Genomic DNA, 57671 nt, shown 5'->3' on the forward strand with positions numbered 1-57671 from the left:
CGCTGACGGTGGCCGCGGACCCCGTCGTGAGCGTGCAGGGCGATGCGCCGATGCCCGTCGTGACGATCGCCGCGAAGCGCCTGACCGCCGCCGAGAAAGCCGCCCTGATCTGATGGGCCGGGGCGCCCGGGTGCCCTCGCAAAACCCGGGAGGAGTAGGCGTCGTCTTGGTACAATTGCGGTTTCGACATTCCCGGCAATTCCCATGATAGACATCCAACTGCTCCGCAAAGATATCGACACCGTCGCCGCCCGGCTGGCGACGCGCAAGTTCCAGCTCGACGTGGCCGCCTTCAACGCACTGGAATCGGAGCGCAAGGCGATCCAGACGCGCACCGAGGAACTGCAGGGCAAGCGCAATTCGCTGTCCAAGCAGATCGGCATGCTCAAGGGCAAAGGGGAAGACACGACGGCCGTGATGGCGGAAGTGGCGGGCCTGGGCGACGAGCTGAAAGCCAACGAGACCGCACTGTCGGCCGTGCAGGAAAAGATGAGCGCCTTCATGCAGGCGGTGCCGAACCTGCCGCACGAGTCGGTGCCGGCAGGGACGGACGAAAGCGGCAACGTCGAGGTGCGCAAGGTCGGCACGCCGCGCGCGTTCGAGTTCGAGGTGAAGGACCACGTCGACGTCGGCACCCCGCTGGGGCTGGACTTCGACACGGCGACCAAGCTGACGGGCTCGCGCTTCGCCGTCATGAAGGGCGGCATCGCCCGCCTGCACCGCGCGCTGGCGCAGTTCATGCTCGACACGCACACCGACAAGCATGGCTACACGGAGTGCTACACGCCGTACATGGTCAACGCCGACTCGCTGCTGGGCACCGGCCAGCTGCCCAAGTTCGAAGCGGACCTGTTCTCGGTGAAGAAGGGCGGCGCCGAAGGCGAGGGCGAGAACTTCTACCTGATTCCGACGTCGGAAGTAACGCTGACGAACACGGTGCGCGACGAGATCGTGGCCCTGGACGCGCTGCCGCTGAAGATGACGGCGCACACGCCATGCTTCCGTTCGGAAGCGGGCAGCTACGGCCGCGACACGCGCGGCATGATCCGCCAGCACCAGTTCGACAAGGTCGAGCTGGTCCAGGTGGTCCATCCGGAGAAGTCGTACGAAGCACTGGAGGAAATGGTCGGCCACGCCGAGACGATCCTGCAGCAACTGGGCCTGCCGTATCGGGTGATGTCGCTGTGCACGGGCGACATGGGCTTCGGCGCGGCCAAGACCTACGACCTGGAAGTGTGGCTGCCGGCGCAGAACACCTACCGCGAGATTTCGTCGCTGTCGAACTGCGAAGCGTTCCAGGCGCGCCGCATGCAGGCACGTTTCCGCAATGCGCAAGGCAAGCCGGAACTGGTGCACACGCTGAACGGCTCCGGCCTGGCGGTGGGGCGCACCCTGGTGGCGATTCTGGAGAACTACCAGCAGGCCGACGGCAGCGTGGCGATCCCGGCGGTACTGCAGCCGTACATGGGCGGCCTGACGCAGTTGAAGGCGTAAGGAAAAAAAAGCCCTTCACATTTGCTGAAGGGCTGCTATAATCTTGCCTTCTCGCAGCAATGTGAGAAAGGAGAGGTGGCAGAGTGGTCGAATGTACTTGACTCGAAATCAAGCGATGGGGCAACCCATCCGTGGGTTCGAATCCCACCCTCTCCGCCAGAACAAATAAAAACGGCGTCCCCTGCGGGACGCCGTTTTTATTTGTTCGGACGGAAGGGTGGGATTCGAAGACCCTGCGCCTACCGGCGCGGGGGCTCTCCGAATCGCCCATCTGCTGGCGCTTCGCGCCAGCGCCGCGCGCCGAGGCGCGCGCTCCACACCTTCACTTTTTCTTTCAGTCTCCGCCATGGCAACGGCATCCCCTGCGGGATGCCGTTTTTTTTTCATATGTTAGGACGTGTGCGTTTCTATCGTCGAGATATACGAGCGCGGAGCGCAAGGCTCTCGCACGCGCGAGGCGCGCAAGTGACTTGGTGACGCGCCTCCTGTGGACTTTTCATTTGTGGTCGCCCCAGACGTGAGATTCGAATGCATCGGGCTTGTCTAGATGATACCATTCGAGCGTGTCCAGCCAGCCTGATAGCATTGTCATAGTATTGTCATTAGTCAGTCAACCAGATTGTCGAAACGCTCCAAAGCGTTCAGTGACCCGTTCCATACAGAAAATCTGACAGGCTCAGTTTCTCGTTTAAAGCAAATCAAGTAATGGGCTTGCTGTCGATCCATAGTCCCCGCCGTGACTCCGTACCGGACTTCATCACGAACTCACATCCAAGCAGCCTGTCACTCAGCACATAGCAGGTGCCCAGGTGGCTCGGAGTGGATATAACGTAATAGTCCAACGTCACATCATTATCCAGGTGACGCAGCTCCTCTATTAAGCCCTCGATGCCGAACGTAATCTTTGCTAGCGCACGCGATGTTTCCAGGCGTCTTAACGCCTGGTTTAAGGCGAACTGGACTGTGCAGTGTTGAGCATGAACCGTGGTCCCTGTCGCCTCGGCTGAACATAATACAAGGCGCAAATCTTCTGCCCACTGAGCGCTCACGTGGTCGAGCAGCTCCCTCAGATAGGTAAGGATATTTTTCATTTACATCCCTCACGGGAAACAGTCACGCCAGTTCTCGTTCCTTCCTGAAGCATTTCTCGCTCACCCCACTCGTTGATGTGCGTCCAGCCCCAGGTCCATGTATCGTTTGGGCCGGGTGGGCCTACTGGAACGCTTAATAAAACACCTCCAGCACCATCCTTGTTCGCATGCTGCAGAGCTATTTCTCTGTCAGGCGTCCAGGAAACGTATTGGCTATGACCTGTAAGGCCGCCCTGTGCATGCTGCTCTGGAGATATCTTTGCAGTGGGGTTTGCCGGCTTAACAATCCCGAGCTTCGCGTCCTCAAGCGCAGGGTGCTTTGCACTAACCCCACGGTACAAGTGCGCACAAGAGGAGAGGCCAAGCGGATCGATCCAGCTTACAGGATTGATCGTGTACCGATAGACATTGGTTCCGCCGGCCAAACCAACCGGATCTTGTGCATAATACCTCCCAGAGTAGGGATCGTAGTACCGATATCTGTTGTAATGAAGTCCCGTCTCATCATCATAGTACTGTCCTGGGAAGCGTATCGGATTTCGCATCCCGACCCTCTTGGCTGTTTCGCTGATCGCCTGCTTCGCATGCCCCCACGCCTTGTACTGCGCCGACCACGCAATCCTGCCCTCATGATCCGTCAATTCCTGTGGGGCACCCAACTGGTCGCACTGATAAAAGGCGATCTCATCCTTACCAAAGGGCTCGGCTTCTTGCTCGTGCTCTCCGTTCCATAATGGATCGAGCGCGATTTCATACCTGCCGTAGTTGGCTGCTATTAGTGCCTTCACATCGCTAGTAGGTGCCAGTCGTAGCGCCTGGCTTCGCGAGGCCTGTATTAGCGGCACGAAGCTGCCACGCTCGTACATATAGTGCATTGTGCGTTCGGCAGGCGCATAGCCCTGATGCACGCTGCTCTCCAACGCCAGCCTGTCGCCATCCCAGCAGTATATGGTCTGGATCGTTGTCCTCAGTGTCTTGCCTTCTATCGCCAAGCTGTGCTTGGCGATACGTCGGCCCAGCGGATCGTAGGCAAATGTGGTGTTGCCGTAACGGGTTGTCGCACGCGTCATTCGATTGAAAGCATCCCATTCGAACGTGTCACGCTGCCCATTCCGCAGGCGTTCGATGAGGTTGCCGCGATCATCGTAACGGTAGCTGGTGCCGGCGTATTCCTTCAGAAGGTTGTCCAGCACCTTTGGCAGCGGGACGCGGGTGGCAATGCTCTGGTGCTGTTGCGCGGTATTGGGCACCTGGATATTGCCAGCCGGGTCGAATGCGAAGGTTTCGTGGCCCATCGCGCTGGTTGCCGCCAGCAGCCGGCCGATCGGATCGTAGCGGTATTCGATATGCCCGCGCCGGGTGTCGTCGATGCTTGTCAGTTGGCCGGAGCGGTCGTAGCGGTAACGCCGCTGAATTGCCGCTTGCATGCCGACCTGCGCGTCAGGACGATATTGGTCAGGGCGGAACTCCAGGTTCTTCCGGCCCAGTTGCTGTTCGATCAGCCGTCCGACTGGATCGTACTTCATCGTTTGCAACAGGCCGTTGGCCTGGGTGCGGCTGGTTTCCTGGTACAGCGCGTCGCGCTCGAAGGACACGACTTCTTGCCCGTCGAGCAGCAAGCCGTGCACGTGGCCGGAGCCGTAGGTCAGCCAGTCGATGCGGTGGCCGTCGGGACGGGTCGTGCCGATGCGCTGGTTCAGCTCGTCGTAGCGGTGGTGCCAGACTGCCGTGCGTTTGTCTGGATGGAATGGACAGTGGTAATGCTGGTGTTCGCGCACCAGGTTGCCAGCGGGGTCGTAGAACCATTGCAGCCGGGCGTGTTCGTTCCTTGCGTCGGCCAACTGGCCGCTGGCGTAATAGGCGAAGGTTTCGATTTGCTCGGGCTGGCCAGGGGCGGCAGCACGGCGCTGCATGAGCCGGCCCATGGCATCGAACTCGAGGCGTGTGGTCACGCCTGCCTCGACCGTCTCCGCCAGCACGCCGGTACCTTCGTGGTAGCGGTACTCGGTGGTCTTGCCATCGAACCCTTGTTCCTGCAGCAGGCGGCCGACCGGGTCGTACTGGAAGCGGTAGACGCTGCCGTTCTCGTTTTCCAGCGTGGACAGGCGGCCCAGTGCGTCCCAGCGGTAGCGCAGGCTGTGGCCCAGCGCGTCGGTGCGCTGCGCGATCAGGCCGGCCGCCGTGTAGCAGTAGGCGGTCATGCGTTGCAGGGCGTCGATGTGCGCCAGCAGCCGGCCTTCGGCGTCGTGGCGCAGTTGCTCTTCGCTGCCGTCGGGGTGGATCACGGCTTCCAGCTGGCCGGGGTGATTGCCGGTTTCTTCGCTGAGTGCCAGCGTCAGCGTTTCGGCGCTGACTGGTGTGTAGCGATAGCGCGTGATGTTGCCGGCGGCATCGAAGCTTTTGATGAGGCGCTTGCGCTCGTCGTATTGCCACTGGGTGCTGTGGCCGGAGCAGTCCGTGTAGCTGGCGAGCTGGCCGTCCGGTGTATAGGCGAGCTTTTTGACCCCGCCCTTGGCATCGGTGACTTCGACGGGGCGGCCGGCCTTGTCGTAGGCGTATTGCGTCTTGTTGCCGAGCGGGTCGATTTCCTCGACCAGGTGGCCTTGCGCATCGTAGTCGCGCTTCCAGGTGCCGCCTTCGGGATCGAGGATGCTGGTGATGCGGTGCTGGGCGTCGTATTCGAAGTGCACCTGGCTGCCGTCGGCGCGCGTGTGCGTGAGCAGGTTGCCCTGATCGTCGTAACGGAAATGCTCGCTGTTGCCGTCGGTGTGGATGTGGCGGATGACGTTCTTTGCGTTGTCGCGGTAGAACCATTCTTCCAGCCCGTCTGGGTAGATGGTGCGGTAGGTGTAGCCGGCGATGTCGTAGTAATAGCGCGTTTCCTGGCCGAGCGCGTCAGTGACGTAGGTCAGGCGGATGTTCTTGTCCCATTCGAGACGGGTGTCGTGGCTGCCGTCGTCGGCCCACTCGCGAATCGCTTTCGCATTCGCGCCGCTGTCGATGCTGGTGTCGTAGGCGAGGTTGATGCCGCGCCCGGTGCGGTCGGTGTAGCGGGTGACAAGGTGGCGGTCGTACTGGTAGTGCCAGGCAGCCGCGTTTTCGTCCTGGGCGTAGATCAGGTCGCCGTGCTCGTCGTAATCGTAGGCGGACAGTTGGCGCACCAATTGTCCATCCTTGATTTCCCACAGCGCGACAATGTGGCCGGTTGCGGCGTCGACCTGCGTACCGGCGTGGGCGACGATGGTGTCGCCTTGCTTGCTGATGATGTCGCTCAGCACCGCCTCGCCATTGCCCACGTGGTCGTAGCGCAGGCCGAGGGCGGCGCCGTCCTTGGCGTGAATGGCGATCAGGCGGAAGTGCTGCTTGCCCATCTCGGTCACTTTGGCGCGCACCGTGTCGGTCAGCTCGTAGGTTTCGCGCCAGGGACTGGGTGCGCCTTCCGGCAGCGGCTTGCCGAAGTCGAGTGTCAACAAGGTGATGCTTAAGCGCGTCAGCGTGATCTGCTCGACCGGATCGTGGTGCTTCTGGCCGACGGCCAGCCATGGGTAGCGGTGGCTGCGGCCGTCGGCGGCGTGGTAGAGCAGGGCAGTCGGCTTGCCCTGACCGACCACGTCGATACGCGTGCTGTACGGTGTCAGCCAGCGTGCGCCGAGGTTGCCGCGGTCGTAGGCGATCAGCTGGCTGCGGTAGGTGCGGCTCCATTCGATCGCCAGCGGGGCATCGAGGACGAAGTCGGTATGGGTGAACGTTTCAGCGCCGGTGGCGAAGCTGATCGAGTGGGCGGTGGCGGCCTTGGCCGGGCACAGCTTGCAGTTGTTGGCGTCGCCGGTAGCGGGGCTTTGATGGCTGGAAGCACCCAGCTCGTGGCCGGGATTGTCCTTCTTGTGCCGGGCGCCCTTGGGGGATGGCATCAGCACCGCATAGTCCTTCTTGTGCTTGACGACGGCGTCGCGCAGGCGCATCAGGATCCACTTGATGCTCATTTGCGCCTGCTCGTCGGCCAGGGCGACCAGCTTGCCGCGAAACGCCGGCTTGAAATTGGTCAGGTGCGTGATGATCGCTGTGACGCCAGCTACGGCGCTTTCCGGCAGCTGGCGCGCCACCGTGGCGGCGGCGTAGTTCGCGGCCCGCTTGTACTGCCGGTCGATGGCGCCCAGCATGCGGCGCCAACTGCTTTGCACCTTGGGGTCGTGCAGCTTGGTCTCCGCCTGCGCCGGCGGCGCCAAATCGAACAGCGGTTCCTTGCCGATGCAGCGCTTGAGGATCTTGACCAGGTCGTCGACGATGCCGTCGGCCACCTTGGCGCATTCGTCCAGGATGCCGGACAGCCTGCTCGTCGCGCCGTCAATGAAAGTTTCGAGCTCGCCGGCCAGCCGGGCATTGAGGTGCACGACCAGCACCTCGACCACCGTCGCGCCGATATCCTTGGCGCTCGCCAGCTTCTGCCGCGCCAAATGCAGGGCAGGGCGCAGGCTCATGCGCGCCGCGCTCGATGCCGGCAGCGGCACCACGCCGATCAGGTTGATGCCCAGGCTGACCCATTGCAGAAGATCGACTTCCTTCTTGGCGATGTATTTCTGGATTACGCCGACCACGTCCATGATGGCGTCGATCAGCGCCATGATGTTGCCGATGACCGGCAGGCTGCCGGCCACGGTGCTCAGGCGCTCCAGCGTGACGTAGTCGTGGCTGATCTTGCGCAGCCATTTATCGAAGGCGGCGGCAGAAGCGCCGACGTCTTGCTGCTCAATCGTGTTGAGCGGCGCGACGGCGACCTCGGGCGGGCGCTCGCCAAGTTTATGCGTGGGTTCGGACATGAAACAGTATGCAATGTGATTTACAGGCGCGAACGCGCGGGAATAACCCTGGGTTCGCTGATGCAAGTGCGCCGACTCGGAGGCGGTGGGGCGACCCCTTCCGTATGTATCCTAGGCCGTTTGCCAGGCTCGCAACGGAAGATTGCCGTCCCATTGGTCAAGGTCAAACAGATCGCGGCTTAACGGCCACGACGCTTGCAGCGCGAGCACCTATCCGCGAATGCAAAGCGGCAAGGCAAATACAGCCGAGATTTGACGCGACAGCTCCCCTCCGCTACCACCGTTCCGGTCGAGTTCCCTCGCGGCGTGCGGCGCACGCAGGCGCGGCAACGCTCGCCGCCAGGCCGCGCATGCGAAGCCCAACGGACAGGCACCGATCTCGGTACCCGCCCCGGCACTCCCGCGCTCCGCCTGCTGCAACCCCGACACACCGCCCGTCTCTTTCCACTTGATCACGATCATTGTCCCCGCCGGACCGCGCCGCCTATAGTAGCCCTGCGCCCGCATGTTGCGCCGCACAACCGTCCAGCCCCAGCCAATGCACCGTCACCCCGCTACCCGACCCGCCGCATTCCTGCTGGCCGCCGCGCTGGCAGGATGTGCCGGCCCGCGCCAGCCAGTCATCCCCGAGCCCGTGCCGGCGGGCTGGCCGGCCGACGCCCCAGCCGACAGCGCCGGCGCCAGCGCAAGTACGCTGGGCTGGCGTGATTATTTCGCCGACCCGCCACTGCAAGCCCTGATCGCGCGCGGCCTGGCCTGCGGCAGCGATGCGCGCATCGCGGCGGCAAGGGTGCGCGAAGCGGCCGCGCTGGCCGGCCTGCAGCACGCGAACCTGTTTCCCGCCGTCGGCATTGGTGCACAGGGCCAGCGCGGCAAGCTGCCGCACGACCTCAGCCCGACCGGTCGCGAGCTGCTGAGCTCCCAGTACCAGGCCGGCGTGTCGGTCAGCTGGGAAGCGGACTTGTGGGGCCGCCTGGGCGCACTGGACGAAGCCGCCGCGCAGGCCTGGCTCGGCAGCGAAGCGGCCCGGCGCGCGGTGGCGCTGGCGCTGGTCGGCCAGATCGCCGAGCGTTACCTGGCGCTGCGCGAACTGGACGAGCGCATCGTGCTGGCCGAACGCACGCTGGCCAGCCGCAACGATTCCTTGCGGATTTTCCGCCGCCGGGTCGAGGAGGGGGCCACCGCGCGGCTCGACCTGGCGCAGGTGGAAACGCTGCAGACGCAGGCCGAGTCGCTGCTGGCGCAACTGCATCAGCAGCGCGCGCTGCAGGCCCATGCGCTCGACGTGCTGACAGCCGGCGGCGGCGAGCCGCCGCCGGAAAACGGGCGCTTCGACGACCTGCTGATCCTGGCGCCGCTCGCGCCCGGACTGCCGGCCCACGTGCTGCTGGCGCGCCCGGACGTGGCGGCCGCGGAGCGCCAGCTGCAGTCATTGCGCTACCAGGTCGACGCGGCCCGTGCCGCCTTCCTGCCGCGCATCACGCTGACCGGCAGCCTGGGCAGCGCCAGCGCCGAACTGGCCGGCCTGTTCGAGGCCGGCAGCAAGGCCTGGACGGTGGCGCCGGCGCTGGCGCAGCCGCTGCTCGACTTCGGCCGCAACCGCGCCAACCTGCGCGCCGCCGAGGCGCGCACCGAGGCCGCCTTGGCGACCTACGACAAGACCGTACGCACCGCATTGCGTGAAGTGGCCGATGCGCTGGCGTCGCGCCACTACCTGGCCGCCCAGGTGCGCACCGGCGAACGCGCGCTCGGCGCGCAGCGCGAGCGCGAGCGCCTGGCCCGGCTGCGTTACGACAACGGCGCCACCACCTATCTCGACGTGCTCGACGCGCAGCGCGACCTGCTGCAGGCGGAGCAGCAGCAGGTGCAGGTCCGGCGCGCGCTGCTGTCGGCCCAGGTCGCGCTGTTCCTCGCGCTGGGCGGCGGCAGCGACGCGGCGGCCGGCGCATGCAATCAACCAGGACCGGATCATGGATAAGAAAACCTTGACACGCTGGCTCGTCATCGCCGCCGTGCTGCTGGCCGGCGGCGCCGGACTCGCGTGGGGCTGGCACCGGCTCGGCACGGCGGCGACGCCGGGCCCGGGCTTCATCAGCGGCAATGGCCGCATCGAGGCGACCGAGATCGACGTCGCGACCAAGCTGCCGGGCCGCGTGGCCGACATCCTGGTCGACGAGGGCGAGTTCGTGCAGGCGGGCCAGCCCTTGGCACGCATGGACACGCAGGCGCTGGTCGCCCAGCGCGACGAAGCCGCGGCACGCGCCCAGCAGGCGCGCGACGCGGTGGCGGGTGCCGCCGCCCAGCTGGCCGTGCGCGAAAGCGACCGTGCCGCCGCCGCCGCGGTCGTGGCGCAGCGCGAAAGCGAGCTGGATGCGGCGGGACGGCGCCTGCGCCGCTCGACGACGCTGTCCGCCGACGGCGCCGCGTCGGCCCAGGAGATGGACGACGACCGCGCTCGCGTGCGCGGCGTGCAGGCCGCGCTGGCGGCGGCGCAGGCGCAGGAACGGGCCGCCGTGGCGGCCATTGCCGCGGCCCGGGCCCAACTCGTGGGGGCCCGTTCGGCGGTGCTGGCGGCCGAGGCCACCACGGCGCGCATCGAGGCCGATCTCGCCGATGCCACGCTGCTGGCGCCGCGCGCGGGCCGGGTGCAGTACCGGGTCGCCCAGCCGGGCGAAGTGCTGGGCAGCGGCGGCAAGGTGCTGAACCTGGTCGACCTGCGCGACGTCTACATGACCTTCTTCGTGCCCGAGACGGCGGCCGGGCGCATTGCCCTGGGCAGCGAGGTCCGCATCGTCATCGACGCGGCGCCCGGCATCGTGATCCCGGCCCGGGTGTCGTTCGTGGCCAGCACGGCGCAGTTCACACCGAAGACGGTGGAGACGGCCAGCGAACGGCAGAAGCTGATGTTCCGCGTCAAGGCGCAGATCGACCGTGCCCTGCTGGAGCGTCACCTGTCTCAAGTGAAGACGGGCGTGCCGGGGGTGGCGTGGTTGCGCACCGATCCGGCGCAGCCATGGCCGGCCACGCTGACGTCGCGGCGGGCGCTGTGATGGAGGCCCCCGCGGTCGCGACGGTCGCCGGCCTGACGCTGCGCTACCGCGGCATCGCCGCGCTCGACGATGTCAGCCTGGCGCTGCCGGCGGGGATCCTGGCGGGCATTATCGGCCCGGACGGCGTCGGCAAATCGAGCCTGCTCGCCGTGCTGGCCGGCGCGCGCCGCATCGTGCAGGGGCGGGTGCAAGTACTGGGCGGCGACATGGCGCAGCGGCGCCACCGCGCCGCCGTGTGCCCGCGCATCGCCTACATGCCGCAAGGGCTGGGGCGCAACCTGTACCCGACCTTGTCGGTACGCGAGAACCTGGTGTTCTTCGCCCGCCTGTTCGGCCATGGCGGCGCCGAGCAGCGCCGCCGCATCGCGCTGCTGACCGAGGCGACCGGCCTGGCGCCGTTCCTCGAGCGCCCGGCCGGCAAGCTGTCCGGCGGCATGAAGCAGAAGCTGGGACTGTGCTGCGCGCTGATCCACGATCCGGACCTGCTGATCCTGGACGAGCCCACGACCGGCGTCGATCCGCTGGCGCGGGCGCAGTTCTGGGACCTGATCGGCGCCATCCGCGCCACCCGGCCGCAATTGTCGGTGCTGGTGGCGACGGCCTACATGGACGAAGCGGCCCGCTTCGACTGGCTGGCCGCGATGGACGGCGGGCGCGTGCTGGCCACCGGCACCCCGCGCGAACTGCTGGCGGCAACCGCCAGCGCGGACCTGGAACAGGCCTTTGTCGCGCTGTTGCCGGCGGCCCGGCATGGCCACGCGGCGCCGGCGCTGCCCGCGCGCGCCGGCGGCAGCGAAGAGGTCGCGATCGAGGCACGCGGGCTGACCTGCCGCTTCGGCGATTTCGTCGCGGTCGACGATGTCAGCTTTCGCATCCGCCGCGGCGAGATCTTCGGCTTCCTGGGCTCGAACGGCTGCGGCAAGACCACGACGATGAAGATGCTGACCGGCCTGCTGCCGGCCAGCGCGGGCAGCGCCACGCTGTTCGGCCAGCCCGCGCAGGGCGGCTCGGTGGCGATGCGGCGCCGGGTCGGCTACATGTCGCAGGGCTTCTCGCTGTATGGCGAGCTGACGGTGTTGCAGAACCTGGTGCTGCACGCGCGCCTGTTCGGCGTGCCGGCGAGCGAGATCGGCGGCCGGTGCGACGAGATGCTGCAGCGCTTCGGCCTGCGCGACGTGGCGGACACGCTGCCGGCGCACCTGCCGCTCGGTGTGCGCCAGCGCCTGTCGCTGGCGGTGGCAATGGTCCATCGCCCCGAGCTCTTGATTCTGGACGAGCCCACCTCGGGCGTCGATCCGGTCGCCCGCGACGCGTTCTGGCAGCTGATGCTGCAGCTGGCGCGGCGCGACGGCGTGACGATCTTCATCTCGACCCACTTCATGAACGAGGCGCTGCGCTGCGACCGCATCTCGCTGATGCACGCGGGGCGGCTGCTGGCCAGCGGCGCGCCGGCGGAGCTGATCCAGGCGCGCCAGGCGGCCACGCTGGAGCAAGCCTTCATCGCTTACCTGCGCGACGCCGGCGGCGCCACGGCGCCGCCCGATCCGCAGGCGCTGCGCCCGCCGCCCGCGCCGCCCCGGCGCGACGGTGGCGCCTCCCGGCTGCTGGCCTGGCTGTGGCGCGAGGCGCTGGAGCTGCGCCGCGATCCCGTGCGGGCCACGCTGGCGCTGTGCGGCTCGCTGATCCTCCTGGTCGTGATCGGCGTGGGCATCAGCATGGACGTGGACAGCCTGCGCTTCGCGGTGCTGGACCGGGACGGCACGGCGCTGAGCCGCGACTACGCGCTCAACCTGGCCGGCTCGTCCTACTTCATCGAGCGCGCGCCGCTGGCCGACGACGCGGAACTGGACCGGCGCATGCGCTCGGGCGAACTGGCGCTGGCGCTGGAAATCCCGCCCGGCTTCGCCCGTGCCGTCGCGCATGGCAGGCCGGTGCAGATCGGCGCCTGGATCGATGGCGCGATGCCGATGCGGGGCGAAACCGTGCAGGCTTACGTGCAGGCGATGCATGCGCAGTGGCTGCAGCAGCGCGCCCAGTACCGCCAAGGCAGCGCCGGCGCGGCGGCGCCGGCCGGCATCGAGACGCGCTTCCGCTACAACCCGGACGTGCGCAGCCTGCCGGCCATGGTGCCGGCGGTGATCCCGCTGCTGCTGCTGATGCTGCCGGCCATGCTGGCGGCCCTGGCGGTGGTGCGCGAGAAGGAAATGGGCTCGATCGTCAACCTGTACGTGACGCCGGCGCGGCGCGCCGAATTCCTGCTGGGGAAACAAATCCCCTACGTGCTGCTGGCCATGCTGAACTTCCTGCTGATGACGGCGCTGGCGGTGACGGCCTTCGACGTGCCGCTACGGGGCAGCTTTGCCTCGCTGTGCCTGGCGGCGCTGCTGTATTCGATCGCGTCGACCGGCATCGGGCTGTTGTCCTCGGCCTTCACGCGCAGCCAGATCGCGGCGATCTTCCTGACGATGATCGGCACGATGATCCCGGCGATCCAGTTTGCCGGCCTGCTCAACCCTGTCGCGTCGCTGGAGGGTGCCGGCCGCGTGATCGGCGCCGTGTACCCGGCGTCGCACATGCTCACCATCAGCCGCGGGGTGTTCAGCAAGGCGCTCGGGCTGACCGACCTGGGGGCCGACTTCGCCGCGCTGGCGCTCGCCGCGCCCGTCATCGTCGGCCTGGCCATCGCGCTGCTGCCGAAACAGGAGCGCTGACATGGAAGCCGTCAAACGCGTGCTGCGCCTGGGCGTCAAGGAGCTGTGGAGCCTGTGGCGCGATCCGATCATGCTGGCGCTGATCGTCTGGACGTTCTCGGTGGCGATCTGGATCGCCGCCACGGCGCGGCCCGATACGCTCACGCACGCGGCGCTGGCGATCGTCGACGAGGACGTGTCGCAGCTGTCCTTGCGGCTGCGCCAGGCATTCGCGCCGCCGCAGTTCAACCCGCCGGCGCTGCTGACGCACGACGCCATCGACGCCACCCTGGACGCCGGCCGCCACACCTTCGTGCTGGTGATCCCGGCCAGCTTCCAGCGCAATGTGCTGGCCGGGCGCCAGCCCGCCCTGCAGCTCAACGTCGATGCCACGCGCATGAGCCAGGCGTTTACCGGCAGTGCCTATATCCAGCAGATCGCCCAGGGCGAGATCGCCGAGTTCCTGCAGCGCTACCGGGGCACGCCGACGGCGCCCGTCGAGCTGGCGCTGCGCGCGCGCTTCAACCCGGCCTTGTCCGAGCGCTGGTTCGGCGGCGTCATGGAGCTGGTCAACAACGTCACGATGGTGTCGGTGATCCTGGCCGGGGCCGCGCTGATCCGCGAACGCGAGCACGGCACCGTCGAGCACCTGCTGGTCATGCCCGTCACGCCGCTCGAGATCCTGCTTGCCAAGGTGTGGTCGATGGGGGCCGTCGTGCTGCTCGCCGCGCTCTTGTCGCTGGTCTTCGTCGTACGCGGCGCCTTGGGCGTGCCGGTGGAAGGATCGGTGGCGCTGTTCCTGTGCGGGACCGCGCTGCACCTGTTCGCCACGACCTCGCTCGGCGTGCTGATGGCCACACTGGCGCGCAGCATGCCGCAGTTTGGCCTGCTGGTGATCCTGGTACTGCTGCCGCTGGAAATGCTGTCCGGCGCGACCACGCCGCGCGAGAGCATCCCGTTCGCCGTGCGCCAGCTGATGCTGCTGGCGCCCACCACGCATTACGTGGAGCTGGCGCAGGCGGTGCTGTACCGCGGTGCCGGCCTGGAGGTGGTGTGGCGGCCCTGCGTGGCGCTGGCCGCGATCGGCGCCGGCTTGTTCGTGCTGACCCTGACGCGGTTCCGGCATGCGATGGCGACCGGCCTGTAGCGCAGCTGCTCGACCGTGATAACCCGAGAGGAGAACGAAATGACGATGGACGACTTGTCACATGCGCGCGCTCGCGCGTGGCGGGAGCGGTCATGACGGCGCGACGCATCCTGCTGGTGCAGGGCCATCCCGACCCGGCCGGCGACCACCTCTGCCATGCGCTGGCCGCGGCCTATGCCGCCGGCGCCACCGCCGCCGGTCATACCGTCACGACGGTGACGCCGGCGCTGCTCGAGTTCCCGCTGCTGCGCAGCGCCGCCGAGTGGGAGCACGGCGGCGTGCCGCCCGGGCTGGCACAAGCGCAGGCCGCGCTCGGGCAGGCCGATCACCTTGTACTGGTGTTTCCGCTCTGGCTGGGCGACATGCCGGCGCTGCTGAAGGGCTTCCTGGAGCAGGTGGCGCGGCCCGGCTTCGCGCTGGCGCCGGACAGCCGCAACCCGCTGCGGGCCGGCCTGCTGAAGGGCAAGAGCGCGCGGGTGATCGTCACGATGGGGATGCCGGCCGCGTTCTACCGCTGGGTGTACCGGGCCCACAGCGTCAAGTCGCTGGAGCGCAATATCCTCGGCTTCGTCGGCTTCGCGCCGGTGCGGCACACGCTGGTGGGCACGGCCGGTCAGCTCGACGAGGCAGGCGTGCGGCGCTGGTGCGCGCGCCTGCGCCGGCTGGGGGCGCAGGCGCAATAGGACAGTTCAGTGTGCCAGCAGGACCGGCAGCACCGCATTGTCGAGTAAGGTGCGCGTGGTGCCGCCGGCCACCCATTCGCGGAAGCGGCTGTGGCCGTAGGCGCCCGCCACGACCAGGTCGGCGCCATGGCGCAGCGCGTGGGCCAGCAGGGCGTCGCCGACGTCCGGCGCGCCATCCGTTTCGACCGCCACTTCCACGTCGATGCCGTGGCGCGCCAGGTAGGTGGCGAGATCGGCACCGGGTTCCTCGCCGTGGCGGATGCCCAGCGGTTGCGGATCGATGACGACGACGCGTACGAAGCCGGCCTGGCGCAACAGCGGCAGCGCCGCGAGCACCGCCCGGCTGGCTTCCGCGCTGGCGTTCCAGCCGATCACGATGCGGTTGCCCACGGCCGCGCTCTGGCTGCCGTGCGGCACCACCAGCACCGGCCGGGTGCCGTGCAGCGCCACGTAATCCGGCACCCCGCTGACGATTGAGGTGCCGATGGCGCCGACATTGTCCTGGCCAACCACGATCAGGTCGGCGTAGGGCGACTGCAGCACGAGCGCGCGCTCGGCGTCTTCCTCGATCAGGCGCGTCTCCAGCGACGCGACGCCGAGGCGGCGCGCCTCTTCGGTAAAGCGTTCCAGTGCCGCGCTGGCACGCTCGCGCAGCTCGCTCAGGTCGACCAGCGGCAGGGCGCCGAACGGCGTGGCGGCAGCCATCGCATAGTCGCGCGCGGTGCTGCCGGTGACGGCGCTGCCGATCAGGTGGGCGCCGTGGCGTTCGGCCAATGCCGCGGCGATGCGCAGGCGGTCCAGGAAATGGCTGCCGTCGTCGACGTGCAGCACGATGGTCTTGTACATGATGGCTCCTTGGTTGGGCCGGCGTCAGCCGGGGTGGCGGTGCGGTACGCGTTCGGTGGACTCCTGGCACGCCACGCAACTGTCGGCGGTGGGCACGGCCAGCAGGCGTGCGGCGGGAATGGCGGCGCCGCAGTGGACACAGGTGCCGTAGCGGCCCGTGGCGATGCGGTGCAAGGCGCCGTCGACCTGGCGCAGGCCACTCGTCTCGTGGCCCAGCCAGGCCAGGTCGTCGGCCATTTCCTCATAGGCTTCGCTCGGGTCGACGCCGTCGGCGAGGTGGGCGGCCAGCCCGGCGGGAACGTCCTGGCCGCCTTCGTGCAGGCGCTCGCGCAGTTGTCTGGCGATCAGGTCGCGGCGCTGCCGCAGTTCGCTGCACAGGGCATCGCGCTGCGCGGTGGTGAGTGCCATGCTGGTCTCCGTTTGTCGTTGCATCATGTGCCCACTGTATTGTGACGTGGCAGTGCTGTCAGCCAACCGGTTTGACTGAAGTCAAAAATGCACCGATCATATTGTCTGCCGCGCCGTGTGGCAGTCCCAAGGAAGGAGCCCGCTTGAACATACCCGTCGCCGCCCGCAGCCTGGGCTGGCTGCTCGACGCGGCCAGCGATGCGATGCTGATCTGCGATGCCGGGGGCCGCATCGTGCTCGCCAACCAGGCGCTGGCCACGCTGTTCGGCCACGCGCACGATGCGCTGGCGGGACAGGCGCTGGAGGTCCTGCTGCCCGAGGGCACGCGTGCCGCCCATGCGCGCCTGCGCGACGCCTACATGGGCCGGCCAAGGCCGCGGCCGATGGGCGGCGGCCTGGCGCTCGAGGCGCGGCGGGCCGACGGCAGCGTGTTCCCGGTCGAGGTAAGCCTGTCGCCGCTGCGCGACCCGGACGGCGCGGCGCTGGTGCTGGCCACGATCCACGACATCAGCGAGCGCAAGCGCGCCGAGCACGCGCTGCAGGAAAGCGAGGCGCGCATGCGCGCCATCTTCGACACCGCGGTGGACGCCATCATCACGATCGACCAGCGCGGTCGCATGGAGCGCCTGAACCCGGCGGCGGAACGCATGTTCGGCTGGCGCGAGGCGGAAGTGGCCGGGCGCAACGTCTCGCTGCTGATGCCCGAGCCGCACCGGGCGCGGCACGATGGCTACCTGGACCACTACCTGCGCACGGGCGAACAGCGCGTCATCGGCCAGGGCCGCGAGGTGCAGGGCCTGCGCCGCGACGGCAGCGTGTTCCCGATGGAGCTGGCGGTCGGCGAGATGTGGATCGGCGGCGCGCGCATGTTCACCGGCCTGGTGCGCGACATCAGCGCGCGCAAGGCGGCCGAGGACGAGGCGCGCCGGCTGCTGCAGGAACTGACCGCCGCCAACGAGGAGCTGACCAGTTTCGCCTACGTCGTCTCGCACGACCTGAAGGCGCCGCTGCGCGGCATCGGCTCGCTGGCCGACTGGATCGCCACCGACCACGCCGACAAGTTCGACGACGAGGGCCGCGAGCACATGCGCCTGCTGATCAACCGGGTACACCGGATGGGCGCGCTGATCGACGGCATCCTGCAGTATTCGCGCGTCGGCCGGGTGCGCGAAACGCTGGCGGCGGTGGATCTGGACCGGCTGCTGGCCGAAGTGATCGACCTGCTGGCGCCCGCGCCCGGTGTCACGCTGCACGTGGCGACCGGCATGCCCGTCGTGATGGCCGAACCCACCCGCATCCGGCAGGTGTTCCACAACCTGATCTCGAACGCGCTGAAGCACATGGACAAGCCGGCCGGCGAAGCCAGGATCCGCGTGACGTGGGCGGACGAGGGCGAGCACTGGCGCTTTGCCGTGACGGACAACGGCCCCGGCATCGATCCGCGTCACTTCGAGCGCATCTTCCAGCTGTTCCAGACCCTGGCGCCGCGCGACCGCGTGGAAAGCACGGGTGTCGGGCTGGCGCTGGTGAAGAAGATCGTCGAGATGTACCACGGCACCGTCAGCGTCGCTTCCGCGCCCGGCGCCGGCGCCACCTTTTCCTTTACGCTGCCGAAGCTGGCGCCCACCCATGGAGCAACCCTGCGATGAAGATACCGAACCGACCGATCCTGCTGGTCGAGGACGACCAGGTCGACGTGATGACGATCCGGCGCGCGCTGCGCGAGATCCATGTGACGAACCCGGTCGTAACGGCCGAAAACGGCGAGGATGCGCTGCGCCTGCTGCGCGCCGGCGCAGGCGAGCCGCCCTGCATCATCCTGCTCGACCTGAACATGCCGATCATGAACGGCATCGAATTCCTGCAGCATGTCAAGGCCGACGAGACGCTGCGCCGCATCCCGGTGATCGTCCTGACCACGTCGGAAGAGCAGCAGGACAAGGTCAGCAGCTTCGACCTGGGCGTGGCGGGCTACATGGCCAAGCCGGTCGATTACCGCCGCTTCGTCGAGATGATGCGTTCGATCGACCTGTACTGGACCATCAGCGAAATGCCATGAAAGCCGGCCCGATCCGCATACTGGTGGTCGAGGACGACCTGGTCGATCGCATCGCCTGCCGCCGCACGCTGGCCGCCGCCGGCGGCACGTTCGAGCTGCTGGAAGCGGACAACGGCACGGCCGGCCTCGAGATCGCCGCCAGCGCCGCGCCCGACTGCATCCTGCTGGACTACCGGCTGCCCGACCTGACCGGACTGGAGTTCCTGGCGCGGCTGGCCGACTTGCGCCCGGGCCCGGGCCAGCCGCCGGTACTGATGCTGACGGGCGCCGACAGCGCTGCCGTGGCGGCCGAGTCGATCCGGCGCGGCGCGCGCGAGTATCTCGTCAAGGATGTCGAGGGCGCCTACCTGCAGCTGCTGCCGGGCGCGGTGGAACGCCTGCTGCGCGAGCAAAAGCTGATCGACGAGCAGCGCCGCATCGAGGCGCGCTTCCGTACCCTGGTCGAGCAGGTCCACGCGATCAGCTATGTCGTGGCCCTGGCGGCGCCGGACCGGCTGCAGTACATCAGTCCGCAGATCCGCATGCTCGGCTATACGGCCGAGGAGTGGCTGGCCGATCCCGCCCTGCACGGCGAACGCATGCTGCCGCAGGAGCGCGCCGCCTTGCTGCAGGCCATCCATGCCAGCCGCGTCGCGGGGCTGCCGCTGCGCCTCGAGTACCGGCTGCTGGCGCGCGACGGCAGGGTGCTGTGGTTCCGCGACCAGGCCGACCTGGTGCTGGCGGACGACGGCCAGGCCTTGCTGATGCAGGGCCTGCTGGTCGACATCACGGCCAACAAGGCCGCCGAGCAGGAGCTGGAGCGCTCCCATGGAGAGCTGCGCCGCCTGGCCGCCCACCAGGAATCGATCAAGGAGCAGGAACGCCAGCGCATCGCGCGCGAGATCCACGACGAACTGGGTGGCCTGCTGACCGGCATCAAGGCCTATATCTCCGTGGCGGCCGAGCGGGCCCGCACGGGCGAATCCAGCGCGGCGCTGCTGGACGATGCGGCCGGCCTGGCGCAGACTGCCATCGAGACGGTACGCCGCGTCATCACCGACCTGCGTCCCAGCGTGCTGGACCAGTTGGGCATCTGGGCCGCCATTGAATGGTATGCGGCCCAGGTGGCGCAGCGCTCGGGCCTGGCCTGCCACTGCGCGATCGAGGACGACGCGGCCGCGCTGGCACCCGACGGCGAATGCAGCATCATGCTGTTCCGCATCGTGCAGGAGGCGCTGACCAACGTGGTGCGGCATGCGCACGCCGGCCGCATCGACGTGCAAGTGCGGTTGGCCGGCACGATGCTGCAAGTCGCCGTGGACGACGACGGCAAGGGCATCGACGCCGGCGACGATCGCCGTGGCACCTGGGGCATCCTGGGCATGCAGGAACGTGCGCGCCGCTACGGCGGTGAAGTGACGATCGCGCGCCGCGCGGGCGCGGGCACCCAACTGCTGCTGCGCGTACCGGTGGAGGAACTGAATGGATAAGAAGATCGCGGTACTGCTGGTGGATGACCACACCATCGCGCGCAGCGGCGTGCGGCTGATGCTGGGCACCTGCGACGACATCGACGTGCAGGGCGAGGCGGCCAACGCGCAGGAAGCGCTCGAGCTGCTGCGCACGCGCGCCTTCGACGTCGCGCTGCTCGACATCACGATGCCGGGCAAGAATGGCCTCGACCTGCTGAAGTCCTTGCGCGCCGACTGGCCGCGCATGGCGGTGCTGATGCTGTCGACGTACTCGGAGGAGATCTATGCGATCCGTGCCCTGAAGCTGGGTGCGGCCGGCTACCTGACCAAGGACGTTCCCACCGCCGTGCTGACCGGGGCGGTGCGCAAGGCCGCCGCCGGCGGCAAATACATCAGTCCGGCACTGGTGGACAAGCTGGCCACGCTGATCGGCGGCGGCGCCGGCACCGCCACGCACGAGGAACTTTCCAATCGCGAATTCGAAGTGTTCAAGCTGATCGCCGCCGGCGAATCGCTGGTGCGCATCGGCGAGCTATTGCACCTGTCGCCCAATACGGTGACGACCTACCGTACCCGCATCCTGGAAAAAATGGGCATGGCCAGCAACGCCGACATGACGCGCTACGCCATCGAGCACGGCATCGTCTGATCCGACAAGCCGTGTAGGGGATCCCCGACAGCGATTTGTCGGCCTGCACCTACGCGAGCCTTCCGCCTTGCCCGATGTTGCGGCGCAGCGCCGCGCGCGATACTGGTTGCATTGCTTACGAACCAATATTGCGAGCCCAGCATGCACATCGTCCTGCATAATGAAGCCCCCGTGTCCCGCCCGGCAGCCGTGCGCTGCGCCCAGTGCGCCTTTCGCGAGCTGTGCCTGCCCGAAAGCCTGTCCGACGGCGAAGTAAACCGGCTCGAACAGCTGATCGGCCGCCGCCGCCGCGTGCTGCGCGATGACGTGCTGTTCCGTGCCGGCGCAACCGGCGGCATGCTGTTTGCCGTGCGCTTCGGCCACTTCAAGAGCGTGCAGCGCGACCGCCGCGGCGTCGAGCACATCACCGGCTTCCAGATGGCGGGCGACATGCTGGGCATCGATTCGATCGGCACCGGCCAGCACGCTAGCACCGTGATCGCGCTGGAGGACAGCGAAGTATGTGAGATTTCCTATGAAAAGCTGCAGGACCTGCTGGCCGAGATGCCGCGCCTGATGGCGCACTTCCACCGCATTCTCGGCCGCGAGATCCTGCGCGAGCAGGGCGTCATGGGCATGCTCGGCAATATTCGCGCCGACCAGCGCCTGGCCACCTTCCTGCTCGACCTGGGCGAGCGCTATGCCTCGCGCGGCTATTCGTCGCGCAGCTTCCAGTTGCGCATGTCGCGCGAGGACATGGGCGCGTACCTGGGACTGACGATCGAATGCATCAGCCGGCAACTGGCGACCTTCCGCCGTCACGGCTGGATCGCGCTGGACAAGCGCGCCATCGAGCTGATCCGGCGCGACGCACTGGTGGCGATCGCCGAGGGCCTGCAGCCGGACCAGCCGCACGATGCCCGCGCGGCCTGAAGCGCGCCGCCACCGATCCACTTCACTCACTTTACGCCCCACCGGGCAAGGAGCCGTCATGCAAGCACTGGTTTATCGTGGCCCGGGCCGCAAGGGCCTGGAGGAACGGGCGCGGCCGACGCTGCAACAGCCGGGCGACGCCATCGTGCGCGTGACCCGCACCACCATCTGCGGCACCGACCTGCACATCTTGAAGGGCGACGTTCCGGAGGTCGCGCCGGGCACGACGCTGGGGCACGAAGGCGTCGGCATCGTGGACGCGGTCGGCCCGGCGGTGTCGGGCCTGCGTCCGGGCGACCACGTGCTGATCTCGTGCATCACGGCGTGCGGCCGCTGCGCCTGGTGTCGCAAGGCGATGTATTCGCACTGCGCCGACGGCGGCTGGCTGCTGGGGCACCGCATCGACGGCACCCAGGCAGAGTACGTACGCATCCCCCATGCCGACACCAGCCTGCACCGGATTCCCGCCGGCGCGGACGAGGAAGCGCTGGTGATGCTCTCCGATATCCTGCCCACCGGCTACGAGTGCGGTGTCCTGAACGGCAAGATCGCCCCCGGGACCAGCGTTGCGATCGTGGGCGCCGGTCCGATCGGCCTGGCGGCGCTGCTGACGGCGCAGTTCTTCACGCCGGCCTCGATCGTCATGATCGACCTGGACGAGCACCGGCTGGCGCTGGCGTCGCGCTTCGGCGCCACCGCCGTCGTGCGGGCCGGCGCCGACACGGTGGCGCGCGTGATGGCGCTGACCGGCGGCCTGGGCGCCGATACCGTCATCGAGGCCGTCGGCATCCCGGCCACGTTCGAGTTGTGCGAGGAACTGGTGGCGCCGGGCGGGACGATCGCCAATATCGGCGTGCATGGCGAGAAATGCGACCTGCACCTGGAGCGCCTGTGGTCGCACAACATCACGATCACGACGCGGCTGGTCGACACCGTGACGATCCCGCAGCTGATGCAGGCCGTGGGGGCGGGGCGCCTCGATGCGGCGCAGCTGATCACGCACCGCTTCCCGCTGGCGCGCGTGATGGACGCCTACGATACGTTTGCCCGCGCCGCCGATACCAGCGCCCTGAAAGTCGTCATCGAGGTTGCGGCGCCCTGATGCCGGGCTGGCGGCGTGCCGTGGCCAGCTTGAACAGCTCCAGGGCCGCCACCGTGGCAAGGCCGATCGCGCCCGCCATCGCCAGCGTCGCGGGCGCCGGTGCCGCGAAGCGGAACAAGGCGGCAGCCGCGGGCACGTACAGCACCACCAGCAGCATCGCCAGCGCCGTGCCGGCAATGGCCCAGAACACCGGATTGGCGACCTTCAGCGCCGCCAGCACGCTGCCGTCGCGGGCCCGGTTCGACAGCAGCAGCGCCAGGTTGGCCAGCACCAGCGCGGCAAAGCCGAACGCGCGCGCCTCGGCCTCCGGCAGGTGCGTTACCGCGTAGGCATAGGCCGCCGCGACCATGACCAATACGCCCAGCCCTTCCAGCAAGGCATGGCCGATGGCGCGCCCGCCGAACAGCTGGCTCGAGCGCGCGCGCGGCGGCTTGCGCATGGCGTCGGGTTCGGCCGGTTCGTTCTCGAACACCAGGGCGCAGGCCGGATCGATCACCAGCTCCAGGAACACGATGTGCAGCGGGTACAGCAGCACCGGCCAGCCGAACAGCGCGGGCAGCAGGGCCATGCCGGCGATCGGCACGTGGATGGCCGCGACGTAGGCCATCGCCTTGCGCATGTTGGCGAAGATGCGGCGGCCAGCCGCGATCGCCTCGACGATGGAGGTGAAGCGGTCGTCCAGCAGCGTCAGTTCGGCGGCTTCGCGGGCAACGTCGGTGCCGCGCAGGCCCATCGCGATGCCGACATCGGCCGCCCTGAGCGCCGGCGCGTCGTTGACGCCGTCGCCGGTCATCGCCACCACGGCACCGCCGCGCTGCAGCGCCTGCACGATCGCCAGCTTCTGTTCCGGCACGATGCGCGCGCACACGGCCACCCCGGCCAGCCGTTCGGCCAGCGCGGCCGGATCGCCCAGTTCCAGCTCCGGACCCGTGGCAACGGCGCGCGCATCCAGGCCGGCCTGGCCGGCGATCGCCGCCGCCGTGTCGGGATGGTCGCCCGTGATCATCACCACGCGCAGCCCGGCGGCGGCGCAGGCCGCCATGGCGGCGGGGATTTCCGGCCGCAGCGGGTCCTCCAGCGCGCACAGGCCCACCAGTTCGAATGGCAAGCCGGCCGGATCCTCGGGCCAGGGGCCGGCGTGACGGGCCTGCGCGACAGCCAGCACGCGCAGCCCTTCGGCCGCCATGGCGGCGGCGGCCGCCAGCGCGGCGCCGCGCACGGCCGGCGGCGCGTGGCACAAGGCGATGACCGTTTCCGGCGCGCCCTTGGCGGCCAGCAGCGCCGCGCCGCCCTCGGGCGGCTGCCATGCCTGCATCAGTGCGCGCCGGTTCGAGCTCAGCCCGTATTCGTGCACCAGCAGCGCACCCGGCGCTGCTGGCGGTGCCAGTGCCGCATGGCGCTGCAGGGCGTGTTCGAGCGGGTCGTGCGAACGTTGCGGCGTGGCCAGCAGGGCCACGCGCAGCACCTCGGCCAGCGCCGCCGGCAGGCCCGGCGCGGGTGCGGCGGCGCTGCCGGCGCACCACAGGCGCCGCAGTGCCATGCGGTTTTCCGTCAGCGTGCCGGTCTTGTCGACGCACAGGACCGAGGTGGCGCCCAGCGTCTCGATCGCCGCCAGCCGGCGCGTCAGCACATGGCTGCGCGCCAGTCGCCACGCACCCAGTGCCGGGAACACCGTCAGCACCACCGTGAATTCCTCGGGCAGCACGGAGATGGCCAGGGCGACGCCGGCCAGCAGGGCCTGCAGCCAGTTGCCGTCGCGCCAGCCCACCAGCAGGACCAGCAGCGCGCTGGTGACCAGCCCGATCAGGGCGAAGCGCTTGGCCAGCAGGGCACTCTGGCGCTGCAGCGGCGATGGCGGGCGCCGCACCGCGCCCAGCGAGGTGCCGATGCGGCCGATTTCGCTGCGCGCACCGGTCGCGGTGACGCGGGCACGGCCCTGGCCCTGCACGACCAGAGTGCCGGAGTAGACCCAGGGCTGGTCGTCGCCACCTGGTCGCGCCGGGCCGGGCAGGTCCGGCGCGACCGCCTTGCGGACCGGTACGGATTCGCCCGACAGCAGCGACTCGTCGGCCATGATGCCGTGGCAGGACAGCAGCAGGGCATCGGCGGGCACGCGGGCGCCTTCGGCCAGCAGGATGATGTCGCCTGCCACCAGGTCGCGCGCCGGGATGCGCTGCTGGCTGCCGTCGCGCAGCACCAGCGCGAGCGGGCTGCCCAGTTCGCGCAGGGCCTGCAGGGCACGCTCGGTCTTGCCTTCCTGGTACAAGGTCATGCCAACGGTGGCGGCCACCATCAGCATCAGGAAGCCGCCTTCCAGCGGCTCCCCCAGCAGCAGGTACAGCAGGGCGGCGCCGCACAGCAGCAGGAACATCGGTTCGCGCGCGGCGTCGGCCGCGATCTTCCAGGCGGTGCGCGCCTCCCGTTCGGGCAGCGCATTCGGTCCGTCGCGCGCCAGCCGCCGTGCTGCCTCCGCGGCGGACAAGCCGTCCCGATCGGCCGCGCCGCCGCTCATGTCTGCAGCACGTAGCGGCCGGGAGCGGGCTCCAGGCCCACCGGGAGCGGTGGCGCGGCCACCAGCGGACCGGCCTGCCGGGCCAGCCAGGTCTCCCACGCCGGCCACCAGGAACCCTGCTCGACGGGGACGCAGGCGTGCCAGCGTTCGGCATCGATAAAGGCGGTGTCGTGCCGGTGCGTGGCGACCTGGTAACTGCGGTTGCTGCTGTCCGGCGGCGCCACCACGCCCACGTTGTGTCCGCCCGAGGTCAGCAGGAAGGTCACGTCGGTATCGGCCAGCAGCACGATCTTGTACACCGAGCGCCACGGCGCCACGTGGTCGGTCAGCGTGCCGACGGCGAACACGGGCACTTCGATGTCCGTCAACGCGACCGGACGGCCGCCGACCAGGTAGCGGCCATGCGCCAGGTCGTTGTTCAGGAACAGCTGGCGCAGGTATTGCGTGTGCATGCGGTAGGGCATGCGGGTGGCGTCCGCGTTCCACGCGATCAGGTCGGAGTCGCGGTCCGGCAGGTTCAGCAGGTATTGCTTGAGCCGGCGCGACCAGATCAGGTCGTTCGAGCGCAGCAGCTGGAAGGCACCGGCCATCTGGCGCGTGTCCAGGTAGCCCTGGCTCCACATCGCCGCTTCCAGGTAGCTGACTTCGCTCTCGTCGATGAACAAGGAGAGCTCGCCGGGCTCGGTGAAGTCGACCTGGGCCGCGAGCAGGGTGATGCTGGCCAGGCGTTCGTCGCCGTCGCGCGCCATGGCCGCCGCGGCGATCGACAGCAGCGTGCCGCCCAGGCAGTAGCCGCAGGCATTGACCCGGGCCGCCCCGTTCTGGGCGCAGATCGTGTCGAGCGCGGCCATCACGCCGAGCTTGCGGTAGTCTTCCATGCCGAGCTCGCGGTCGCTGGCGGTCGGGTTCTTCCACGAGATCATGAAGACCGTGTGGCCCTGGTCGACCAGGTAGCGCACCAGCGAATTATGCGGCGACAGGTCGAGGATGTAATACTTCATGATCCATGCCGGCACGATCAGCAGCGGCTGCGCGTGCACCTGTGGCGTCACGGGGTCGTAGCGCAGCAGTTCGATCAGGTCGTTGCGCAGCACCACCTGGCCGGGCGTCACCGCCACGTCGCGGCCCGGCAGGTAACGGCTTTCGGGCCGCACCGCGCCGCTGGCCGCGGCCCAGTCGGTGGCGGCGCGGATCGCGCCGGCGACCAGGTTGGAGCCGCCGGCGGCCAGCGTCGCACCCTGCACCACCGGGTTGGTCGCCGGGAAGTTGGACGGCGCCACGCAATCGAGCAGCTGGCGGGTCACGAAGGTAACGACCTCGCTGTGGTGGCGCGACACGCCGCGCACCCCCATCGTGGCGTGGTGCCACCACTGCTGCTGCAGCAGGAAGCCTTGCGACAGCACGTTATAGGGCCAGCGTTGCCAGGCCGGATCGGTGAAGCGGCGATCCTGCGCCAGCGGTTCGATCACGTGCGACGGGTCGAGATGCGGCTGGGCGGCCGCGGCCGCGTAGCGCCACCAGCGCGCCAGGCTGGTGGCGCCGTGCAGCGCCAGTTCCTGCTGTTTCGATGGGGCCAGCAGCAAATGGCTGGCCCAGTCGAACCAGGCGGTGGCCAATGCCGCCGGCGAGACCGAGCCGGTCATGCGTGCCAGCAGGGCGTTCAGCAGCAGGTCGGCGGCGGCGCTGTCGGTGCCCTGTTGCGGGGCGTCGTGCAGCGCGCCGCCCTGCCAGGCGCTGCCTTCGGGCTGGTAGGCGCAAACGGCGGTGAGAGGGGCGCGGGTCATGCGGTGTTCCTTATGATGGCGGGCGCTTCAATGCGCCAGCAGCAGCGGCATGGTCGTGCCGGCGAGCAGGTCGCGGGTGGCGCCGCCGGCGATCCATTCGCGATAGCGGCTGTGGCCGTAGGCGCCCGCCACCAGCAGGTCCGCGCCGATTTCGCGGGCCAGGCCGAGCAACGCCGGCGCGGCGCCAACTTCGCTGCGCTCGCATACGACCTCCACCTCGACCCCATGGCGCGCCAGCCACGTGGCCAGGTCGGCGCCCGGCTGTTCGCCGTACAGGCCGTCCGTCTCGTCCGGATTGATCAGCGCGACCTTGACGGCGCGCGCCGAGCGCAGCAGGGGCAGAGCGCCGGTCACGGCGCGGGTCGCCTCCATGCTGCCGTTCCAGGCCACCACCACGGTGCCACCGGCCGCGTCGCCGGGATAGTCTTCCGGCACCACGAGGACGGGACGGGTGCCGTGCAAGGCCACGAATTCCGGCAGGCTGGCGCCCAGGTGCAGGCGGGTCGGCGCGGCGCGGCTGACGACGATCAGGTCGGCATAGCGTGCCTCGAGCAGCAGCGCATGGCCGGCGTCGTCCTCGATCAGGCGCTGCTCCCAGGAGGCGATGCCGAGCCGCTCGACCTCGCGCGTGAACGCCGTCAGCTGGGCCTGGCCGTGTTCGACCAGCCGGTCGAAGTCGCTGTCCGGCAGTGCCGCCATCGGCGAAGTGCCGAGCAGTAAGTAGTTGCCGCGGCTGATGCCGGTCACGGCGCTGCCGACCAGATGGGCTTCATAACGGGTGGCAAGGCCGGCCGCCACCGCCAGGCGGGAACGCATCTGCGGCTTGTCGTCGACGTGGACCACGATGGTCTTGTACATGGTGTGCTCCTTGATCGGGCGCCGCGTGGCGGCGCCGGGGTTGGTGGGTCTGCAGGGCCAGTGTACGAACCGCGTTGACGCGCGTCTGCGCTTGCGTTTGACCTGGGTCAAGTAGCCTGCAAAGAAGCCGTGTCAGCCCGGATACAGCCCGCCGTTGACGTCGATCGTCGCACCGGTGATGTAGCCGGAGGCCTCGTCGGCCAGGAAGGCGCAGACGCGCGCGACCTCCTCGGGCCGGCCGAGCCGGCCGAGCGGTATGCCGGCCACGATCTGCTCCAGCACGTCCGGCCGTACCGCGGCGACCATCGCCGTGTCGCAGTAGCCGGGCGCGACCGCATTGACGGTGATGCCGCGCCGCGCGTTTTCCAGTGCGAGCGCCCTGGTGAAGCCGATCACGCCGGCCTTGGCCGCCGCATAGTTGACCTGGCCGGCCTGGCCCCGGCGCCCGTTGACCGAGGACAGGTTGACGATGCGTCCGTAACCGCGCGTGCGCATGCCTTCGATGACGGCTCGCGTCATGTTGAACATCGAGTCCAGGTTGGTGTGGATGACGTCCTGCCATTGCTCCTGGCTCATGCGGTGCAGCGGGCCGTCGCGCGTGATGCCGGCATTGTTGACAAGGATATCCACCGCGCCCAGTTGCTCGACGACGCGCGCCACGCCGCGCTGGCACGCCGCCTGGTCGGCCACGTCCCAGCGCAGCACGCGGATGCCGTGCTGCTGCGCGAACTCGGCAGCCGCCGCTTCGTTGCTGTGATACGTGGCCGCGACCCGATGGCCGGCCTGCTGCAATGCCACCGAAATCGCCGCGCCCAGCCCGCGCGTGCCTCCTGTCACCAATGCGACCTTGCTCATGGATTCCTCCTTGTCCAGTGCGGGGCTCGATTGCCGCCGTCATGGCCAGCATACGGGCGCGGCGGCCAGCCGGCCGCGCGCCCGGCGGGAAAATTGCCGTGTCGTTTGATCCTGATCATGCGCGCCGCCGCGGCGGGCGCAAGGCGTGCAGTACAGTTGTCGTGGCCCGATGCGGCATCGGCATGGGCGGACGCGGGCATGACGCCGCGGTACTGCTGAACAACTGGAGAATGCAATGGTTCGCGCACACTGGAGCCCCGACCTGCTGTTGGGGGAACCCGTCATGGATACGGCGCATCGCGCCCTGTATGACACGCTGGGCAAGCTGACCTTCGTGCCGGCGACCGATTTCGCCGCGGCCTACCATGCCTGCGTGGCGGCGCTCGAGCGCGACTTCCGCGAGGAAGAGGAGGCGATGGAACGCATGCGCTACGCCGCGCTGCGCGGCCATCGCGAACAGCACGCGCGAGCGCTGGCGGGGCTGCACCACGCGGCGGCCGCGCTGGCCGAAGGCGATCCGCAGCCGGCGCACCATGCCGTCGACTTGCTGGCCGAATGGTTGCAGCTGCATATCACGACCATGGACCGGGCCCTCGTCATGGCCCTGCGACGGGCCCAGGGCGTGACGGCGCAGCCGGAATGACGGGAACGTCCTGGCTGTCGCGGGCCTTGCCGTGGCGCGCCGTCCGGCACGGCGCTCTGCTGCTGCTCATCTGCGTGGGTGGCGGCGCCGTCGCGCAAGAACAGGACCCCGGGCAAATCCGCGCATTGCTGGCTGACCAGGCGGCGCAGGCGCCGGCCCGGCGCGAGGATGCCGCCGTGCTGGCGCGCTTCTACGCGGAGCGCGGCTACCGCCTGGCCTGGCGCGCATCCGCCGACGTGCAGGCCGCGCTGGCCCTGCTGGACGGCGCGGCGGACCATGGCCTGGAGCCGGCCGATTATGCGGCGGCGCGGGATGCCGTGGCGCGGCTGGGTGGCGGCGACGCGAGCGCCGCCACGGGTGCCGACGTCATGCTCAGCCGCGCTGTCCTGCGTTATCTGGTCGACCTGCATGCCGGCCGCACCCGCGGCACGGTGCTGTCGTCCGACGCACGGCCCGAGCAACGTTTCGACGCGGCCGCGCTGCTGCAGGAAGCGCTTGCCGGTCATGGTCTGGCCGGGCTGGAGGCCCGAGCCGTGCCGCATTTCGGCTTGTATGGCCGGCTGCAGGACGCGCTGCGCCGCTACCGTGCGATGGCCGCGCAGGGCGACACGGCGGTGCCGGCCAGTGTCGCGCCGCGTACCGCTGGGGCCGACGCACGCGACAGCGCCGCCTTGCGACGCCGGCTGGTCGAGCTGGGCGACCTGGCCGACGGGCCAGGTGACGACGGGCAGCTGGTCGCGGCGCTGCGGCGCTTCCAGCAGCGTCACGGCCTGGGCGCGGACGGCATTGCCGGTCGCGCCACGCTGGCCGCGCTGAACGTGCCGCTGCGCGAGCGTGTGCGCCAACTGGCCTTCGCGCTGGAACGGCTGCGCTGGCTGCCGGCGTTGCCGGAACGGCGCGTGGTGGTGATCAACCTGCCGTCGTACCGGCTGTGGGCGGTCGACCGTCACGCCGGGGAGGCACGGCCGGTGCTGGACATGCCGGTCATCGTCGGCAAGGCCCTGCGCACGCCGACGCCGGTGTTCATCGGGACGATGCGCCAGGTCGAGTTCAATCCGTACTGGAACGTTCCCCCCAGCATCCTGCGCAACGAGTTGCTGGCGCACGTGGCGCGCGATCCGGATTATCTGCGCCGCAACAATATGGAAGTGGTTCTGGCTGGCGCCGCGACGCAGGACGTCGATGCCGCAATCCTGGGCCGCCTGCGCAGCGGCGCGGCGCGGGTGCGGCAGCGCCCGGGGCCCGACAACGCGCTGGGCGCCGTCAAGTTCGTGCTGCCGAACTCGATGAACATCTACCTGCACGGCACGCCGGCGCGCGCGCTGTTCGAACGTGCCCGGCGCGATTTCAGCCACGGCTGCATCCGCGTGCAGGACCCGGCCGCGCTGGCCGGCTTCGTGCTGGTCGAGCAGGGCTGGGACGCGGCCGCGGTGGCGCAGGCGATGGCGCCGGGCACGACGCGGGTGGTCCGTCTGCAGGCGCCGTTGCCGGTAGTGATCTTCTATACGACGGCGATCGCGGAAGCCGATGGCACGGTAACGTTCCTGGCGGACGTGTACGGGCTGGATGCGGCGCTGGCGCGGCGCTGGGATGCGCCCTGATCGGAAGAATGTGGCCCGGATTTGACGCGGCAGTAACTCTTCGCTAGAATGGCGCCTCTCGCGTTGCATGGCAGGGCGGGGTTCTACAGCGTTCGCTCTGCGCGCGGTGGAAAAAGGAGAGGTGGCAGAGTGGTCGAATGTACTTGACTCGAAATCAAGCGATGGGGCAACCCATCCGTGGGTTCGAATCCCACCCTCTCCGCCAGAACAAATAAAAACGGCCTCCCCTGCGGGAGGCCGTTTTTATTTGTCTGGACGGAAGAGGGTGGGATTCGAAGACGAGCGCCTACCGGCGCTCGGCTCTCCGAATCGCCCATCTGCTGGCGCTTCGCGCCAGCGCCGCGCGCCGGGGGCGCGCGACATGTGCATCGTCTGTCATCAAACCCAGGCGCGCCTCCCCTGCGGGACGCCGTTTTTATTTGTCTGGACGGAAGAGGGTGCGCCAAGGCGGCAGTTTCGAAGACGAGCGCCTACCGGCGCTCGGCTCTCCGAATCGCCCATCTGCTGGCGCTTCGCGCCAGCGCCGCGCGCCGAGGGCGCGCGATGTATGCGTCGTCTATTGCCGAGAGAGACGAGCGCAACGCGCAAGGCTCTCGCAGCGTGCGGCGCACGCCAAAACCGGTGCAAGCGCGCCAGCGCGCAGCCCGGCCCCGCGCAGCGCAGACCCGCGCAGCGCAGACCCGCGCAGCGCAGACCCGCGCCGCCACGACCCTGAACCCGAGCACCCCCGCACGGCCAACCGCGTGCCGCGCCAATACGACAGTCCCTTAACCTCCCAAGTCGCGCAGGCGTTCATACCCACCCGCCCTGTGCGTGTACAGCTTCGCCAGGTCGGCCGGCACCCGTATATGCTCGAAGTGCTTCAGCTCGATGGCGAGAAACGCCAGCTTGCTGTCGGTCGCGGTTCGCGTCATGCCCACCTCGACGGCCTTCAGCGCGCTGATCCAATACCAGCCGTCCATGCCCGCGTCGCAATCCGAAAACGCATACCACAGCGGAAGGCGGAACAGCCGTTCGAACGCCACGGCCTTTTTCAACTCCGTCTCCAGCTCCAGCGTGAAGCCGTGCGAACACTTCTTGTTCTTGGCGTCGATGGCCAGCAAGCCGACGCCCTCGACCAGCATCAGGAAATCCGGGCGCTTGACGGCGCCCCGGAACAGCGGGGCGAACGAACCGGGTGCCTGGCAAATCGCGACGTATGGCAGCAGATGCCGGCTGAACCAGTCGTTCAGCTGGCGCTCGCCCTCCGCACCCTTGTCGATACCATTGCGCTCCGGCGCTTGCGTCACACTGTCCTGGCTGCGCCCTGTTGCCGTTTTAGCTTGCATGGTGCCTCCGTCCGCGCTGAACACATACGCCAGTCTAGCCCACGGACGGTTGGCGTCGCGTGACACCTGTCGCGAGCGGGGCCGCATACCACAAGCGCTGCCGGCTGGTTTTGTAAAGAAACAACAAGTCGTTAAAAGATTGATCACGAACGTTGTAAAACTGGCTTTACTTTACAAAATCTGCAACAATAATGTTCTTCAGGATATAAAAGTTAATAACGCGTAAGGAGCATCACGCGACAGTTGACCGCCGCTGGCCAAGACCTCGCCACGCCATCCTGTCCTTTCATCTACCCTTATTTGAACTGCCGGCCACGAGCCGGAACGACAACGCATGAGCGATCTTTCACTGGCCAGTACCATCCACGTCTACGAGGACACTTCCGTCAACCTGGCGCTGCGCGACATCCTCGCGCAAGCCGGCTACACCAGCGCCCAGGACGTCACGATTTCCGAGTTCGTCGCCATCCTGCCGGACGGCACCCGGGTCTTCGACAACACGCCGCTGTTCGGCACGGTTGACGAGCAGACGCTGTACGTGCGTCCCGGCGCCTGGCAGCCGAACTACAACGGCGGCTTCTCCACCTATGAATTCCTGGTCGCGGGCGAGGACGGCGACCTGGTCACCCTGACCCTGAAGATCGTCGTCGATCCCGTCAACGACGCGCCGTTCGGCGCCGACCGTTCCTACGACCTGGCCGACCGCACCCCGGTCGTGCTGGGCGAGGACGCCTTCGGTTTCCGCGACCCGGTCGAGGGCGACGCTTTCCAGTCCGTCATCATCACGGCGCTGCCGCTGGCCGGCCAGGTGCTGCTGCGCGGCGCCGCGATCGCCGCCGGCACCGAAGTGACGGCGCTTGAGCTGCGCGCCGGCGTGCTGACCTTCGTGCCGTCCGCCACGACGGGCGGGGTGGTCGAAGTCGGCTTCCACGTGCGCGACAACGGCGGCACCGTGGGCCCGGGGGCGCAGGACACCAGCGTGGCCGAGAACCACCTGACCTTCAAAGTGCCGGTTCCCACGCCGCCGGACAACCCGCCGCCGACCGGCGGCGAGGGCGCACTGGCCCAGCTGGGCGACACCATCTGGGAAGACGGCAACGGCAACGGCATCCAGGACGCCGGTGAACGCGGCATCGCCGGCGTGACGGTCGAACTGCTGGACGCCAGCGGCGCCGTCGTCAAGACCACCACCACCGGCAACGACGGCCAGTACTTCTTCAACGTGGCCGCCGGCAGCTACACGGCGCAGCTGCGCGCCCCGAGCGGCTACGTCGTCACGGCCAAGGGCCAGGGCAGCGACCGCGGCGCCGACAGCGATTTCGATGCCAGCGGCCGCACCGACGCCATCAAGCTGGCGCAGGGCGAAGTCAATAACGCGGCCGACGGCGGCCTGTATCGTGCGGCCTCGCTGACCAGCCAGGCCTGGCTGGACGCGGACCGCGACGGCGTGCGCGACGCCGGCGAGACGGCCGTGGCCAATGTGAAGGTCGTGCTGCTCGACAGCGCAGGCCAGGCCGTGGCCAGCGCGGTGACCGATGCCAATGGCGGCTACACGTTCGCCAACCTGAAGCCGGGCAGCTACAGCCTTAAGTTCGACAGCGCGACCTTGCCGGCCGGCCTGAAGTTCACCACGCCGGGCCTGGACTCGGCCGCGCGTGACGACGGCAGCACGGCCTCCGTCACGCTCGCTTCCGGCGCGCACGCCACGCTGGCCGCCGGCCTGGTGGACGAGATGGCCACCATCGGCGACCGCGTATGGGAAGACCGGAACGGCAACGGCACGCAGGACAGTGGCGAGACCGGCATCGGCGGCGTCACCGTGCAGCTGAAGGACGCCACCGGCAAGATCGTCGCCAGCACCACCACCGACGCGGCCGGCGCCTACAGCTTCAAGGCGGCCGCCGGCACGTACAGCGTGGCCGTGAAGGCGCCCACAGGCTACCTGGCCACGACGGCCGACGCGGGCGACGACGCCACCGACAGCGATATCGGCGCCAATGGCGCCACCGCCCAGTTCACCGTGCGTGGCGGCGACAAGCTCGCCACCATCGACGCGGGCCTGTACCGCGCCGCCTCGCTGGGCAACAAGGTCTGGTACGACTGCGACGGCGACGGCATCCAGGACAGCGGCGAAGCGGGCATCGGCGGCGCCAGGGTGACGCTGCTGGACGGCGCCGGCAAGGCGCTGGCGACGACGACGACCGACTGCAACGGCCTGTACCAGTTCGCCAACCTGAAGCCCGGCAGCTACAGCGTGCAGTTCGACAAATCGGCACTGCCTTCGGGCTACGTAATCACGCGGCGCGACGCCGGCAGCGACGACGCGCGCGACTCCGACATCGGCGCGGACGGCCGCTCGCACCAGGTCACCCTGGTCTCGGGCGAGAACAACACCAGCGTGGACGCGGGCGTGACGGCGGCGGCCTCGGTCGGCAATCGCGTATGGGAAGACAGCGACTTCGATGGCGTGCAGGATGCCGGCGAGGCGGGCGTGTGCGGCGTCACCGTGCGCCTGTACGATGCCGCCCACAACCTGCAAGCTTCCACCGTCACGGCCGCCGATGGCAGCTATAAGTTCGGCAACCTGCAGGCCGGCAGCTACAGCGTCGAAGTGGTCAAGCCGAACGGCTGGTATACGACCAAGGCCAACATGGGCAGCGACAGCCTGGATTCCGACTTCCGCGACCTGGCCGGCGGCAGTGCAGGCAACACGTCCAGCAGCGGCACCTTCACGCTGGCCGCGGGCGAGCAGAACACCAGTATCGACGCGGGCCTGTACCGCAAGGCCAGCATCGGCGACAAGGTCTGGCGCGACGCCAACCACAACGGCGTGCAGGACCGCGGCGAGGAAGGCATCGGCAAGGTCAAGGTCGCGCTGTACAACGCCGCCACCGGCACGCTGGTCGGCAGCACCGTCACGGACGCCAAGGGCGCCTACCTGTTCAGCAACCTGGACCCGGGCAGCTACTACCTGAAGTTCGACAAGACCAATGTGCTGTTCACCGACCTGAGCAACCGCACCTACTCGATGAACGACTGGAAGTGGGGCGTCAAGAACACCGGCAGCAACGACGCGATCGACTCCGACGTCAACGGCGACGGCATCAGCAAGGTCGGCGTCAGCTACACCGACACCACGTTCCTGTCCTCCGGCGAGAACGACATGAGCTGGGACGCGGCCATCACGCCGATCGCCATCGACCTGAACGGCGACGGCATCCACACGATCGCCCGCGCCGACTTCCACGGCAGCTTCGACCTGCTGGGCACCGGCCGCGCCATCCAGTCCGGCTGGCTGTCCGCCGGCGATGCCTTCCTGGCCATCGACGCCAACGGCAACGGCAGCATCGACGGCATCGGGGAACTGTTCGGCGGCGCGGCCAAGGGCAGCGGCTTCGCCAAGCTGGCCAGCTTCGACAGCAACGGCGACGGTGTCGTCGACGCGCACGACGCGCAGTTCGGCGCCTTGGCGCTGTGGCAGGACGCCAACAGCAACGGCCGCACCGATGCCGGCGAGCTGATCTCCCTGGCGCAGGCCGGCGTCACGGCCCTGGGCGCAACGTTCGAGGAGCTGCCGTTCCTGGATGCGAACGGCAACCTCCACCTGGAGCGCAGCAGCGCCGTCGTCAACGGCCATGCGGCCGACATGACGGACGTGTACTTCAACGTCGCCGCCGCCGACGCGGCCGCCGCCGGCATCGCGGCGCCGAACATGGCCCAGCTGGTCGGCCAGCCGGAACTGCAGCAGCCTGTCCTGTAATCGCACTCACTACAACGAAAAGAAGACACCATGAAAACCATCAAACCCATCGTCCAGATCATCGCCGCCGCCACCCTGGCCATGGCGGGCGCCGCCCACGCCGGCGTCATCGTCAACTCCGTCGCCTCGCAGGGCCTCACGACGCAGGCCGGCGCCAACTTCGGCAGCGCCAGCATCGCCCGCACCGTGCCCGTGTGGAGCGTGACGGACGACGCCACGCTGCTGGCCTTCTGCATCGACCCTACCACGCCGATGTTCACCACCACGACGACGTATGCCGGGACGACCAACGCCGTCTTCGACGACGACGTCAAGCGCCTGTACTCGCAGTACTACTCGAGTATCGACTATTCGGGCATGGGCCAGGTGACGGGCGCCAAGCGTGTGACGGCACTGAGCTTCCAGCTGGCGCTGTGGGAACTGATTGCCGACGACGGCAACCTGGCCAGCGGCGCGCTGGCCGTTGTAATGAGCGACAACGGCCCCAAGGCGCAGATCATCATCAACGGCGCGGCCGCCATGCTGGCGACTGCGCAGGACGAGAGCCTCGCCATCGAAAACAAGTACCGCTTCACCACCTACGCGGCGGCCGGTTCGCAGAGCGTGGTGACGGTCAGCGCCGTGCCGGAGCCGTCGTCGCTGGCGATGTTCGGCCTCGGCCTGGCCGCGCTGGGCTTCGTCGCGCGCCGCCGCCGCGGCTGATCCGGCAACGCGGCGCCAGCGCCCGCGATCGTTGCGCCGGCGCGCAATCGTGCGCCCGGCGCCAGCGTGCTACATTCGCCCTCACCGAAAAGCAAGCGGCGAGGGCAGTGCATGTTGGGATTTACCGCACTCGAACTGGCCAGGATCCAGTTCGCGTTCACGATGGCGTTCCACATCGTATTTCCGGCATTGACGATCGGCATGGCCAGCTACCTGGCCGTGCTGGAAGGCTGCTGGCTCGTCACGCGCCGGGCCGTCTACCTGGATCTGTATCATTACTGGCTGCGCATCTTTGCCGTGACGTTCGGCATGGGCGTGGTGTCCGGCATCGTGATGGCCTACCAGTTCGGCACCAACTGGAGCCAGTTCTCCGAATTCGCCGGCGGCATCACCGGGCCGCTGCTGGCCTACGAGGTGCTGACCGCCTTCTTCCTGGAGGCGGGCTTCCTCGGTGTGATGCTGTTCGGGCGTACGCGCGTCGGGCCGGGCCTGCATTTCTTCGCCACCTGCATGGTGGCCCTGGGCACGCTGATCTCGGCCACCTGGATCCTGGCCTCGAACAGCTGGATGCAGACGCCGCAGGGCCATGCAATCGTCAACGGCCGCGCCGTGCCGGTGGACTGGCTGGCCGTCATCCTGAATCCTTCCTTCCCGTACCGGCTGGCCCACATGGGCACGGCGGCCTACCTGTCGACGGCGCTGTTCGTGGGCGCTGCCGGCGCCTGGCAGCTGCTGCGCGGGCGCGACGGCGCGGCGGTGCGCAAGATGCTGTCGATGGCGATGTGGATGGTGCTGCTGGTGGCGCCGCTGCAGGCGGTGATCGGCGACCTGCACGGCCTGAACACGGCGCGCCACCAGCCGGCCAAGCTGGCGGCGATGGAAGGGCACTGGGACAACCGTCCCGGCGAGGCGCTGCCACTGCTGCTGTTCGGCATCCCGGACATGCAGGCGGAACGGACCCGCCATGCCGTCGGCATCCCGCACCTGGGCAGCGTGATCCTGACGCACAGCTGGAACGGCCAGGTGCCCGGCCTGAAGCAGTTCCCGGCCGACGAGCGGCCGAACGCCCTGATCGTATTCTGGAGCTTTCGCGCGATGGTGGGCCTGGGCCTGGCCATGATCGCGCTGGGCGTGTGGAGCCTGTGGCTGCGCCGCGGCGGCCGCCTGTATGGCCAGCGCCGGTTCCTGCGTGCGGCCGTGGCGATGGGGCCGGCCGGGCTGCTGGCCATCCTGGCCGGCTGGGTCACGACCGAGGTGGGCCGTCAGCCGTGGGTCGTGTACGGCCTGCTGCGCACGGCCGACGCGGTGTCGCCGCATGGCGCCGGCACGCTGGCGCTGACCTTGGCGCTGTTCGTCGTCAGCTACCTGTTCGTGTTCGGCGTCGGCATCGCCTACGTGCTGCGGCTGGTGCGCAAGGGGCCGCAGGCGGCCGACCTGCAGCAGGCGCCGCAGGGCGGCCCGGGCGCCGGGCGCACGCCGGCCCGGCCGCTGTCGGCGGCGCAGGAGGGGGCGGACGAGGGATTGCCGTTGCCGCCTGACCGGGGAGGGGATTGACATGGACGTCGACATCACCGTGATCTGGGCCGCCATCGTCTTTTTCGGCGTGTTCATGTACGTCGTCATGGACGGCTTCGACCTGGGCATCGGCATGCTGTACCCGTTCGTGCCGGCGCGGGCCGACCGCGACGTGATGATGAACACCGTGGCGCCCGTGTGGGACGGCAACGAGACCTGGCTGGTGCTGGGCGGCGCGGGTTTGCTGGCGGCCTTTCCGGTGGCGTATTCGATCGTGCTGTCCGGCCTGTACCTGCCGCTGATCTTCATGCTGCTGGGATTGCTGTTTCGCGGCGTCGCGTTCGAGTTCCGCTTCAAGGCGCGCGAGCGCGAGCGCCACGTCTGGGACAAGGCCTTCATCGGCGGCTCGCTGGTGGCCGCGTTCTTCCAGGGCGTGGCGCTGGGTGCCTTCCTGAGCGGCATTCCGGTCTCCGGCCGCAGCTTCAGCGGCACGGCGCTGGGCTGGCTGTCGCCGTTCGCGCTGGCCGCCGGCTGCGGCACGATGATCGCCTACACGCTGCTGGGCGCCACCTGGCTGATCATGAAGACGGAAGGGTCGTTGCAGCAGCGCATGCTGCGCCTCACGCGGCCGCTGACATTCCTGATGCTGGCGGCCATCGTCGCGGTCAGCGTCTGGACGCCGCTGCGCTACCCGCAGGTGGCCGAGCGCTGGTTCAGCTTCCCCAATATGGCGCTGCTCGCGCCGGTACCGGCGCTGGTGCTGCTGGCCGTGTTCGTGCTGCTGCGCTCCCTGTCGCGCAACCCGCACCGGCTGCCCTTCCTGATGGCGCTGGCGCTGGTGTTCCTGGCCTACGCGGGCATGGCGATCAGCATCTGGCCGCACATCGTGCCGCCCTACATCACGATCTGGGAAGCGGCGGCGCCGCCATCGAGCCAGCGCTTCGCGCTGGCCGGCACGCTGTGCATCCTGCCGTTCATCCTGATGTATACCGCCTGGTCGTACTTCGTCTTCCGCGGCAAGGTCAAGGCGGGCGAGGGCTACCACTAATGGCGCCGCGCTGGCTGCGCCGGCTCGGCTGGCTGCTGGTGTTCTGGTGCGGCGGCGTGGCGGCGCTGGCCGCGGTGGCGGGGTTGCTGCGCCTGCTGATGCACGCGGCCGGCATGCGCTGAGCGCCCGCTTGCTTGCCAAAAACATAAGGTACGGGTAATCTGGCGCCGTCGGCCGTGCCCTGGCACGCCGGCGCCTGTCATTTCACTCTGCCAGATATGGGACCTGCATTGATCACGACCGTCAAGCGGCTGGCCGTCGCCGGCCTGCTGTGCCTTGCCGTCAGCGGCTGTGCCGCCTGGGAATCGGCAACGAAATGCCTGCCGACGACGCCCGGCTTTCCGCTGTGCGGCCTGTGACGCGCGGGCGCACGGCGCTGCTGCTGGCCGGCGCCATGTCGCTGACCGCCGCCATCGGCCACCTGGCCTGCATCGCCGGCGGGCCGCGCTGGTACCTCGCCATGGGCGCGGGCGAACGCATGGCGGCCGCCGTCGCACAAGGCCGGTGGCAGCCGACGCTGGTCACGCTGGCGATCGCCGCCGTGCTGGCGCTGTGGGGCCTGTATGCCTGGTCCGGCGCCGGGCTGATCGGCCGCCTGCCGCTGCTGCGCTGGGCGCTGGCCGGCGTCACGACCGTCTACCTGGCGCGTGGCCTGCTGTTCGTTCCGCTGCAGGCGCACTTTCCCGGCAACAGCCCGGCATTCTGGTACGTGAGCTCCGCCATCTGCGCCGCCATCGGCCTGGTCCATCTGGCCGGGCTGTGGCAGGCCTGGCCGCGCCTGGCAGGGCGCTGACCGGCCTATACCGCCGAGCCCGTGTCAACATCGGGGTCAGGCACGAAAGCTGACACGGGCTCGGCGGTAGCGGCGCAGGTCCCGGCCGCTTTCGCGCTGTTCAACCGTGCGCCCGGCATCCCCATGCGCAACGTACACTTCTCCTATGATTTTGCTAACGGGAGACCACTCCGTGCCGGGCCAGTCAGCGTGTTGTTCCGCCAGCCAACCCACCGTCGCGCCCGTCGCGCCGCCGCTCGGCGCTGAAGACCAGGCCCGGGCCGACCTGTACGCGTTGGCCGCGCGCCTGCTGCTGGCACCGCCGGACGCGGCCTTGCTGGCCGACCTGGCAGCGGCCGATCCGATCCTCGGCAGCCACGACGAACGGCCCCTGGAGGATGCGTGGGAGCGCCTCGTGCTGGCCGCTGGCGTCGTCGATGCCGCGGCGGTGGCGGAAGAATTCGATGGCCTCTTCATCAGCCTGGGCACGCCGCCCGTCAATCCCTACGGTTCCCTGTACCTGTCCGGCTTCCTCAACGATACGCCGCTGGCGCGCCTGCGCGCCGACCTGGCCGCGCTGGGATTGGCCCGGGTCGCCGGCGTCGCCGAGTTCGAGGACCACCTCGGTGCGCTGTGCGAGACGATGCGCGTGCTGATCCTGTCCGGCCGGCCGCTGACGCGCCAACGGCAGTTGTTCGACGCCCATGTCGCGCCCTGGTTCGAGCGCGGCCTGGCCGATATCGGGCGGGGACCGGGGGCGAACTTCTATCGTGTCGTGGCGGACTTCGTCGCGGCGTTTCTCACCATCGAAGCGCAGGCCTTCGCCGTCGACGGCACGGCCGATCTGGCGCTCGCTTGAAGGATCAACCATGACCGACATCGACTCCACCGCCACCGGCGACGAGCAGTTGCGCGCGCGGCGCGCCTTCCTGAAGGTCGCGCCACTGGGCGCCCTGGCGCTGGTGGCCGGGCCGGCTCCGGCCGCCGCAGCGGCGGCACCGGTGGCGGCAGCGGCGCAGCCGGCCCAGCGCGGCTATCACGAGACGGAGCACATCCGCCGCTACTACCAGACTGCCGCGTACTGGTAACCGAGGAGCACCATGTCCCTGCAAAAGATCACGCCCGACGAAGGCCGCCGCCGGCGCCGCTTCCTGGTCGGTGCCGGCATCACGGCCGGTGCGGGGGCGCTGGCGCGCCACCTGCCGTTGAACATCATGCAGCCGGCGGCAGCGGCCGACCCCGTGCCGAACGCGCCCGTCAAGACCGAGATCAAGCACACCGTGTGCAGCCACTGCTCGGTGGGCTGCTCGGTCGAGGCGGTGGTCAGCAACGGCGTCTGGGTGCGCCAGGAGCCGGCGTTCGATTCGCCGCTGAACATGGGGGCCCACTGCGCCAAGGGCGCGTCGGTACGCGAGCACGGCTTCGGCGAACACCGGCTGCGCTATCCGATGAAGCTGGTCAAGGGCAAGTACCAGCGCATCTCCTGGGACCAGGCCATCGACGAGATCGGCGAGCGCCTGCTGGCTTTGCGCCAGAACGCCGGGCCGGATGCGCTGATGGTGATCGGCAGCTCGAAGCACAACAACGAGCAGGCCTACCTGCTGCGCAAATGGGTCTCGCTATGGGGTTCCAACAACGTCGACCACCAGGCCCGCATCTGCCACTCCACCACCGTGGCCGGCGTCGCGCAGACCTACGGCTACGGCGCGATGACCAATTCCTTCAACGACCTCCATTACAGCAAGGCGGTGCTGTTCATCGGCTCCAACCCGGCCGAGGCGCACCCGATCTCGATGCTGCACTTCCTGCATGCGAAAGAGCTGGGCGCGAAGATGATCGTCATCGACCCGCGCTTCACGCGCACGGCGCGCTTCGCCCACCACTACATCCGCATCCGTCCCGGCACGGACATCGCGCTGGTGTGGGGCATCCTGTGGCACATCTTCGCCAACGGCTGGGAGGATAGAAAGTTCATCGCGGACCGCACCTACGGCATGGAGGAGGTGCGCAAGGAAGTGGCCAAGTGGACGCCGGAAAAGGTGTCGGACGTGACGGGCGTGCCGGAAGCGGCGGTGCGCACGGCCGCCGAGATGCTGGCGCTGAACCGGCCGTCGTCCGTGGTGTGGTGCATGGGCATCACGCAGCACCACGTGGGCACGGCCAATGTGCGGGCGCTGTCGATCCTGCAGCTCGCGCTGGGCAATATCGGCGTGCCGGGCGGCGGCGCCAACATCTACCGTGGCCACGACAACGTGCAGGGCGCCACCGACGTGGGACCGAACGCCGATTCGCTGCCCGGCTACTACGGCCTGGCCGAGGGCGCGTGGAAGCATTTCGCCACCGTGTGGGACGTCGATTATGAATGGTTGAAAGGGCGCTTCGGCTCCAAGGAACTGATGGAAAAGCCGGGCATCACGGTTTCGCGCTGGTACGACGCGGTCAACGAGCAGGCCCAGTACATGGACCAGCCCAGCAACCTGCGTGCGGTGTTCTACTGGGGCCACGCACCGAACAGCCAGACCCGCCTGCCGGACATGAAGGCGGCCATGCAGAAGCTCGACATGCTGGTCGTGATCGACCCATATCCCAGCCTGACGGCAGCCATGCACGGCCGCCAGGACGGCGTCTACCTGCTGCCGGCTGCCTCGCAGTTCGAGACACAGGGCTCGGTGACGGCGTCGAATCGCAGCATCCAGTGGCGCGAACGGGTGATCCAGCCGCTGTTCGAATGCAAGACGGACCATGAGATCATGTACCTGTTCGCGCGCAAGCTGGGCTTCGCCGAGCAGCTGTGCAAGCGCATCAAGGTGGTCCACAACGAGCCGGTGGTGGAGGACATCCTGCGCGAGATCAACCGCTCGTGCTGGACGATCGGCTACACGGGCTGCTCGCCCGAGCGCCTGAAGCTCCACATGGAAAACAAGCACACCTTCAATCCCACCACGCTGCGCGCCGAGTCGGGACCCTGCAAGGGCGACTACTACGGCCTGCCCTGGCCGTGCTGGGGCACGCCGGAGATGAAGCACCCGGGCACGCCGATCCTGTACGACCTGTCCAAGCCGATCGCGCAGGGCGGCCTGCCGTTCCGCGCGAACTGGGGCGTGGAGCACGACGGCCAGTCGCTGCTGGCGGCGGACGGCTCGACCAACCGGGACAGCGAGATCGATACCGGCTACCCGGAGTTCGACCACGTGTTCCTGAAAAAGCTGGGCTGGTGGGCCGAGCTGACGCCGGCCGAGCAGGCTGCTGCCGAGGGCAAGAACTGGAAGACCGACCTGTCCGGCGGGATCATCCGCGTGGCCATCGCGCACGGCTGCGCGCCGTATGGCAATGCGCGGGCGCGCTGCCACGTGTGGAACTTCCCCGATCCCGTACCGGTGCACCGCGAGCCGCTGCTGTCGCCGCGGCGCGACCTAGTGGCGAAGTATCCCACCTACGACGACAAGGCCAACTTCTGGCGCCTGCCCACCCTGTACAAGTCGGTGCAGGCGGTGGACTTCTCGAAGGACTATCCGCTGATCATGACGTCCGGCCGCCTGGTCGAATACGAGGGCGGCGGCGAGGAGACCCGTTCCAATCCCTGGCTGGCCGAGCTGCAGCAGCACATGTTCTGCGAGGTGAACCCGCAGGACGCGGCGCAGGTGGGCGCGAAGCTGGGCGAATACATCTGGATCGAGACGCCGACGGGCGCGCGCCTGAAGATGATGGCGATGGTCACGCCGCGGGTGCCGCCCGGGACGGTGTGGATGCCGTTCCACTTCGGCGGCTGGTGGATGGGCGAGGACCTGGAGAAGCATTACCCGGAGGGCGGCGCCCCGGAAGTGCGCGGCGAGTCCGTCAACACCGGCTGGACGTACGGCTACGACGCCGTGACGATGATGCAGGAAACCAAGGTCTCGCTGTGCCGGCTGGCGCGGGCCTGAAGGAGGAACAAGCATGGCCGCACGCATGAAATTCATCTGCGACACGGAGCGCTGCATCGACTGCAACGGCTGCGTGACCGCCTGCAAGAACGAGCACGAACTGCCGTGGGGGATCAACCGCCGCCGCGTCGTGACGATCAACGACGGCGTGCCGGGCGAGCGCTCCGTCTCCGTCGCTTGCATGCACTGCACCGACGCGCCCTGCCTGGCGGTCTGCCCGGTGAACTGCATCTACCACACCGAGGACGGCATCGTCCTGCACAGCAAGGACCAGTGCATCGGCTGCGGCTACTGTTATTACGCCTGCCCGTTCGGCGCGCCGCAGTTCCCCGAGACGGGTCTGTTCAACCACCGCGGCAAGATGGACAAGTGCACCTTCTGCGCCGGCGGGCCGGAACCGGATACCTCGGACGCCGAGTTCAAGAAATACGGCCGCAACCGCATCGCCGAGGGCAAGCTGCCCGCCTGCGCCGAGATGTGCGGCACCAAGGCGCTGCTGGGCGGCGATGCCGATGTCGTCGCCAACATCTACCGCCAGCGCGTCGAGACGCGCGGCTACGGTCCCGAGCTGTGGGGCTGGAAGATCGCCTACGGCCGCTCGAAGCGCGGCGAAACCCAGGTGCGGGGCGACCTGCCGCGCGAGAACCAGCAGGTCGGCGACAGCCAGAACGATCCATGGAGGATCCCGTGAGGGCGCGGCGGCTGGCAGTACTGCTGTTGCCCGTGCTGCTGTGCGGTTGCCTGGAAGTGGACCAGCACCCCGGCTGGAAGGAAGGGCAGTACGCGGGCAAGCGCGACAACCGGCATTTCCAGACCCGCTTCCACGGCGACCGCTTCGCCTGGATGGCGACGATCATGAACCGCAACGACAAGCAGAACGAATACAACCGGGCCAACCCGTAAGGACTTCATCATGGGACCTCTCATCTTCGCGCGCGCTCGGTCATGGCTGGCCTTCCTGCTGCTGCTGTGGGCCTTCGCGCAATTCGCCCACGCCGCCGTTCCCAACAAGGACGCGACGCCGGCCTATGCGGAAGAGCAGACGATGCTGCAGGTCGAAGCCGACTCGCGCACGCCCGAACCGGGCCTGGCCGACCCGGCCTCCGGCCGCGTGCACGTCGACCGGCACTACCTCGGCCAGTACGGCGCCACCGAGGGCAACGTCATCGTCCAGCGCGGCGGCAATACCTGGCGCGAATGGCGCAACGGTCCGCTCGCCACGACGGCCGGCATGATCCTCGTGCTGGCGCTGCTGGCGATCTTCCTGTTCTACAGCGCCGTCGGTCCGGCCCGCCTCGATGCGCCGGAATCGGGCCGGCGCCTGCAGCGCTTCAACCGCTGGGAGCGCTGGGTGCACTGGGCCACGGCCATCAGCTTCCTGCTGCTGGCGGCAACCGGCCTCGTCATCCTGTTCGGCAAGGTGGTGCTGCTGCCGCTGCTGGGACACGACATCTTTTCGAGCCTGGCCTACGTGTCGAAGTACCTGCACAATTTCGCCGGGCCGCTGTTCATCGTCTGCTCGGTGCTGATGTTCGTCACCTTCCTGCGCCGCAACATCCCGCGCCGCGTGGACTGGCAATGGGTCAGGCAGGGCGGCGGGCTGGTGACGCACAAGCACGTGCCGGCCGGCTTCTTCAACGCCGGCGAGAAGGCGTGGTTCTGGTTCGGCGTGACCTTGCTGGGCCTCGTCATGTCGGTCAGCGGCCTGGTGCTCGATTTCGCCGTCGGCCAGACCCGCTACGTGATGCAGATCGCGAACTACCTGCATCTGGCGGGCGCCACCTTCTACATCGCCGCCGCGATGGGCCACATCTACATCGGCACCCTGGGCACGCCCGGCGCCTACCGCGCCATGCGCGAGGGCTACGTGGACGAGGAATGGGCGCGCGCCCACCACTCGCTGTGGTACGAGGAAGTGCAGGCAACGGGGCAGGGCGGCACGCGGCCACCGCCGGCCGGCCACCCGCATCCCCGGCCGGGCCCAGGCAACGCACCGCGGGGGCACTGATGACAGCACCGGTCTTTCTGCGCTGCGCGCTGGTGCTGCTGCCGCTGCTGCTGGCCGGCTGCGAGCGCGAGCACGCGGCGGCCAACGGCGTGGTGCAGACGAAGTTCCCCGGCCAGGTCTCGGCCGGCGGCGGCACCAGCGGCGAGGTGATCGCCCGCAGCAGCCGGCCCGTCACCGATGCCACCTATGCCGGCGGCACACCGGGCATTGCCGGCGGCTCCGGCGGCAACACGTCGGGTGCGGCGACCGGCGGCACCGTGCAGGAATCCGGCCAGGGGCCGTCGCGCGGCACCAGCCAGCCGGACAGCGCGGGCCGTCCCGGCGCCACGCTGCCGCCGGGCGACATGGGCAAGCCGGCCGCGCCGACTTCGACCGAACCTGGTGCCGGCGGCGCGGCCGTCCACCGCGATCCGGGAGGGGCAAGATGAAGAACGTCATGCCGGGCGCTGCCCTGCTGCTGGCGAGCGCGCTGGCGCATGCCACCTTGCCGCCGCCGACGCCGCAACAGGCCGCGGCGGCGGCGGCCAAGAAGGCCCAGGCCGACGCCCAGGCGCAGCAGGACAAGGCGGCGCTGCTGCAGTCGATGGACGCGGTCAGTGCGCGCTGGCGTGCCCGCGCCGCGAAAGAAGGCTGGAGCACGCATCCGCCGGTAGCGGTTGCGGCGCCTGCCGCGGCAGTCACCGCGCCGGCAACGCCGGCCCCGCCAGCGGCGCCAGTGCCGGTGCGCAGCGAGAAGCTGGGTACGGCGCCGGCCAGCGAGGACGTCAAGGCCCGGCCCACGCAGCCGGTACCGCGTGGCACGCCGCCCACCGTCAACAAACCGAAACGCGAGATGCAATGAAACTGGGAAGCATGCCGATCGCCGTGATCATGCAGCGCCGCACGCCGCGCCACCGCTGGGCCGGCGAGGCCTGGGCCGCCGTCGGCATCGTGCGCGACAGTGGCAGCCTGCCGCCGCTGCGGATGCTGTCGCAGAGTCCCGAGGGCGACGACTACCTCGTCTCCGGCCTGGAGCTGGAGCTGTACCCGGACGAGAACGAGGGCTACTACGAGAACTTCATGGCGCCGGAAGCGAAAGTGTTCGTGCTGTGGCGCATGCAGGACGGTCGCGCGATGCCGGTGCGCGCTTCCGTCAGCTACGTCGAGGGCACGCGCATGTTCGACTCCGGCGAGAACGCCGACGGGGTGGCGATGCCGCCGGAGGTGCAGGCCTGGCTGCGCGCCTACCTGCACGCGCATTACCAGCCGAAGCCGAAGCGGGGGCGCCAGCATGGCTGAAACATCGCAGTCGGCCGGTTTCCTGCGGCGCTGGTCGCGGCTGAAAAGCGGCGTCACCGAGGAGGCGGTCGCGCCAGCGCCGGCCGTCGCCGAGCCGGCCCGGCCGGCACCGCCCACGCTGGCCGACGTGGCGCAGCTGGGCGCGGACGCGGACTTCAGCCGCTTCGTGACGCCTGGCGTGGACGGCGCGGTGCGCCGGCTGGCGCTGAAAAAACTGTTCGCCGACCCGCACTTCAACGTGCCGGACGGCCTGGATATCTATATGGGCGACTACACGCAGGCCAGTCCGATCCCCGCCGCGATGATGGCCGCGCTGCAGCACGCGCGCAATGTGGTCGGCCGCGTGGCGGACGAGGAGGACCCTGCCGCCACGACGCACCCCGACCCGGCCGATACCAGCAAGACCGATCCGACCGAACCGGCCGGCGCCGATCCTGGCGTCCACGCGCCATCAGCGGCGCCGGACCCCGCGGCCGACCCCGACCCGGACGACATCACCGTATGAATATTGCGTATTTCCCCGCGGCGCAAACCAGCCCGGACGCCACGACGCAGGCGGCCCTGGCCGCGCTGGCGGCATTGCCGGCTGCCCAAGCGCAGGACGCCGTCACCTACCGCTCCGCCGGCAATACCGTCGTCATCGGCGCCGGGCCGGAAGCGCTGGCGCTGGCCGATTACCTGGCCCGTGCGCTGCCCGTCACGCTGCTGCTGCGCGACGGCGCGGTACCCGAGCGCACGTATCCGGTCTTTGCCGCCGAGCGCATCGCGCTGAGCGGCTGGCTGGGCGCGTTTGCCGTGCGCTGGCAGGGCGGGGCGGACGAAGCGCGTTCCGCCGCGTTCGACCTCGTGCTGGACCTGGGCGGGCAGCCCCTGATCGGCACGCACCAGGCGCCGCACGGCTACCACGCGCCCGGGCCCGACCCGGCCGCGCGCCAGGCCGCCGCCGACGCGCTGCTGGACCTGGTGGGCGACTTCGAGAAGCCGAAATACTTCGCGTACAAGGAACGCCTGTGCGCGCACGGCCGCAACACGCTGACAGGCTGCAGTGCCTGCGTCGAGATCTGCTCGGCCGGGGCGATCGCGGGCGCCGGCGACCGCATCGAGGTCAATCCCTACCTGTGCGCCGGCTGCGGCGCCTGCACCACGGTGTGCCCGACCGGCGCGCTGTCGTATGCCTATCCCACCGCCACGCAGCTGGGGCGGCGCCTGAAAGCCGCGCTGCAGGCCTACCGCGGCGCCGGCGGCACGGCACCCGTCATCCTGTTCCATGACGCCGCCACGCCGCCCGCAGCCGCGCCGGGCGTCATCCCGCTGGCGCTGCACCATTCGGCGGCGACCGGCATCGACGTGTGGCTGAGCGCCCTGGCGTATGGCGCCGCCGGCGTCGCCGTGCTGCTGGCCGGGACCGAGGCGCCGCAGTATCTGGCCGCGCTGGAACGGCAGATGGCGCTGGCGCAGGCGATCATGGACGGCCTGGGGTATGCCGGCCCCCATTTCACGCTCGGCGACACGGGCCGCTATGCGCGCGGCGAGGTGCCGCTCGAGCCGGCCACGTTCGACATCGCCGCCAACAAACGCGATACGCTGGAATACGCGCTGGATCATCTGCACCGGCACGCCCACGCGCAACCGCAGACGGTGGCGCTGGCGGCCGGCGCGCCGTTCGGCGCGATCGCGCTGAATACGGCCGCGTGCAGCCTGTGCATGGCCTGCGTCGGCGCCTGTCCCGCTTCCGCGCTGCAAGGCGGCGACACGCTGCCGCAACTGCGTTTCGTCGAGAAGAACTGCGTGCAGTGCGGCCTGTGCGCCAATACCTGCCCCGAGCAGGCGATCCGGCTGGTGTCGCGCATGTCGTTCAAAGCCACGCGCAACACGCCGTTCGTGCTGCACGGCTCGCAGCCGTTTCACTGCATCCGTTGCGACAAGCCGTTCGGCACGGTGCAGATGATCGAGACCATGTTGGCGCGCCTCGGTGGCCACGCGGCCTTCGCCGGCAACCTGGAGCGCATGAAGATGTGCGGCGACTGCCGCGTCGTCGACATGATGGCGCCGCAGGACGAGATGCGCGTGATCCCGCTGCGGCGGGGCTGAAACCCCGCAGTGTATGAAGCACCGAACACTGGTGTCAGGCACCTATCTGCGGGTCTTTGACCCGCAGATAGGTGCCTGACACCGGGGGATCATGAACGCCGCCGAATCGTCCACCCCACCAATGCCAGCCCCGCCAGCGCCATCGGCAGCATGCCCGGTTCCGGCACCGGCGCGATGGCCGTGGTGCCGATCGCCAGCAACGCCACGTCGCCCGTCAGGCTGGCGCCCGTGCGGTTGCTGTAGTCCACCGTCAGCTCGCGCGTAAAATCCACCGCGACCGGGTCGCCCGGTGACGGGCTCAGCGTGACGGCCACGTAGTCCGTGAACACGGACTCGCCCGGCGCCAGCCCGTCCAGGCTGACGGTCAGCGTGCCGCTGGCCAGCCAGGCGTCGTAGATGCCCGGCTCGCTGCCGCGCTCGCCTTGCAGCAGCACCGCGCTGTGGAACGTTACCCCGGTATTGGCCGACAGGACGAACGGCAGCGTGCCACCGTGCAGCCAGGCCGTCGCCGAGGCCCCGTTCGGCTCCAGCGTCGCCACCGTGTCCAGGCTCAGCGACAGAGTGGCCGGGTCGGCGCGGCCGTCGACCCGGGCGGACGTGTGGGCGGCCGGGCTGTAGTCGAGCTCGGCCAGCAACGGATCGCTGCCGGTGGCCATCACATTGTCCTCGTGCAGCACGCCAGCCGCGAATGCGGACACATAGGCGCGCGCCGCGCCCAGCGGGCCCGCCGGCGGCGGCAGGAACCGCAGCGACGGCGCGATGCCGTCGGCCGGGTCGAGGTCGACCAGCGTCCACGTCAGGTTGCCGTGGCTGACATGACCCGTGGCGGCGCCGGCGCCGCCGGCCAGCGATTGCAGCAATAGTGCGGCGGCCGCGCAGGCGGCGCTACGTCGTTTCATGGCGATACTCCCGTCAGAGTGGTAGGGGAGGCAGGTCCGGCCCCGGCTTTCAGCATAGCAGCCGCGGCCGCCAACGGAAGCCGTTTCGGCCCGGCGCGCGCCAGGTGTGGCGCGGGCGATACCACACGGCGCGGCGCGCACGCCACTCCGTGAAACCGCGCACAGTTCGCCCCGGCCACGCCGGGCATACTCGGAACTGTCGGGACCAGCTGGCACATCGATACGGCGGGGCACATCATCCGCCGGCAGACCAATCAGACAGGGGGAGGCAATCGTGCGGGGAGCAGAACTGATGCAGACCAATGCGGTCCAATACAAGGGTTATGAAATCTGCCTGGGATCGGTATACAAGGACGGCGAGCCGCTGTTCCACTATTACGTGCCGCTGGGAGAGCGCGACGGCGGCGTCGAACAGGGCAAGCGCATCATCGACCAGATGGGCCAGGAGCGCGACTGAAGCGGGGCCGGCGTCGGCCGGCCCGCCAGGCGGCAGCGTCAGCGGAACGCTTCCTGGCGCACCCATTTCGTCAGTACCCACTTGTCGCCGGCGCCCACGGGCGCGCCGCCGTGCAAGGTGGCTTCATCGAGCTGTCCCTCGTCGTTCATGTACTCGAAATACACCGCGGCGCCTTTCTTGGGCACCACGGACAGGCCGAGCTTGGGGAACACCGTGTCGCCGGCGTCTTCCACATCGTTCAGGTAGACGATCAGCGTGGCGGTGCGCTGGCCGCCGCGCTTCAGCGTCGCCGCAAAGCCGGGGCTGGTCGGGTCGAAGTAGTCGGGATGCGGCTTGTATTCGGCGCCCACCTGGTAGTGCAGCACGTGCAGCGCCTCGCCATGCGTGACGGGCGTGTTGGTGATCTCGGCGATGCGGCGATTCAGGCGCCGCAGCAGCGCGTTGTCGCCCTCGGGCAGGAAGGCGCCGCGGCTGGTGCGGGTCTCGCGCACCTGGTGTTCGCCGGTGGCGGGGCTCAGCGTGGCGGACGGGGCCAGCTGGTCACGCGCCAGCGCGACGACGGCGTCGCATTCCTCGTCGGACAGCACGTTGTCCAGTACGGCGACGACGGGCTGTTCGAGCCTTACCAGCACCCGCACGTCGCGGTCGCTCGTGCGGATCAGGTTGCCGCGGTGGCGGATGCGTGGGGTACCGTAGCGATAGGGTTCGCGTTCCTTGCGCGCAACGCCGGCGGCGCGCGCCGCGATGCGCTCGCGCACGACCTGCTCGGCAAAGGCGGGGTCGAAATTGGCGGCCGTCATCGCGGCCAGGATATCCTGGGGCCGGCAATGCTTGTCGACGCTGTCGTCGAGCCACCGGTCCCATTCCTCGGGCATGTGCTTGTATTGGTCCATGGCCGCGGAGTATACATAAACCGGGCGGTCAGCGTGCCGGATCGCCCGGGGGCGCCGGCGGCGGCAGCGGGACGACCAGCACGCGCGGGTCCTGGCGCTGCGTGACCTGTTGCTGGACCACCTGGGTGACGACGGCTCGGGGTGGCGGGACGGGGCGGGGCGGCTTGGGGAACATGGTTGGCTGGCGCGAGTTGGATAGTGTGGTGAAAATGAGGCGCAGGCGCCGATTTGCAAGCCTGTATCTCTACGGTGCGGAGAACGCGCGCCGGATGTGTTTATAATTCTTCGAGACAATCTGCAAAGGGACGGCAGCGAGCGTTCGCCCACCGCCATGCATATAACGACAATTCGTCCACTCGTCCTTGCCGTGCTGGCCGCGCTGGCGGTATCCGCCGGTACGGTCGCGTCCGCGGCGGCTGCGGAGCCGCCCCAGCCGGGCGCGGGAGCGCAGACGGGCGACCTGGCCGACCTGTCGCTGGAACAGCTCAACAACGTCGTCATCACCTCCGTGTCGCGCCAGGAGGAACGGCTGGCCAACGCGGCCGCTTCGGTCTTCATCATCAGTGCCGCCGATATCCGGCGCAGCGGTGCCCGCTCGGTGCCGGAAGCGCTGCGCCTCGCTCCCAACCTGCAAGTCGCGCGCCAGACCGCACGCGACTACGCCATCACGGCGCGCGGCTTCAACGGCCAGTTCGCCAACAAGCTGCTGGTGATGATCGACGGCCGCAGCGTCTATTCGCCGCTGTTTTCCGGGGTGTTCTGGGAGACCCAGGACGTCGTCATGGAAGACATCGAGCGGATCGAGGTCATCAGCGGTCCGGGCGCGACGATCTGGGGCGCCAACGCCGTCAATGGCGTCATCAACATCATCACGCGCTCGGCCAAGGATACCCAGGGAGGCCTGGCAACGGTCAGCGCCGGCAACCGCGAGCGCGACGCCACCGTGCGCTACGGCGGCGTGCTGGGCAATGGCGGCCACTACCGGCTGTACGGCCGCTACACCGACGTGGACGACAGCGAGCGCGCCAACGGCACGCCGGATGCCTCCGGCCTGCGCCGGCGCCAGGCCGGCTTCCGCGCCGACTGGGACCGGCCGCTGGGCGGCCTGACCCTGTCCGGCGACGCCTATGCCATCGACCTGGCCCAGCCTGGCCGGCCCGACGCGCCACTGTCCGGTGCCAACCTGATCGCGCGCGTCACGCGCAAGCTGACGGACGACTCCGACCTGCGCCTGCAACTGGTGCTCGATCACGTCGAACGCAACCAGCCGTTCGCCTTCATCGAGCGGCTCGACGTGGTGGACCTGGATGCCCAGCACAGCATGCGCGTCGCCGGGCGCCACAACATCGCGTGGGGTGCCGGCTACCGCTACGCGCGCGACCGCCTGACGCCCAGCCTGGTGTACGGCTTCCTGCCGGCGGAACGCTCGATGCACTGGGGCAGCCTGTTCGCGCAGGACGAGTGGGCCCTGCGCGACGACCTGCGCCTGACCGTGGGGGCGAAGGTCGAGCACAACAACTACACGGGCGCCGAATACCTGCCGAACCTGCGCCTGGCCTGGAGCGCCAGCCCCACCCAGCTGGTGTGGGGCAGCCTGTCGCGCACCGTGCGTGCGCCGTCGCGCATCGACCGCGACTATCACACGCCGGCGGTGCCCATTTTGATCGGCAAGGTGCCGCGTTTCACGGTCGGCGGCGGCCCGGATTTCCAGTCGGAGACGGCCAACGTGGCGGAGCTGGGCTACCGCATCCAGCCGTCGCTGGAATGGTCGTACGCGGCCACGGCGTTCTACGCCGATTATGACCGCCTGCGCACGCAGGAACCGAACGTCAACGGCCCGGCCTACAGCGGGCTGCTGGAGGTGCGCAACATGGCGGCGGGCCAGACCCGCGGCATCGAGATGTGGGCGCGCTGGCAGCCGGTGCAGAGCTGGCGGCTGAACGCCGGCCTGGTCGTGCAGCAGGTGCGCACGCACTTGAAGGAGGGCAGCCGGGACAGCAGCGGCAGTGCCGGCGTCGCCACCAGCGATCCGAACCACTACTGGCAGCTGCGCTCCTCGCACGACCTGCCGTACGATATGCAGCTGGACTGGACCTTGCGCTACACGGGGGCGCTGGAGAAGCCGGCGGTGCCGTCCTATTATGAGCTGGACGCGCACTGGCTGTGGAAGCCGCGCCCGAATGTGGACGTGGCGCTGATCGGCCAGAACCTGCTGCACCGCTCGCACGCCGAATTCGGCGCCGCCCCCAATCGCAGCGTCGTCCAGCGCAGCGTCGTCCTCAAGCTCACGCTGCGGTTCTGACCATGACACGATACGCCAACCTCACCGTGCCCAAGCGTCGCCTGCCCGTGCTGGCCGCGCTGGCGGCCGCGCTGCTGTGCGCCGCGCCGCTGCCGGCGGCGGCCGCGGGCGGACCGCAGGCCGCGCTGGGCGTGGCCAACCTGGAGCGCGGCGTCAAGGCCGCCTACCTGTTCAAGTTCCTCGGCTATGTGGAGTTCGCGGCAGGCGCCGACCCGGCCGCGCCACTCGTCGTCGGCGTGATGGGCGCCGATGACGTGGCCGCCGAGGTCACGCGGCTGACGGCCGGCCGCACCGTCAACGGCCGGCCCATCACGGTGCGCACGCTGCGCGACGGCGATCCCAGCGCCGGCCTGCACATGCTGTTCCTGGGCGCGGCCGCGGAACGGCCCGTGCAGACCTTGCGCGGCGCGGCCCAGAACGGCGTGCTGACGGTAACGGAGGACGAGAACGGCCTGCAGCAGGGTGCCATCATCAATTTCCGCCTGATCGAGGACCGCATCCGCTTCGAGGTATCGCTGCCGGCGGCCGAGCGCAGCAACCTGAAACTCAGTTCGCGCCTGCTGTCCGTCGCCTACCACGTACAAAAGGGGAATTAGGTGGCGCGCCTGCGCAAGAGCGCTACCGTGCGCGCCAAGTTGATCGTGATGGCGCTGGCGACCACGTTCGCGGCGCTGGTGACGATGTCGGCCAGCATGCTGGTGTATGACCTGACCACCTTCCAGCAGAACTGGGTCGACGACCTGACGACGCAGGCGGAGATCGTCGCCACCGTGTCCGCGCCCGCCGTCAGCTTCAACGATCCCGTCGTGGCGCGCCAGAATCTGGCGCTGCTGCGGGTGCGGCCGCAGATCGAGGCGGGCGCCATCTACGGCGCCAACGGCGTGATGTTCGCGTCTTACGCGCAGTCGGCGCTGGACCCGCCCGTGTTCCCGTCGCGCCCCGGCCCGGCCGGCCATGCGATCGCAGGGGGCCACATGATCGTGTTTCATCCGATCGTCGAGAACGGCGAGCGGCTGGGCACCGTCTACCTGACGGCCCGCTACCGCCTGCTGGACCGCCTGGTCAGCTATGCCATCATCCTGGGCGCCGTCATGGTGGCCAGCCTGCTGCTGGCGGCGATGGTGGCCAGCCGGCTGCGCCTGGGCATCACCAATCCGCTGGAGGCGGTCACGGACGTGGCACGCGCCGTCATGCAGAAGCGCGACTTCTCGCTGCGCGTGCGCGAACGGGCCAGCGGCGAGATCGGCACCCTGGTCGACGCCTTCAACAATATGCTGGCGGAAGTGGAGCGGCGCGCCGACGCGCTGCAGGAGGCCAATCGCACCCTGGAGCACGAGATGACGGTGCGGCAGGGCGCGGAGCGCGCGCTGCTGCTGGCCGATCGCCGCAAGGACGAGTTCCTGGCGACGCTGGCGCACGAGCTGCGCAATCCGCTGGCGCCGATCCGCACGGGGCTGGACATCATGCGCCTGAACCGCAGCGACCCGGCCGCGACAGAGCGGGCCCGCGCGGTCATGGAGCGCCAGCTCAAGCAGATGGTGCGCCTGGTCGACGATCTGCTGGACGTCTCGCGCATCAATACCGGCAAGCTGACGATCCGGCACGATCCCGTCGAGCTGCAGGCGGTGGTCGCCAACGCGCTCGAGATCGTCCGCCCCGTGATCGACGCCCAGGGGCACACGATCGAGGTAGCGCTGCCACGCGAGCCGGTGCACGTGCTGGGCGACGCCACCCGGCTGGCGCAGGTGCTGTCGAACCTGCTCAACAACGCCGCCAAGTACACCGACCGCGGCGGCCACCTGGCGCTGGCGGCGGCGGTGGAGAGCGATGGCCAGCTGCGCATCCGCGTGACCGACAACGGCATCGGCATCGCGCCGGCCATGCTGGGCGAGATCTTCGACATGTTCGTGCAGGCCGACTCCTCGCTGGAGCGCACGTCGGCGGGCCTGGGCGTGGGGCTGTCGCTGGCGCGCCGGCTGGTCGAGCTGCATGGTGGCGCGATCGAGGCACACAGCGGCGGGCCGGGCCTGGGCAGCGAATTCGTCGTCACGTTGCCGGTGCTGCGGGAGGCGCAGGGCGCCGGGCCGCGCGAATCGGCCCAGCCGGCGCAGGGCACGCCGTACCGCATCCTGCTGGCGGACGACAACCTCGATTTCGTCAACGCCATCGGCGCGCTGCTGCGCACCCTGGGCCACACGGTGCACATCTGCCACGACGGCGCGCAGGCGCTGGCGGCGGCGGAAGCGTTCGCGCCGGACTTCGCCTTCCTGGACATCGGCCTGCCGCACCTGAACGGCTACGACCTGGCCCGCGCGCTGCGTGCACTGCCCGGCCTGCAGCGCACGGTGCTGGTCGCCGTCACCGGTTGGGGCCAGCAGAAGGACCGCGAGATGGCCTTCGACGCGGGCTTCGAAGCGCACCTGGTCAAGCCGGTCAGTGTCGAGCAGATCCTCGACATCCTGGCGGCGGGGCGGCAGGGGATGCGGGCGGGGGCGCCGGTGGCGGGGGCGCCGGTGGCTGGCGCGTGAGGCCGGGGTCTGCCGGGTCGCCGTACCGCCCAGCAGGGGCCGACCCCGAAGTTTGGCTCCGGCCGCGGCGAAATGCGACTGACTTCAGGGTCAGTCCCCGTGCGGGCTCAGACCCTCGGCGCCTTGGCGCCAGGGGTTCAGTCAACCGAAAAAAATGGTACGCACGTGTCGATTTTCCCCGCCGTGGTTCGTCGTACGGATGCAGACCCCGCAATTCCACCTACCGATAACCTGAGAATAGACATGAACAAGCAAATTTTTCTGAACCTGCCGGTCCAGGACCTGGCCAAATCGAAAGCCTTTTTCGAAGCGCTCGGCTACCGCTTCAATCCCCAATTCAGCAACGAGAACGGCGCGTGCCTGGTGATCGCCGAAGGCAGCATCCATGCCATGCTGCTGACCGAGGCCTACTTCAAGACGTTCATCGACAAGCCGGTCGCGCGGGCAAGGGAGGCGACCGGGATGCTGATCTGCCTGAGCTGCGACAGCCGCGAAGAAGTCGATGCCTTGGTGGCGAAGGCGATTGCCGCCGGGGGCAGGGCGCCGCGGCCGCCGCAAGACCATGGCTTCATGTACGGCCATGCCTTCGAGGACCTGGATGGTCATCTCTGGGAACTGGTGTGGATGGCGCCGCCAGCGTAGGCACGCAAGCCGGTGCTGGTGCCCCCGGCAGGGGCCATGCATAATGCTGTTATCGCAACAACGAGCCCCAGCGCTACGACCTCATGCCCATCGCCAGCTACCTCGACACCACCCCGCAACTCGCCGAGCGCGTCTACCTGCACCCGTCGGCTCAGGTGATCGGCAGCGTGCAGCTGGGCGCCGACAGCTCCGTCTGGTGCAACGCCGTGCTGCGCGGCGACGTCAACGACATCGTCGTCGGCCGCTGCTCGAACGTCCAGGACTTCACGATGGGCCACGTGTCGCACCGCTCGGCCGGCAAGCCCGAGGGGGCGCCCCTGATCATCGGCGACTACGTGACGATCGGCCACAACGTGATCCTGCACGGCTGCCGCATCGGCAACGAGTGCCTGATCGGCATGGGCAGCATCGTGATGGACGACGTGATCGTGCCCGAGCGTGTGATGATCGGCGCCGGCAGCCTGGTGGCGCCGGGCAAGGCGCTGGAGAGCGGCTATCTGTATATGGGGCGGCCGGCCCGCAAGGTCCGACCGCTGACAGTGGAGGAAATCGCCTGGCTGCGCTACTCGGCCGAGCACTATGTGCGGGTGAAGGATAACTACCTGGGGACGCCCGGGTGACCCGGCTTATGACAGGCTGGGGTCAGACCCGTCGGGTCTGACCCCGAAGACACGGCCCGGCATTGCGTCCGGGCCGTTTTCATTTCCTGTGGGCACCGGCGGCGAAGCCTGCGCCGCCTTGCAAAAAAATTTGCTAAGGTTTTGTCAACATTTACGGAGGAGCATCGTTATGGTCTATATAGCCGAGCAAAACGCAGGTGCCGACAACACGATCCGGGCGCATATCACGCCCGATCCCGAAACGCCGACGCCC

The 57671-nt window shown here is 68.9% G+C and carries 51 protein-coding genes and 2 tRNA genes (2 of these 53 only partly in view); 42 read left to right on the plus strand and 11 right to left on the minus strand.

Annotated features, from left to right (window positions below; all coding sequences use genetic code 11):
- The 3 genes from E7V67_008535 to E7V67_008545 form a co-directional block, all read left to right on the plus strand.
- Positions 1-113, plus strand: the 3' end of a protein-coding gene (locus E7V67_008535; protein WUR15138.1) for a hypothetical protein. 331 nt of this gene lie to the left of the window's left edge; only the last 113 of its 444 coding nucleotides appear in the window; its start codon lies beyond the left edge, outside the window; the stop codon is at positions 111-113.
- A gap of 91 nt (positions 114-204) precedes the next feature.
- Positions 205-1494: a serine--tRNA ligase gene (gene serS, locus E7V67_008540; GenBank protein ID WUR15139.1), complete on the plus strand. Its 1290-nt coding sequence runs from the start codon at positions 205-207 to the stop codon at positions 1492-1494.
- Positions 1495-1563: 69 nt separating this feature from the next.
- Positions 1564-1653 (plus strand) — tRNA-Ser (locus E7V67_008545).
- A gap of 539 nt (positions 1654-2192) precedes the next feature.
- On the opposite strand, the gene E7V67_008550 is transcribed toward E7V67_008545, so the two are convergent.
- Positions 2193-2585, minus strand: a complete 393-nt coding sequence (locus tag E7V67_008550) for a hypothetical protein (protein ID WUR15140.1) — start codon at positions 2583-2585, stop codon at positions 2193-2195.
- The gene (locus E7V67_008555; protein WUR15141.1) at positions 2582-7402 is read right to left on the minus strand and encodes an RHS repeat-associated core domain-containing protein; all 4821 of its coding nucleotides are present in this window, start codon (positions 7400-7402) and stop codon (positions 2582-2584) included. Before E7V67_008555 ends, E7V67_008550 begins: the two co-directional genes overlap by 4 nt.
- Positions 7403-7940: 538 nt before the next feature.
- On the opposite strand from E7V67_008555, the gene E7V67_008560 reads away from it, so the two are divergent.
- From E7V67_008560 to E7V67_008580, 5 genes are all read left to right on the plus strand, one after another.
- On the plus strand, positions 7941-9380 hold the full coding sequence (locus E7V67_008560) for an efflux transporter outer membrane subunit (protein WUR15142.1): 1440 nt from the start codon (positions 7941-7943) through the stop codon (positions 9378-9380).
- Entirely contained in the window at positions 9373-10452 is a 1080-nt protein-coding gene (locus E7V67_008565; protein WUR15143.1) for an efflux RND transporter periplasmic adaptor subunit, read from the plus strand. Before E7V67_008560 ends, E7V67_008565 begins: the two co-directional genes overlap by 8 nt.
- Complete coding sequence (rbbA, locus tag E7V67_008570) at positions 10452-13163, plus strand: ribosome-associated ATPase/putative transporter RbbA (GenBank protein WUR16247.1); 2712 nt, start codon at positions 10452-10454, stop codon at positions 13161-13163. The genes E7V67_008565 and rbbA overlap by 1 nt, the downstream gene beginning before the upstream one ends.
- A 1-nt stretch (position 13164) precedes the next feature.
- Positions 13165-14289 (plus strand): ABC transporter permease, encoded by a 1125-nt coding sequence (locus E7V67_008575; protein WUR15144.1) that lies wholly within the window; start codon positions 13165-13167, stop codon positions 14287-14289.
- Between the two features lie 92 nt (positions 14290-14381).
- On the plus strand, positions 14382-14972 hold the full coding sequence (locus E7V67_008580; protein ID WUR15145.1) for an NAD(P)H-dependent oxidoreductase: 591 nt from the start codon (positions 14382-14384) through the stop codon (positions 14970-14972).
- 6 nt (positions 14973-14978) lie between these two features.
- Here the strand turns inward: E7V67_008580 and E7V67_008585 are convergent, their stop codons facing one another.
- A complete protein-coding gene (locus tag E7V67_008585; GenBank protein ID WUR15146.1) occupies positions 14979-15818 on the minus strand; it encodes a universal stress protein in 840 nt (279 codons plus the stop codon).
- 24 nt (positions 15819-15842) lie between these two features.
- Positions 15843-16226: a TraR/DksA C4-type zinc finger protein gene (locus tag E7V67_008590; GenBank protein WUR15147.1), complete on the minus strand. Its 384-nt coding sequence runs from the start codon at positions 16224-16226 to the stop codon at positions 15843-15845.
- Positions 16227-16369: 143 nt separating this feature from the next.
- Here E7V67_008590 and E7V67_008595 point away from each other — a divergent pair, with 143 nt between their 5' ends.
- The 6 genes from E7V67_008595 to E7V67_008620 all read left to right on the plus strand — a co-directional run bounded on the left by E7V67_008595 (position 16370) and on the right by E7V67_008620 (position 22399).
- Entirely contained in the window at positions 16370-17875 is a 1506-nt protein-coding gene (locus tag E7V67_008595; GenBank protein ID WUR15148.1) for a PAS domain S-box protein, read from the plus strand.
- The gene (locus tag E7V67_008600) at positions 17872-18285 is read left to right on the plus strand and encodes a response regulator (protein WUR15149.1); all 414 of its coding nucleotides are present in this window, start codon (positions 17872-17874) and stop codon (positions 18283-18285) included. The genes E7V67_008595 and E7V67_008600 overlap by 4 nt, the downstream gene beginning before the upstream one ends.
- On the plus strand, positions 18282-19754 hold the full coding sequence (locus tag E7V67_008605) for a response regulator (protein WUR15150.1): 1473 nt from the start codon (positions 18282-18284) through the stop codon (positions 19752-19754). Before E7V67_008600 ends, E7V67_008605 begins: the two co-directional genes overlap by 4 nt.
- On the plus strand, positions 19747-20385 hold the full coding sequence (locus tag E7V67_008610) for a response regulator transcription factor (protein WUR15151.1): 639 nt from the start codon (positions 19747-19749) through the stop codon (positions 20383-20385). The genes E7V67_008605 and E7V67_008610 overlap by 8 nt, the downstream gene beginning before the upstream one ends.
- Before the next feature lie 141 nt (positions 20386-20526).
- The gene (locus tag E7V67_008615; GenBank protein ID WUR15152.1) at positions 20527-21297 is read left to right on the plus strand and encodes a helix-turn-helix domain-containing protein; all 771 of its coding nucleotides are present in this window, start codon (positions 20527-20529) and stop codon (positions 21295-21297) included.
- 58 nt (positions 21298-21355) lie between these two features.
- Entirely contained in the window at positions 21356-22399 is a 1044-nt protein-coding gene (locus tag E7V67_008620; protein WUR15153.1) for a zinc-dependent alcohol dehydrogenase family protein, read from the plus strand.
- Here the strand turns inward: E7V67_008620 and E7V67_008625 are convergent.
- The 4 genes from E7V67_008625 to phbB all read right to left on the minus strand — a co-directional run bounded on the left by E7V67_008625 (position 22377) and on the right by phbB (position 28408).
- The gene (locus E7V67_008625; GenBank protein ID WUR15154.1) at positions 22377-24911 is read right to left on the minus strand and encodes a cation-translocating P-type ATPase; all 2535 of its coding nucleotides are present in this window, start codon (positions 24909-24911) and stop codon (positions 22377-22379) included. The two genes, E7V67_008620 and E7V67_008625, sit on opposite strands and share 23 nt — an antisense overlap.
- Entirely contained in the window at positions 24908-26695 is a 1788-nt protein-coding gene (locus tag E7V67_008630; GenBank protein WUR15155.1) for an alpha/beta fold hydrolase, read from the minus strand. The genes E7V67_008625 and E7V67_008630 overlap by 4 nt, the downstream gene beginning before the upstream one ends.
- A gap of 27 nt (positions 26696-26722) precedes the next feature.
- Complete coding sequence (locus tag E7V67_008635; GenBank protein ID WUR15156.1) at positions 26723-27553, minus strand: universal stress protein; 831 nt, start codon at positions 27551-27553, stop codon at positions 26723-26725.
- A gap of 132 nt (positions 27554-27685) precedes the next feature.
- Positions 27686-28408 carry an acetoacetyl-CoA reductase gene (phbB, locus tag E7V67_008640; GenBank protein WUR15157.1) on the minus strand — a complete coding sequence of 241 codons (723 nt, stop codon included), beginning with the start codon at positions 28406-28408 and terminating at the stop codon, positions 27686-27688.
- Positions 28409-28643: 235 nt separating this feature from the next.
- On the opposite strand from phbB, the gene E7V67_008645 reads away from it, so the two are divergent.
- The 3 genes from E7V67_008645 (at position 28644) to E7V67_008655 (ending at position 30857) form a co-directional block, all read left to right on the plus strand.
- Positions 28644-29051 (plus strand): hemerythrin domain-containing protein, encoded by a 408-nt coding sequence (locus E7V67_008645; protein WUR15158.1) that lies wholly within the window; start codon positions 28644-28646, stop codon positions 29049-29051.
- Positions 29048-30652, plus strand: coding sequence for a L,D-transpeptidase family protein (locus E7V67_008650; GenBank protein ID WUR15159.1), 1605 nt, complete (start codon positions 29048-29050; stop codon positions 30650-30652). Before E7V67_008645 ends, E7V67_008650 begins: the two co-directional genes overlap by 4 nt.
- Positions 30653-30767: 115 nt before the next feature.
- Positions 30768-30857, plus strand: a tRNA-Ser gene (locus tag E7V67_008655).
- A 562-nt stretch (positions 30858-31419) separates the two neighbouring features.
- Here the strand turns inward: E7V67_008655 and E7V67_008660 are convergent.
- Positions 31420-31980 (minus strand): hypothetical protein, encoded by a 561-nt coding sequence (locus tag E7V67_008660; protein WUR15160.1) that lies wholly within the window; start codon positions 31978-31980, stop codon positions 31420-31422.
- A 334-nt stretch (positions 31981-32314) separates the two neighbouring features.
- Between E7V67_008660 and E7V67_008665 the strand changes: the two genes are divergently transcribed.
- The 18 genes from E7V67_008665 (at position 32315) to E7V67_008750 (ending at position 49077) form a co-directional block, all read left to right on the plus strand.
- Positions 32315-35740, plus strand: coding sequence for an SdrD B-like domain-containing protein (locus tag E7V67_008665; protein WUR15161.1), 3426 nt, complete (start codon positions 32315-32317; stop codon positions 35738-35740).
- A gap of 30 nt (positions 35741-35770) precedes the next feature.
- Positions 35771-36442, plus strand: coding sequence for a PEP-CTERM sorting domain-containing protein (locus E7V67_008670; GenBank protein WUR15162.1), 672 nt, complete (start codon positions 35771-35773; stop codon positions 36440-36442).
- A 111-nt stretch (positions 36443-36553) separates the two neighbouring features.
- Entirely contained in the window at positions 36554-37996 is a 1443-nt protein-coding gene (locus E7V67_008675) for a cytochrome ubiquinol oxidase subunit I (GenBank protein ID WUR15163.1), read from the plus strand.
- A 1-nt stretch (position 37997) separates the two neighbouring features.
- The gene (cydB, locus tag E7V67_008680; GenBank protein ID WUR15164.1) at positions 37998-39005 is read left to right on the plus strand and encodes a cytochrome d ubiquinol oxidase subunit II; all 1008 of its coding nucleotides are present in this window, start codon (positions 37998-38000) and stop codon (positions 39003-39005) included.
- Entirely contained in the window at positions 39005-39127 is a 123-nt protein-coding gene (locus tag E7V67_008685; GenBank protein WUR15165.1) for a DUF2474 family protein, read from the plus strand. Before cydB ends, E7V67_008685 begins: the two co-directional genes overlap by 1 nt.
- 108 nt (positions 39128-39235) lie before the next feature.
- The gene (locus tag E7V67_008690) at positions 39236-39364 is read left to right on the plus strand and encodes a hypothetical protein (protein ID WUR15166.1); all 129 of its coding nucleotides are present in this window, start codon (positions 39236-39238) and stop codon (positions 39362-39364) included.
- The gene (locus E7V67_008695) at positions 39361-39798 is read left to right on the plus strand and encodes a hypothetical protein (GenBank protein WUR15167.1); all 438 of its coding nucleotides are present in this window, start codon (positions 39361-39363) and stop codon (positions 39796-39798) included. Before E7V67_008690 ends, E7V67_008695 begins: the two co-directional genes overlap by 4 nt.
- 172 nt (positions 39799-39970) lie before the next feature.
- The gene (locus E7V67_008700) at positions 39971-40636 is read left to right on the plus strand and encodes a molecular chaperone TorD family protein (GenBank protein WUR15168.1); all 666 of its coding nucleotides are present in this window, start codon (positions 39971-39973) and stop codon (positions 40634-40636) included.
- A gap of 10 nt (positions 40637-40646) precedes the next feature.
- On the plus strand, positions 40647-40865 hold the full coding sequence (locus E7V67_008705) for a formate dehydrogenase (protein ID WUR15169.1): 219 nt from the start codon (positions 40647-40649) through the stop codon (positions 40863-40865).
- Positions 40866-40877: 12 nt separating this feature from the next.
- A complete protein-coding gene (locus tag E7V67_008710) occupies positions 40878-43700 on the plus strand; it encodes a formate dehydrogenase subunit alpha (GenBank protein WUR15170.1) in 2823 nt (940 codons plus the stop codon).
- 13 nt (positions 43701-43713) lie between these two features.
- Positions 43714-44391 carry a formate dehydrogenase FDH3 subunit beta gene (gene fdh3B, locus E7V67_008715; protein ID WUR15171.1) on the plus strand — a complete coding sequence of 226 codons (678 nt, stop codon included), beginning with the start codon at positions 43714-43716 and terminating at the stop codon, positions 44389-44391.
- Entirely contained in the window at positions 44376-44603 is a 228-nt protein-coding gene (locus tag E7V67_008720; GenBank protein ID WUR15172.1) for a hypothetical protein, read from the plus strand. The genes fdh3B and E7V67_008720 overlap by 16 nt, the downstream gene beginning before the upstream one ends.
- A 10-nt stretch (positions 44604-44613) precedes the next feature.
- Entirely contained in the window at positions 44614-45708 is a 1095-nt protein-coding gene (locus tag E7V67_008725; GenBank protein ID WUR15173.1) for a formate dehydrogenase subunit gamma, read from the plus strand.
- The gene (locus E7V67_008730) at positions 45708-46136 is read left to right on the plus strand and encodes a hypothetical protein (protein ID WUR15174.1); all 429 of its coding nucleotides are present in this window, start codon (positions 45708-45710) and stop codon (positions 46134-46136) included. Before E7V67_008725 ends, E7V67_008730 begins: the two co-directional genes overlap by 1 nt.
- The gene (locus E7V67_008735; GenBank protein WUR15175.1) at positions 46133-46549 is read left to right on the plus strand and encodes a hypothetical protein; all 417 of its coding nucleotides are present in this window, start codon (positions 46133-46135) and stop codon (positions 46547-46549) included. The genes E7V67_008730 and E7V67_008735 overlap by 4 nt, the downstream gene beginning before the upstream one ends.
- The gene (locus E7V67_008740) at positions 46546-46986 is read left to right on the plus strand and encodes a DUF3305 domain-containing protein (GenBank protein WUR15176.1); all 441 of its coding nucleotides are present in this window, start codon (positions 46546-46548) and stop codon (positions 46984-46986) included. Before E7V67_008735 ends, E7V67_008740 begins: the two co-directional genes overlap by 4 nt.
- On the plus strand, positions 46979-47491 hold the full coding sequence (locus E7V67_008745) for a DUF3306 domain-containing protein (GenBank protein ID WUR15177.1): 513 nt from the start codon (positions 46979-46981) through the stop codon (positions 47489-47491). The genes E7V67_008740 and E7V67_008745 overlap by 8 nt, the downstream gene beginning before the upstream one ends.
- Positions 47488-49077 (plus strand): 4Fe-4S binding protein, encoded by a 1590-nt coding sequence (locus E7V67_008750; GenBank protein WUR15178.1) that lies wholly within the window; start codon positions 47488-47490, stop codon positions 49075-49077. Before E7V67_008745 ends, E7V67_008750 begins: the two co-directional genes overlap by 4 nt.
- 89 nt (positions 49078-49166) lie before the next feature.
- Here the strand turns inward: E7V67_008750 and E7V67_008755 are convergent, their stop codons facing one another.
- Complete coding sequence (locus E7V67_008755; GenBank protein WUR15179.1) at positions 49167-49976, minus strand: PEP-CTERM sorting domain-containing protein; 810 nt, start codon at positions 49974-49976, stop codon at positions 49167-49169.
- Positions 49977-50268: 292 nt separating this feature from the next.
- Between E7V67_008755 and E7V67_008760 the strand changes: the two genes are divergently transcribed.
- Positions 50269-50433, plus strand: a complete 165-nt coding sequence (locus E7V67_008760) for a hypothetical protein (GenBank protein ID WUR15180.1) — start codon at positions 50269-50271, stop codon at positions 50431-50433.
- Positions 50434-50471: 38 nt separating this feature from the next.
- Here E7V67_008760 and E7V67_008765 read toward each other — a convergent pair whose 3' ends face one another.
- Complete coding sequence (locus tag E7V67_008765) at positions 50472-51326, minus strand: 2OG-Fe(II) oxygenase (GenBank protein ID WUR15181.1); 855 nt, start codon at positions 51324-51326, stop codon at positions 50472-50474.
- 331 nt (positions 51327-51657) lie between these two features.
- Here E7V67_008765 and E7V67_008770 point away from each other — a divergent pair, with 331 nt between their 5' ends.
- From E7V67_008770 to E7V67_008795, 6 genes are all read left to right on the plus strand, one after another.
- The gene (locus tag E7V67_008770) at positions 51658-53628 is read left to right on the plus strand and encodes a TonB-dependent receptor (GenBank protein ID WUR15182.1); all 1971 of its coding nucleotides are present in this window, start codon (positions 51658-51660) and stop codon (positions 53626-53628) included.
- Positions 53629-53630: 2 nt separating this feature from the next.
- Positions 53631-54224 carry a YfiR family protein gene (locus E7V67_008775; GenBank protein ID WUR15183.1) on the plus strand — a complete coding sequence of 198 codons (594 nt, stop codon included), beginning with the start codon at positions 53631-53633 and terminating at the stop codon, positions 54222-54224.
- Entirely contained in the window at positions 54225-56156 is a 1932-nt protein-coding gene (locus E7V67_008780; protein ID WUR15184.1) for an ATP-binding protein, read from the plus strand.
- 243 nt (positions 56157-56399) lie between these two features.
- A complete protein-coding gene (locus E7V67_008785) occupies positions 56400-56798 on the plus strand; it encodes a VOC family protein (GenBank protein WUR15185.1) in 399 nt (132 codons plus the stop codon).
- Positions 56799-56881: 83 nt separating this feature from the next.
- Entirely contained in the window at positions 56882-57418 is a 537-nt protein-coding gene (locus E7V67_008790) for a gamma carbonic anhydrase family protein (GenBank protein WUR15186.1), read from the plus strand.
- A 169-nt stretch (positions 57419-57587) separates the two neighbouring features.
- Positions 57588-57671: the 5' portion of a hypothetical protein gene (locus tag E7V67_008795; protein WUR15187.1), read on the plus strand. Its footprint extends 105 nt past the window's final position; 84 of the gene's 189 nt are visible here — the first part of the coding sequence; the start codon lies at positions 57588-57590; its stop codon lies beyond the right edge, outside the window.

Origin of the sequence: [Empedobacter] haloabium (assembly GCA_008011715.2) — a bacterium.
Taxonomy (GTDB): Bacteria; Pseudomonadota; Gammaproteobacteria; order Burkholderiales; family Burkholderiaceae_D; genus Rugamonas; species Rugamonas haloabia.

Excerpts from the sequence above, each read along its gene's own strand:
- serS (WUR15139.1), top strand. The coding sequence starts at position 205 with ATGATAGACATCCAACTGCTCCGCAAAGATATCGACACCGTCGCCGCC.
- E7V67_008550 (WUR15140.1), bottom strand. The coding sequence starts at position 2,585 with ATGAAAAATATCCTTACCTATCTGAGGGAGCTGCTCGACCACGTGAGC.
- E7V67_008555 (WUR15141.1), bottom strand. The coding sequence starts at position 7,402 with ATGTCCGAACCCACGCATAAACTTGGCGAGCGCCCGCCCGAGGTCGCC.
- E7V67_008560 (WUR15142.1), top strand. The coding sequence starts at position 7,941 with ATGCACCGTCACCCCGCTACCCGACCCGCCGCATTCCTGCTGGCCGCC.
- E7V67_008565 (WUR15143.1), top strand. The coding sequence starts at position 9,373 with ATGGATAAGAAAACCTTGACACGCTGGCTCGTCATCGCCGCCGTGCTG.
- rbbA (WUR16247.1), top strand. The coding sequence starts at position 10,452 with ATGGAGGCCCCCGCGGTCGCGACGGTCGCCGGCCTGACGCTGCGCTAC.
- E7V67_008575 (WUR15144.1), top strand. The coding sequence starts at position 13,165 with ATGGAAGCCGTCAAACGCGTGCTGCGCCTGGGCGTCAAGGAGCTGTGG.
- E7V67_008580 (WUR15145.1), top strand. The coding sequence starts at position 14,382 with ATGACGGCGCGACGCATCCTGCTGGTGCAGGGCCATCCCGACCCGGCC.
- E7V67_008585 (WUR15146.1), bottom strand. The coding sequence starts at position 15,818 with ATGTACAAGACCATCGTGCTGCACGTCGACGACGGCAGCCATTTCCTG.
- E7V67_008590 (WUR15147.1), bottom strand. The coding sequence starts at position 16,226 with ATGGCACTCACCACCGCGCAGCGCGATGCCCTGTGCAGCGAACTGCGG.
- E7V67_008600 (WUR15149.1), top strand. The coding sequence starts at position 17,872 with ATGAAGATACCGAACCGACCGATCCTGCTGGTCGAGGACGACCAGGTC.
- E7V67_008605 (WUR15150.1), top strand. The coding sequence starts at position 18,282 with ATGAAAGCCGGCCCGATCCGCATACTGGTGGTCGAGGACGACCTGGTC.
- E7V67_008610 (WUR15151.1), top strand. The coding sequence starts at position 19,747 with ATGGATAAGAAGATCGCGGTACTGCTGGTGGATGACCACACCATCGCG.
- E7V67_008615 (WUR15152.1), top strand. The coding sequence starts at position 20,527 with ATGCACATCGTCCTGCATAATGAAGCCCCCGTGTCCCGCCCGGCAGCC.
- E7V67_008620 (WUR15153.1), top strand. The coding sequence starts at position 21,356 with ATGCAAGCACTGGTTTATCGTGGCCCGGGCCGCAAGGGCCTGGAGGAA.
- E7V67_008625 (WUR15154.1), bottom strand. The coding sequence starts at position 24,911 with ATGAGCGGCGGCGCGGCCGATCGGGACGGCTTGTCCGCCGCGGAGGCA.
- E7V67_008630 (WUR15155.1), bottom strand. The coding sequence starts at position 26,695 with ATGACCCGCGCCCCTCTCACCGCCGTTTGCGCCTACCAGCCCGAAGGC.
- E7V67_008635 (WUR15156.1), bottom strand. The coding sequence starts at position 27,553 with ATGTACAAGACCATCGTGGTCCACGTCGACGACAAGCCGCAGATGCGT.
- phbB (WUR15157.1), bottom strand. The coding sequence starts at position 28,408 with ATGAGCAAGGTCGCATTGGTGACAGGAGGCACGCGCGGGCTGGGCGCG.
- E7V67_008645 (WUR15158.1), top strand. The coding sequence starts at position 28,644 with ATGGTTCGCGCACACTGGAGCCCCGACCTGCTGTTGGGGGAACCCGTC.
- E7V67_008650 (WUR15159.1), top strand. The coding sequence starts at position 29,048 with ATGACGGGAACGTCCTGGCTGTCGCGGGCCTTGCCGTGGCGCGCCGTC.
- E7V67_008660 (WUR15160.1), bottom strand. The coding sequence starts at position 31,980 with ATGCAAGCTAAAACGGCAACAGGGCGCAGCCAGGACAGTGTGACGCAA.
- E7V67_008665 (WUR15161.1), top strand. The coding sequence starts at position 32,315 with ATGAGCGATCTTTCACTGGCCAGTACCATCCACGTCTACGAGGACACT.
- E7V67_008670 (WUR15162.1), top strand. The coding sequence starts at position 35,771 with ATGAAAACCATCAAACCCATCGTCCAGATCATCGCCGCCGCCACCCTG.
- E7V67_008675 (WUR15163.1), top strand. The coding sequence starts at position 36,554 with ATGTTGGGATTTACCGCACTCGAACTGGCCAGGATCCAGTTCGCGTTC.
- cydB (WUR15164.1), top strand. The coding sequence starts at position 37,998 with ATGGACGTCGACATCACCGTGATCTGGGCCGCCATCGTCTTTTTCGGC.
- E7V67_008685 (WUR15165.1), top strand. The coding sequence starts at position 39,005 with ATGGCGCCGCGCTGGCTGCGCCGGCTCGGCTGGCTGCTGGTGTTCTGG.
- E7V67_008705 (WUR15169.1), top strand. The coding sequence starts at position 40,647 with ATGACCGACATCGACTCCACCGCCACCGGCGACGAGCAGTTGCGCGCG.
- E7V67_008710 (WUR15170.1), top strand. The coding sequence starts at position 40,878 with ATGTCCCTGCAAAAGATCACGCCCGACGAAGGCCGCCGCCGGCGCCGC.
- fdh3B (WUR15171.1), top strand. The coding sequence starts at position 43,714 with ATGGCCGCACGCATGAAATTCATCTGCGACACGGAGCGCTGCATCGAC.
- E7V67_008720 (WUR15172.1), top strand. The coding sequence starts at position 44,376 with ATGGAGGATCCCGTGAGGGCGCGGCGGCTGGCAGTACTGCTGTTGCCC.
- E7V67_008725 (WUR15173.1), top strand. The coding sequence starts at position 44,614 with ATGGGACCTCTCATCTTCGCGCGCGCTCGGTCATGGCTGGCCTTCCTG.
- E7V67_008730 (WUR15174.1), top strand. The coding sequence starts at position 45,708 with ATGACAGCACCGGTCTTTCTGCGCTGCGCGCTGGTGCTGCTGCCGCTG.
- E7V67_008735 (WUR15175.1), top strand. The coding sequence starts at position 46,133 with ATGAAGAACGTCATGCCGGGCGCTGCCCTGCTGCTGGCGAGCGCGCTG.
- E7V67_008740 (WUR15176.1), top strand. The coding sequence starts at position 46,546 with ATGAAACTGGGAAGCATGCCGATCGCCGTGATCATGCAGCGCCGCACG.
- E7V67_008745 (WUR15177.1), top strand. The coding sequence starts at position 46,979 with ATGGCTGAAACATCGCAGTCGGCCGGTTTCCTGCGGCGCTGGTCGCGG.
- E7V67_008750 (WUR15178.1), top strand. The coding sequence starts at position 47,488 with ATGAATATTGCGTATTTCCCCGCGGCGCAAACCAGCCCGGACGCCACG.
- E7V67_008755 (WUR15179.1), bottom strand. The coding sequence starts at position 49,976 with ATGAAACGACGTAGCGCCGCCTGCGCGGCCGCCGCACTATTGCTGCAA.
- E7V67_008760 (WUR15180.1), top strand. The coding sequence starts at position 50,269 with ATGCAGACCAATGCGGTCCAATACAAGGGTTATGAAATCTGCCTGGGA.
- E7V67_008765 (WUR15181.1), bottom strand. The coding sequence starts at position 51,326 with ATGGACCAATACAAGCACATGCCCGAGGAATGGGACCGGTGGCTCGAC.
- E7V67_008770 (WUR15182.1), top strand. The coding sequence starts at position 51,658 with ATGCATATAACGACAATTCGTCCACTCGTCCTTGCCGTGCTGGCCGCG.
- E7V67_008775 (WUR15183.1), top strand. The coding sequence starts at position 53,631 with ATGACACGATACGCCAACCTCACCGTGCCCAAGCGTCGCCTGCCCGTG.
- E7V67_008785 (WUR15185.1), top strand. The coding sequence starts at position 56,400 with ATGAACAAGCAAATTTTTCTGAACCTGCCGGTCCAGGACCTGGCCAAA.
- E7V67_008790 (WUR15186.1), top strand. The coding sequence starts at position 56,882 with ATGCCCATCGCCAGCTACCTCGACACCACCCCGCAACTCGCCGAGCGC.